Origin of the sequence: Pseudoduganella aquatica (assembly GCF_009857595.1) — a bacterium.
GTDB classification, from domain to species: domain Bacteria; phylum Pseudomonadota; class Gammaproteobacteria; order Burkholderiales; family Burkholderiaceae_D; genus Rugamonas; species Rugamonas aquatica_A.
Genome location: NZ_WWCU01000012.1, coordinates 113,006 through 159,114, shown reverse-complemented (window position 1 = coordinate 159,114; position 46,109 = coordinate 113,006). Strand labels below are relative to the sequence as shown.

Sequence of the window (46,109 nt, the reverse complement as noted above, 5' to 3'; positions counted from 1 at the left end):
TCCCGGCCGGCGGCGGCGGCTGACAGGCCGGCCGGCGCCGCCGCGCCGCTGCGCGTGCTGCTGGCCGAGGACACCGAGATGAACCGCCAGTTGGCGCGCATCCTGCTCGCCCGCCTGGGCTGCGAGGTGGACGACGCGGCCAACGGCGAGCAGGCCCTGGCCGCCATGGCGCGCGGCGGCTACGACCTGGTGCTGATGGACTGCATGATGCCGCTGATGGACGGCTACGAGGCCACGCGCCGCTGGCGCGCGCACGAGGCGGCCGCCGGCCTGCCGCGCCTGCCGGTGGTGGCGCTCACCGCCAGCGCCGTCGAGGGCGACCGCCAGCGCTGCCTGGAAGCCGGCATGGACGATTACCTGGCCAAGCCGTTCAAGCTGGAGGAGTTCAGCGCCGCAGTGCGGCGCGCGGCCGGCATGGCGCCGGCCGGCGCGCCGCCCTAGCCGGCCCGCACCGGCGAGCTGCGCGGCACCACGATGCGCACCGCCGTGCCCTGGCCCGGCTGCGACGCCACCGTGACGCGCCCGCCCAGCATGCCGGTGACGATGTTGTACACGATGTTCATGCCCAGGCCCGTGCCGCCGCGCCCCATCTTGGTGGTGAAGAAGGGGTCGAACACGTGGCGCCGCACTTCTTCGGCCATGCCGGCGCCGTTGTCGCTGAAGACGATCTCCACCATGCCGCCGTCCAGTTCGCGTGCGCTGATGCTGATGGTGCCGTCGCTGCGGTCTTCGAAGGCGTGCGCCAGCGCGTTGTTGATCAGGTTGTTGAAGACCTGGTACCAGCTGCCCGGGTAGGAGTCCAGCGCCAGGCCCTGCGGCACGTGGAAGGCGGTGCCGCAGTTGGCGCGGCGCAGGCGCGGCACATAGGTGGCCGCCGTGTCCAGCACCACCGCCAGCAGGTTGAACACGCGGCGCTGGTCGTTGGTCTGGTCCACCGCGATCTGCTTGAAGGAGGCGATCAGGTTGGCCGCCTTGTTGAGCGAGCCGGAGATCAGGCCGGAGGCCAGCTTCACTTCCTCGTTGTAGGCGCTCAGCGTGGAGCGGCGCAGCGTGCCGCCGCTGAGCATGGCTTCGAATTCCACCACCCGGTCGCCCAGCGCGGTCGAGGCCAGCAGGCTGTTGCCGATCGGGGTGTTCAGCTCGTGCGCGATGCCGGCCACCAGCGAACCGAGCGAGGCCATTTTTTCCGCCGCGATCAGGTCGTGCTGGGTGCGCTGCAGGGTCTGCAGCGCGTGCGACAGGTCGCCGTTGGCGCGCTCCAGCTCGGCCGAGCGCTCGCTCACGCGGCGCTCCAGCGAGGCGTTCAGTTCTTCCAGTTCCTGTTTGGCGTTGAGTTCGGCCGTCATGTCCAGCAGCGCCCAGATAATGGCGTCCACGCCGTCCAGGGTCAGCGAGGACGACCAGATCGCCAGCCGGCCGGTGCCGCCGCCGCGCAACGCCATATTCGCCACTTCGCCGTGCACCGCGCCGTGGCGCATATACAGCTGCCAAATGCGCTCGCGTTCTTCCGGCGCGCCCCAGAAGGTGAAGCTGTCCGAGCGCTGGCCGATCAGCTGTTTCTCGGTGTAACCGAAGGTGCTGGTCAGGGCCTGGTTGGCGCCGATGATGCGGCCGTTGCGGTCGGTCACGCTGAGCGGTAGCGGCGCCATGTCGAACAGGGTCTTGAAGCGCGCTTCCGATTCGGACAGGCGCTGTTGCGACGCTTCCAGCTGCAGCACGCGTTCGCGCAGCGCCACGCTCATCGAGTTGAGCGAGCGCGCGTAGACTTCGATCTCGTCGCCGTCGCCGTCCGGCAGGTTGCGGCCGAAGGCGGTTTTCATCAGCTGCCCGGCCTGGCCGGTGAGGGCGCGCAGGCGCCGCCCTATGCCTTGCGTGAAGGCGTAGAACAGCAGCACGCCCAGCCCCAGGCCCACCAGCGAGATCAGGCCCGATTGCAGGAAGACTTCCTCGCGCGCCTTGTCCAGCTCGCTGGTCGAGAGGCCGAAATTGAGCGAGCCGATCTGGTTGTCCTTGAGCAGCATGGGCGCGCGCGCGTGCAGCGTGCTGCCGACCTGCCAGGTGCGCACCCCGTTCATGGCCGGCGCGGTGCCGTTGCGCAGCGCGGCCGGCAGCGCGGGCGGATGCTCGCCGGCGGTGGCCAGCGGCACGTCGTTCTGGTCCAGCACGATGATGTAGCGCACGAAGCTGTCCTGGGGATCGGACAGCATCTCGGTCCAGTAGTCGTTCAGTTCGCTAAGGCGGCCGCGGATGGCGTAGGGGCTGAGGGTGAGATTGAGTGTGACCGCGTATTCGTGCGCCACGCGCTCGGCGTTCTTGCCGACCGCGCTGTCCATCACGCGCTGGCTGTTGCCGATCAACAGCGCCACCACCATGGCCTGCACGATGGCGCTCAACAACAGAAACTTCGCCCGCAGCGATAGACTCACACCCACTCCTTGCTGTCCTGGACGCCCCGCGTCCCCAGACAGCAATATACCGCATGCAACAATGTTAAGGGAGTGTCAAGATCACCTTCACCGTGTCGTCGACGGCGGATTTGTCGATGTAGCCGATGGCCTTGGGATCGTCGGCCACCGCCTTTTTCACGTCGGCGTTGGATTTGTATTCCTTGGGCGGCGTGGCCTTGCCGGTAAACACCAGCTTGGACCACAGCGCCTTCACCTGGGCCGCGTCCTTGTCGGCCACTTTCTGGTAGAAGTCGTTGCGGATATGCGAGCCTTCGGCCTGGTCCACCGGCGTGAACATGGTCGATTTGCCGAGGAAGAACTGGGATGCCTGCTCGGAGAACATGCGCGTGGCCGGGTTGGCCTTGTTGACGATCACGACCGTTTCGGCGGACGCGGGCAGGGCGGCGGCGGCGAGGACGGCCAGGATCAGGGCTGGGAGCGTTTTTTTCATGAAGTCACCTTAGAATACGAAATCCAGACCGGCTGCGACCACGGTCACGCTGTCTTTTTGGCCGGCGGCCGGCGTGAAGATCAGCTGGCCCGACTTGACCTTGGGCTTGACGCGGTCCACCTGCACCTTGAGCGCGAGCGACTTGGCGAAGTCCCAGCGCACGCCGACCAGGTTGGTCGACTGCTCGGGCGAGATCAGCAGGTTGTTGACGGCGGCGTTCAGCGCAGGAATCTTGGCCAGCGCGGCCGGCACGGTGATGGAGCTGCCCGAGCCCTTGCTGGCGGCGTGCGCGAAGTAGGGCAGCACTTTGCCGAAGCGGTAGGCGCCCATGGCGTACCAGGAATTGGTTTCCGGGATGTACACCGGGTCGTGCGCGCGGCGCATCGCGTATTCGGTCTGGACCACGATATTGTTCCAGTCCAGCGCCAGGCCCAGCGAGGTGAAGCTCATCTTCTTGCCCTCGACGATGCCCAGATCCTGGCCCAGCTGGCCGAAGCCCACTTGCTTCAGCGTGGCGGCCAGGCTGTTGATCGGCAGCAGGTTGTCGCTGTTCAGTTCGGCGCGCAGATGGCCCAGGCGCACGGTCACGGGGCCGTGCTCGACGGCCAGGCTCACGCCCTGGGCCGGCGCGCGGTACTTGGCCACGGAGCCGCCGGCGGTCGGCACGAACAGCTTGCCGCGGCTGGAGCCGGCGAAGGCCTGCGCGGTGAAGTTGGTGTCGCCGAAGGCGTGCTGGTAGTTCAGGTCCACGCCGTCCACGTTTTCGATCGGATCCTGGCCGTAGACTTCAATCGGCGGCCGCATCATGGTGTTGGCGTAGCCCACGTTCTGGTAGTCGGAAATCAGGAAGGCCGGCATGACCATGCGGCCCACGCGCACATTGATCTCGTCGTTGACCTTCATTTTCAGGAAGGCCCAGGTCAGGTCGCTGGTGAAGCTGGGGCTGGTGTTCTTGCGCGTCAGCACCTGCGCGGTGCCGGACAGCCAGTCGTTGATCTTGTAGCTCGCTTGCAGGCCGAGGTTGCTGTCCAGGCCGATGCGCGGGCTGTCGCCCACGCCGGTGGCCTGGTTGTAGCGCGCGAACTGGGCGGTGTCGGTGTCGCTCTTGGCCACTGCCAGGGTGCCGAAACCGCTGATGCTCAGGTTGCCGTCGTCCAGCGAGCCGGCCTGGGCCTGCATGGCGCTGCAGGCAGCGAGGACGGATGCTACTAGAAGTTGCTTTTTCATCGGTAAGGGTTCCAATCACTTTATTTTTCAAAAGAGCGGCCAGCCCGGAGCGCCGCATGCGTTGCCTACCTTAGATGAATTTTCTTCAAGGCATGATTATGAAAACGTTGTACTGAACAAAGCCTCTAGATTTTTGTCGCTTTTTAGTACGGTTTTATGAATTTTTCGGCAAGTTTTCTGTGTTTTTGGCCGAACTTTCAAGGTTTGGAAAAAAACAGTAGGAGGTGGGGTTTTAACCGAAAGTAGTAATCCGCGTGCGCTGGCAACAGGCATTACAATAACGGCTTCCCTTACACTAGCCCGAGAACCCACATGGCCGTCAATTCCCCCATTCCTGTCGCTGCAGATCTGAAGCCGGTTGCCGGCATCGAGATCGGTTTTGCCGAAGCCGGCATCAAAAAGCCGAACCGCAAGGACTTGCTGGTGCTGCGCCTGGCGCCGGGCGCCACCGTGTCCGGCGTGTTCACGCTGAACCGCTTCTGCGCCGCGCCGGTGCAGATCTCGAAGGCCAACCTGGCGGCCGTGAACGCCGGCGGCGCGCCCATCCGCGCACTGATGGTCAACACCGGCAACGCCAACGCCGGCACCGGCGAAGAAGGCCTGGCGCGCGCGCAGCAGAGCTGCTCGGCGCTGGCTGAGCTGCTGGGCTGCGAAGCGGGCCAGATCCTGCCGTTCTCGACCGGCGTGATCCTCGAGCCGCTGCCGGTGGACCGCATCGTGGCCGGCCTGCCGAACGCCGTCGCCAACCTGACCGCCGACAACTGGTTCAATGCCGCCGAAGCCATCATGACCACCGACACCCAGCCGAAAGCCGGCTCGCGCACGGTGGACATCGCCGGCCACAAGGTCACGCTCACCGGCATCTCCAAGGGCGCCGGCATGATCAAGCCGAACATGGCCACCATGCTGGGCTTCCTGGCCTTCGACGCCAAAGTGGCGCAGCCGGTGCTGGACGTGCTGGTCAAGCAGGCCGCCGACCAGTCCTTCAACTGCATCACCATCGACGGCGACACCTCGACCAACGACTCCTTCATGCTGGTCGCCACCGGCGCCGGCACGCTGGAAGTGAACTCGGTCGATTCGCCGGAATACAAGGCCCTGGCCGCCGCCGTCACCGAGCTGTCCGTGTTCCTGGCGCAAGCCATCATCCGCGACGGCGAAGGCGCCACCAAGTTCATGACGATCACGGTGGAAGACGGCAAGAACGTGGAAGAATGCCGCAAGATCGCGTACTCCATCGCCCACTCGCCGCTGGTGAAAACCGCCTTCTTCGCGTCCGACCCCAACCTGGGCCGCATCCTGGCCGCCATCGGCTACGCCGGCGTGGACGATCTGGACGTGAGCAAGCTCAACCTCTACCTGGACGACGTGTGGGTGGCCAAGAACGGCGGCCGCAACCCGGACTACAAGGAAGAAGACGGCCAGCGCGTGATGAAGCAGAGCGAAATCGCGGTGCGCGTGAAGCTGGCGCGCGGCGGCGCGGCCGCCACCGTCTACACCTGCGACCTGTCGCACGACTACGTCAGCATCAACGCCGACTACCGTTCCTGATATGGCGACGCCCCTCGAACAATTCCTGGTGCGCGCCGAGGCCCTGCTGCAAAGGGTGGAAGCCATCCTGCCGCAAGCCCCGCGCGAGCCGGACTGGAAGCTGGGCTACGCCTACCGCTGGCGGCGCCGCAACGGCGGCGTCAGCCATTTGCAGGCGGTGGCGCACGTGTCCAGCATCGCGCTGGACGATCTGCACAACATCGCCCCGCAAAAAGCCGCCATCGAGCAGAATACGCGCCAGTTCGTGTCCGGCCGCCCGGCCAACAACGTGCTGCTGACGGGCGCGCGCGGCACCGGCAAATCGTCGCTGATCAAGGCCTGTTTGAACCAGTTCGCGAAAGATGGCCTGCGTTTGATCGAAGTCGACAAGGCCGACCTGGCCGAGCTGCCGGACATCGTGGACCTGGTGGCGGGCCGGCCCGAGCGCTTCATCATCTTCTGCGACGACTTGTCGTTCGAGGAGGGCGAGAGCGGCTACAAGGCGCTGAAAGTGGCGCTGGACGGCTCCATCGCGGCCCAGTCCAACAACGTGCTGATCTACGCCACTTCCAACCGTCGCCACCTGATGCCTGAGCGCATGGCCGACAACATGAGCTACAAGCACGACGAGGACGGCGACCTGCATCCCGGCGAGACGGTGGAAGAGAAGATCTCCCTGTCCGAGCGCTTCGGCCTGTGGCTGTCGTTCTACGCCTTCAAGCAGGACGACTACCTCGACATCTGCGCGCACTGGCTGGGCAGCTTCGGCTGCACGCCGGAGCAAGTGGAAGCGGCACGCGGCGACGCCCTGCGCTGGGCGCTGCAGCGCGGTTCGCGTTCCGGCCGCGTGGCCTGGCAGTTCGCCAAGGACTACGCCGGCAAACTACCCGAAGAAAGCAAGTGAATGACTGACAAGAAAGTGGACGTCGCAGTCGGCATCCTGATCAAGCCGAACGGCGACGTGCTGCTGGGCCAGCGCCCGGCGGGCAAGCCCTATGACGGCTACTGGGAATTCCCCGGTGGCAAAGTCGATCCGGGCGAGACGGTGCTCGAGGCGCTGAAACGGGAGTTTGTGGAAGAGCTGGGGCTGACGGTGAACAGCGCGCAGGAATGGTGCGGCGTGGAATACGTGTACCCGCACGCCCACGTGCGGCTGCACTTCTACATCAGCCGCGACTGGCACGGCGAACCGCAGAGCCTGGAAGGGCAGGCCTTCGCGTGGCAAGGCACGGTCGGCCTGGAGCCGTTGCTGCCCGCCACGATACCGCTTCTCGAATGGCTGGACCAGATCCGCCACGACCCAACAGCCTTGCCGTAGCAAAAAAAGGGGTCAGGGTTAGTTTCCCGGTACCGGAAAACTAACCCTGACCGCTTATTCTTCGTCGAGGGGATCGCGGGGCGGAGCGGCGGGAATGGCGTATTTTTCCTCGGCCCAGGCGCCCAGGTCGATTTGTTTGCACCGTTCGGAACAGAAGGGGCGGTATTTGTTTTTTTCAGTCCACTCCACTTTGGCGGAGCAGCTTGGGCAATCAACTACGGTCATGGCGGTTCTTTAAAAATTACAGAGCGTGAGCTCGAATGGTACATCTTCTTCCAGCGGCTTGGGTTTCAGATCGCCGCCTTGGGTGGTGAATCTGACCCACAGCATATATTTATTGGCCGATATTTCCGGTATCGCGCCCATGCTTTCATCCAGGGTCAGCCGCAGCATCTGGTAGACCTTGCCTTGCAGCATTTGCTGGTAGCTGCCGGCGTTGGCGATCATTTTAACCGGGCCGCCGGAGTCGCGCAGCAGGCGCAGCACCAGGGCCAGGGCGTCGAACAGCGGCGCCAGCGGGGCGAACCAGCCGGCGATGTCGTTGAAGCGCTGCTCGGAACTGCGTTTTTGCCAGGCGTAGTAGGACGGCAGGTCGAATTCGCAGGCGCCGCCGGGGATGATGGTGCGGCCGCGTATGCTCATCAGCCATTCGTTGTCGCGCACGTTCTGGCCGGTTTTTCCTTGCGCGGCGACCAGGGCGCTGCTCACGCTGTCCACTTCGGACAGGATGGCGTCCAGCGTTTCAGCCTGTACATTCGGGTTGGAACGGTAGCTCAGCAATGTCTGGCGCTGGCGCTCCAGTTCCTGCAGCAGATCCGACTTGAGGTCCGCCCGGCCTGCCACTTCGAGCATGTCGAAGATCGTGGCCAGCGCGACGTGGTGCTGCATGGGGTGTTCTTGATGCACAAAGAACTTGAATTTCTCGTACAGGTCTTCCAGCCGCAACAACGTGCGTATGCGCTCGTTGAAAGGGTATTCGTAGACAATCAAAATGACTTCCCTCTATAGATGGGCCTGCAAAGAATTCCGTGATTCTGAACCAAGCGAAGCAAAATTACAAACGTTGCGATGGTATTGTTATCGTTCCTGCCGAAAATGCCAGGTATAAATGGTGTAATCGCGCAATTTGCGGGTCCAGTGCGGTTAAATCCCCCTCATTATTAATGATATCGTCCGCTGCCGCCAATCGTGCGGAGCGCGGCGCCTGCGCCGCCATAATGGCTTGCACCTGGCTGGCCGTCATCTGATTGCGCGCCATCACGCGCGCCACCTGCGTCGCCTCCGGGCAGTCCACCACCAGCACGCGCTGCACCCGGCTGCGCCAGCTGCCGGACTCGACCAGCAGCGGCACGTCGTAGATCACATAGGGGCCGGTGGCGGCCGCGCCCGCCGCTTCGGCGGCGCTGCGTATCATGGGGTGCAGGATGGCTTCCAGCCTGGCCTTGGCGGTGGCGTCGCTGAACACCAGCGCGCGCATGCGGGCGCGGTCCATGGCGCCGCTGGCGTCGGCGAATTCGGGGCCGAATTCGGCCACCAGGGCCGGCATGGCCGGGCCGCCGGCCACCGTCATGCTGTGCGCGATGCGGTCGGTGTCGACAATGGTGGCGCCCAGCGCGGCGAAGCGCGTGGCCACCGCGCTCTTGCCGCTGCCGATGCCGCCGGTCAGGCCGACGCTGAATTTTACCGTCTTGTCCACGTGCGCTTAATGGCCCAGCACGCTGGAGGTGAAGGCCGCCAGCGGGCCGCCGTACATCAGCGTGATCAGGCCGGCCACCGCCAGGTAGGGACCGAAGGGAATGGGGTTGTTGCGGCCGCGCTTGGCGAACACCATCAGGCTGATGCCCACCACCGCGCCCACCACGGACGACAGCAGGATAATGGTCGGCAGCGTCGCCCAGCCCAGCCAGGCACCCAGCGCGCCCAGCAGTTTGAAGTCGCCGTAGCCCATGCCTTCCTTGCCGGTGGCCAGCTTGAACAGCCAGTAGATGGACCACAGCGCCAGGTAGCCGGCCGCCGCTCCTATCACGGCGTCCTGCAGCGGCACGAAGGTGCCGTTGATGTTGATCAGCAGGCCGGCCCACAGCAGCGGCAGGGTCAAGTCGTCCGGCAGCAGCTGGGTGTCGGCGTCGATAAAGGTCATGGCGATCAGCATGTAGGCGAACAGCAGCGTGGCCAGGCCCATCCAGCCGCTGCCGAACTGCCACACCAGGGCCGCCGACAGCAGGCCTGTCAGCGCTTCGATAATGGGGTAGCGCGGCGAGATCGGCGCCTTGCAGTTGCTGCATTTCCCGCCCAGCACCAGGTAGCTGGCGACGGGGATGTTTTCCAGCGCGGTGATCTGGTGCTTGCAGTGCGGGCAGGCCGAGCGCGGCACCACCAGGTTGTAGCGTTCGGTGTGCGGCAGTTCCTTGCCCATTTCGGACGCCACGTAGTTGTCCGACTCGCGTTGCATCATGATGGGCACGCGGTGGATAACGACGTTCAGGAAGCTGCCGATCAGCAGGCCGAAGATGCCGGCCGCGATGGCGGCGATCAGGGTGGCGGGCGGGGCAAACAGCAAGATATCCTGCATCGCTAGGGTTCCGTTGGTTTTTATGTGGGGACAGTATAAGGCAGGGCGGGCCTCAAAACAGTTGCAGCAGCGCCATTTTTTCATAGAGGGTGGCGCGCGAAATGCCGAGCAGGCGCGCGGCCTCGGTTTTCTTGCCGCCGGCCGCCGCCAGGGCCGCTTCGATGGCGCCGCGTTCGGCCGCCGCCACCGCCTGCGCCAGCGGCTGCACCACGGCGGACGCGCCTGTCCTGGCCGCCGCCAGCCGGGGCAGGATGGTGTCGAAGTCGTCCGCCACCAGGCGCCGGTTGTCGCTGTGCAGCACGGCTTTTTCCAGCACGTTGCGCAGCTCGCGCACATTGCCGGGCCAGTCGTAGCCGCCCAGGCGCTGCAGGGCGCCCGGCGTCAGCTCGCGCCGCGCCATGCCGGTGCGCTCGGCGATCTGCTCCAGCGCGCCTTCGCACAGCGCTTCCAGGTCGGCGATGCGCTCGCGCAGCGGCGGCAGCGTGATGGACAGCACGTTGAGGCGGTAGTACAGGTCGCGCCGCAGCCGCCCTTGCGCCAGCGCCTGCACCAGGTCGATGCTGGTGGCGGCGATGATGCGCACGTCCACCTTGATCACCTTGTTCGAGCCCAGCGGCTCCACCTCCTGCTCCTGCAGCACGCGCAGCAGCTTGGCCTGGATCTGCAGCGGCATGTCGCCCACCTCGTCCAGGAACAGGGTGCCGCCGTGCGCCAGCTTGAACTTGCCATCGCGGCCGCGCTTGTCGGCGCCGGTGTAGGCGCCCGGCGCGGCGCCGAAGAATTCGGACTCGAGCAGCGCTTCGGGAATGGCGGCGGCGTTCACGGCGATAAAGGGCTGGCTGGCGCGCGCCGAGCTGGCGTGGATGGCTTGCGCCAGCAGTTCCTTGCCGGTGCCGGTTTCGCCCAGCAGCAGCACGGTGCTGCCCAGTTGCGCCGCGCGCCGCGCCTGGCGCTTCACGTCCAGGCTGGCAGGGCTGTTGCCCACATAGCTGGCCAGGGTGTAGCGCGGGCGGCGGTCCTGCACCAGCAGGCGCCGGGTTTCCGCCAGCTCGTCCTGCAATTGCGAGAACTTGCCCAGCAGCGGCTTCAAGTGGTGCAGCTTGTCGTACAGGCAGATGCCGACCGCGCCTATCACTTTGCCGTCCGGCCCGGTCAGCGGCAGGCGCGACACCACAAAGGTTTCGCTGCCGAAGGCCATCAGGTCGAGCAGGATGGGCTCGCCGCTCTTGACCACCTGGCGCATCAGGCTGTTTGGGATGATCTCCTCCACGTCGCGGCCCAGCAGGGATTGCGGGTCGCTATAGCCCAGCATTTGCAGGTATTTGTCGTTGCACCAGACGATGCGGGCTTCGGTGTCGACCGCGATGGTGCCTTCGCACAGTGCGTCCAGCCGCTCCAGCAGTTTGGGAATGGCCAGGTGGCGCAGTCCGCCTGCGCCCGGATTTTCGGTAAACCAGTGCATCAAGTCCATTGCGGCGGCCAGGCAAAAAGGCTGATTCTGGCCCCGGTCGCGTGAACTGTCCAGTGTTCCATACACAATGTCTGGATTTCCGGACGTTTTTCTGCGTAGTTTTGCGTAGTTTGTCCGCCTATCCAGACAATATGCATTTCAGCCTCACCCCGGCATCACCAGCGCTTATATCTAACTGCTTGAATTTACAGGGTTTTGTGCTCCAGGCATGGATAGTGCTTTAGACAACGTTCTACGTTATGCCTTGGAGTGTGTATGAGTTTTCTGATTGTGCTGCTGGCGCTGGTCTTCCTGATGGTGGTCGCCTACCGCGGCTTCAGCGTCATCCTGTTTGCCCCGGTGGCGGCCATGCTGGCCGTGCTGCTGACCGATCCCGGCCTGGTGCCGCCCATGTTCACCAGCGTCTTCATGGACAAGATGGTGGGCTTCGTCAAACTGTATTTCCCGGTCTTCCTGCTGGGCGCGGTGTTCGGCAAGGTGATCGAACTGTCCGGCTTTTCCAAGTCCATCGTGGCGCTGATCATCCGGCTGGTGGGGCGCGAGCGCGCCATGCTGGCCATCGTGCTGGTGTGCGCGGTGCTGACCTACGGCGGCGTGTCGCTGTTCGTGGTGGTGTTCGCCGTCTATCCCTTCGCGGCCGAGATGTTCAGGCAAAGTAACATCCCCAAGCGCCTGATCCCCGGCACCATCGCGCTGGGCGCCTTCACCTTCACCATGGACGCGCTGCCCGGCACGCCGCAGATCCAGAACATCATCCCGACCTCCTTTTTCCAGACCGACACCTGGGCCGCGCCCTGGCTGGGCGTGATCGGTTCCGTGTTCATCCTGACTGTGGGCCTGGCCTACCTGGAATGGCGCCGCCGCCAGGCGCTGGCCAAGGGCGAGGGCTACGGCACGGGCCACAGCAACGAGCCGGAGGAGTTCACGCAGCAGACCCTGCCGCATCCGGTGCTGGCGCTGCTGCCGCTGGTGCTGGTGGGCGTGCTGAACAAGGTCTTCACCGTGATGATTCCGCTCTACTACGGCAAGAGCCACAGCCTGCAGCTGGCTGGCGCGGCCAAGCCCGTCGTGACCGAAGTGTCGAAAGTGGCGGCCATCTGGGCCGTGGAAGCGGCGCTGCTGGTGGGTATCGCCAGCGTACTGCTGCTGGCTTTCGGCACCGTGCGCCGCCGCTTCGCCGAGGGCAGCAAGCTGGCCATCTCGGGCGCGCTGCTGGCGTCCATGAACACCGCCTCCGAGTACGGCTTTGGCGCCGTCATCGCCGGCCTGCCGGGCTTCCTGGTGGTGGCGGACGCGCTGCGCGCCGTGCCCAATCCCCTGGTCAACGAAGCGATCGCAGTCACCTCGCTGGCCGGCATCACGGGCTCGGCGTCGGGCGGCATGAGCATTGCGCTGGCCGCCATGTCGGACACCTTCATCCAGGCCGCCACCGCCGCGCATATTCCGATGGAAGTGCTGCACCGGGTGGCCGCCATGGCCAGCGGCGGCATGGACACGCTGCCGCACAACGGCGCGGTGATTACCCTGCTGGCCGTCAGCGGGCTGACGCACAAGGTGTCCTACGGCGACATCTTCGCCGTCACCTGCATCAAGACCATGGCCGTGTTCGTGGTCATCGGCACCTACTACGCGTTCGGCATTTACTAAGGAGCTTGCCATGTTGAAGAACAAATCCGCCATCGTCACCGGCTCCACCAGCGGCATCGGCCTGGGCATTGCCCGCGCGCTGGCCTCGCAGGGCGCCAACGTCATGCTGAACGGCTTCGGCGACGCGGCAGAGATTGAAACCATCGCCGCCGAACTGCGCGCGCTGGGCGTGCAGGTGCGGCACAGCGCGGCCGACATGGCCCAGCCGGAGCAGATCGCGGCCATGGTGGCCGAAGCCACGGCGGCCTTTGGCGCGGTCGACATCCTGGTCAACAACGCCGGCATCCAGCACACGGCGCCGGTGCACGAGTTTCCGCTGGAGCAGTGGGACCGCATCATGGCCATCAACCTGTCGTCCAACTTCCACGCCATCCGCGCGGCGCTGCCGCAGATGCAGCAGCGCGGCTGGGGACGCATCATCAACGTGGCCTCGGTGCACGGGCTGGTGGCGTCGGTGAACAAGTCGGCCTATGTGGCGGCCAAGCATGGCGTGGTGGGGCTGACCAAGGCGGTGGCGCTGGAGAATGCGCGCACTGGGGTGACTTGCAACGCCATCTGCCCGGGCTGGGTGCTGACGCCGCTGGTGCAGAAGCAGATCGACGACCTGGCCGCGCGCGCCGCCCTGAGCGCGGACGAAGCGCGCGCCAAGCTGCTGGGCGAAAAGCAGCCCTCGCAGGAATTCGCCACGCCCGAGCAGATCGGCGCGCTGGCCGTGTTCCTGTGCAGCGCGGCGGCCGACCAGATCCGCGGCGCGGCCCTCAATATGGACGGCGGCTGGGCCGCGCAGTAGGGCTGCGCCCCTTACACCACCGACCCAAGCTTGAAGATGGGCAGGTACATGGCAATCACCAGGCCGCCGATCAGCACGCCCAGGATGACCATGATGAGCGGCTCCATCAGGCTCGACAGCGAGGCCACGGCCTCGTCCACTTCGTCCTCGAAGAAGTCGGCCACCTTGCCCAGCATGGCGTCCAGCGAGCCGGATTCCTCGCCGATGGAGACCATCTGCGTCACCATATTCGGGAACACGTCGGCGTTCTGCATGGCCACCGTCAGGCTGGTGCCGGTGCTCACTTCCTTCTGGATGCGGCGCGTCGCTTCAAGGTAGACGATGTTGCCCGACGCGCCGCCCACCGAGTCGAGCGACTCCACCAGCGGCACGCCGGCGGCGAACATGGTGGCCAGCGTGCGCGTCCAGCGCGCGATGGTGGCCTTGCGTATCACCTCGCCGAAGATGGGCAGCTTGAGCAGGGTCACGTCCATAAAGCGCTGCACCTGCGGCGAGCGCTTCCAGGCCTGGAAGAAGAAATACAGCGAGCCGAACAGGCCACCGAAGATCAGATACCAGTAGGACACGAAGAATTCGGAGATGGCCATCACCGCCAGCGTGGGCGCGGGCAGGTCGGCGCCGAAGCTGGCGAACACCTGCTTGAACGCCGGCACCACCCAGATCATGATGACGGCCGTGACGATGAAGGCCACGCCCAGGATGGACACCGGGTAGGTCAGGGCGGACTTGATCTTGCCCTTCATGGCCAGCGTCTTTTCCTTGTAGATCGCCAGCCGCGTCAGCAGGTCTTCCAGGATGCCGGCCTGTTCGCCGGCGCCCACCAGGTTGCAGAACAGCGGGTCGAAATACAGCGGGAACTTGCGGAAGGCCTGGTTCAGGCTGGTGCCGGTCTCGATGTCGGCGCGCAGGTCCATCACCAGCTTGGCCACCGACGGGTTGGCGTGGCCTTTGCCGACGATGTCGAAGGACTGCAGCAGCGGCACGCCGGCCTTCATCATGGTGGCCAGCTGCCGCGTGAACAGGGAAATGTCTTTCTCGGTGACCTTCTTGCCGCTGCGGTAGACCTTCTTCTTGACCTTGGTCACCATGATGCCCTGGCGCCGCAAGGTCACGTTGACCACGGCCTCGCCGCCGGCACGCAGCTCGCCGCGCACGGTCTTGCCGGTTTTGTCCTTGCCTTCCCAGGCGAAGACCGATTCCTTGACCGGGCTGCCCGGGGTGCTGGTTGTGGCCATGATTTACTTCCTATTCATTGGTGCAGCCGAGGACTTCCTCGAGGCTGGTCAGCCCGTTTTTCACTTTAACCAGGCCGGACTGGCGCAAGGACTTCACGCCTTCGCTTTCCGACTGGGCCGCAATCTGCATCGAGTTGCCGTGCGCCAGGATGATGCTCTCGATGGCCGGGGTGATCGGCATGATCTGGTAGATGCCGACCCGGCCCTTGTAGCCGCCGCCGTTGCAGCGCTCGCAGCCCACCGGGCCGTAGGGCTTCCAGCTGCCGTCCAGCTCCTCCGGCTTGTAGCCCGCTTTCAGCAGCAGCTCGTTCGAGATCTCCACCGGCTGCTTGCAGGTGCACAGGCGGCGCGCCAGGCGCTGCGCCGTGATCAGCACCACCGAGGAGGCGATGTTGAACGGCGCCACGCCCATATTCATCAGCCGCGTCAGCGTGGACGGCGCGTCGTTGGTGTGCAGCGTGGAGAACACCATGTGGCCGGTCTGCGCCGCCTTGATGGCGATGTCGGCCGTTTCAAGGTCGCGGATCTCGCCCACCATGATGATGTCCGGATCCTGCCGCAGGAAGGATTTCAGCGCCACCGGGAAGGTCAGCCCGGCGCGGTCGTTCACGTTCACCTGGTTCACGCCCGGCAGGTTGATCTCGGCCGGATCCTCGGCGGTGGAGATGTTGATGCCGGGCTTGTTCAGGATGTTCAGGCAGGTGTACAGCGACACCGTCTTGCCCGAGCCGGTCGGCCCGGTCACCAGCACCATGCCGTAGGGGCGCTGGATGGCGTCCAGCAGGATTTCCTTCTGGTCCGGGTCGTAGCCCAGCGAGTCGATGCCCATCTGGGCCTGGGTCGCGTCCAGGATACGCATCACGGTTTTTTCGCCGAACAGCGTGGGCAGCGTGGACACGCGCAAATCGATGGTCTTGGTGGGCGAGACGATCAGCCGCATGCGGCCGTCCTGCGGCACGCGCTTTTCCGAGATGTCCAGCTTGGCCAGCACCTTGATGCGTGACACCAGCTTGTCCTTGATCGACACCGGCGGCTGCGCATGCTCCAGCAGCACGCCGTCCACGCGGAAGCGGATGCGGTAGAACTTCTCGAAGGGTTCGAAATGCAAGTCCGAGGCGCCCATGCCCACCGCGTCCATCAGCATCTTGTTGAGGAAGCGCACGATGGGCGCGTCTTCCACCTCGTTGGCGGCCTGCTCGGCGGCGGCCGACGGCGCTTCGTTTTCCTCGGCGAACTGGATGTCCTGCTCGTCGCCGGCCAGCTCGGTCAGGCTTTGTTCGGCGCTGCGGTTCAGGCTGGCCAGCATGGCCAGCAGGGCGTCGTGCGCCACGATCACCGGTTCCACCGAGGACTCGGTCTGGAACTTGATCTGGTCCAGCGCCTGGATATTGGTCGGGTCCGAAATGGCCACCGACATCTTGTTGCCGCGCTTGGCCAGCGCCACCACGCGCTGCGTCTGCATCAGCTTGGCGTCGATGATCTTGGGCGGCAGCGCGTCGATGCTGAAGGCGGCCAGGTCCATCAGCGGATAGGCGAACGTTTCCGAACAGAAGTAAGCCAGATCGCGGGCCTGGATGGTGTTGCTGGCCAGCAGCGTGTCGATAAACGGCAGCTTGTCGGCCTGCGCCTTCTTTTGCAGCGCATCCGCCTGCGCGGGCGTGAGCCGGCCGGCTTGCATCAAGGCCCGCGCCAGTCCCGCCATGGGGGCGCTGGACGCCGTATTGGGTTGAACTGCTGCCATAGAAGCGCGCTGTCAGGAAAGACTACATAAGGAGGCTGGCTCTGGGGCCATCCACCGGATGATGCCCGTGGGCATCACTTTTGTAAAGCGGCATGCGTACCGTGCGCGGCTAGCGGCCCACCTTCCTAGCCCGCCCGTATCAATTTCACGACTTTGATGGCCTGGTTCTGCACTTGCACCACTTCCACCACGCAGCCGCCGAGCCGCACGCTGATGGCCGCCTCCGGAATTTCCTGCAAATATTCGAGCAGCACGCCATTCAATGTTTTCGGCCCATCCAGCGGGAAGTTTAATCCCAGACGCTTATTGATGTCACGCAAGGCCGTGGTGCCGTCGAGCAGGCAGTCGCCGGACGCGGTCCAGCTGAAGCTGTCGGCGCGCGCGGCGCCCGGAGTTGATGTCGTAAATTCACCGATCATTTCCTCGATGATATCGTCCAGCGTCACCAGGCCCTGCACTTCGCCGTACTCGTCGACGATGATGCCCAGGCGCTCCTTGTTCTCCTGGAAGTACTGCAGCTGGGCGAACACGCCGGTGTCCTGCGGAATGAAGTAGGGCTCCGACAGCAGAGCGCGGAAGTGCTCGGCGCTCAGCTCCTCGTCCTGCGTCAGCAGCGCCATCGCCTTGCGCACATGCAGGATGCCGATGATCTGGTTGATCTCGCCTTCGTAGACCGGCAGCTTGTTGTGGTAGCAGGTGGTCAGCTGCTGCTTGATCTCCTCCACCGGCGCGGCCAGGTTCAGCGCCTCGATCTGGGCGCGCGGCGTCATCACGTCCTCCACCGAAATGGCTTCCAGGTCGAACAGGTTGAGCAGGATGCTTTTGTGTTTTTGCGGAATGAAGTTGCCGCCTTCGAGCACCAGCGAGCGCAGCTCCTCGGGCGACAAGCGGGTGTCGCGCAGCGGCGTGCCCATCTTGACGCGGAACAGCTTGAGCACCACGCCCACGAACAGGTTGGTGAACCAGATCACCGGCTTGGCCGCCGCCATCATGGGCCTCAGGATGGTGGCCGTGGGCAGGGCGATCTGCTCGGGGTAGGTCGCGCCTATCATCTTGGGCGAGATTTCGGCGAACACCACCAGCAAGAAGGTCATGCAGGCGGTGGAAGCGACGATCAGCCATTCGTCGTAGCCGAAGGTGTGGATGACGATGGCCGTGACCAGGGCGATGGCGGTGGCGTTGATCAGCGTATTGGCGATCAGCACCAGCGACAGCAGCTTGTCAGTGCGGTCCAGCAGCCACAGGGTGGCCACGGCGCGCCGGCTGCCGCGCTTGGCCTGGTGGCGCAAACGGTAGCGGTTGGCCGCCATCAGGGCGGTTTCGGCCATGGCGAAGAACGCCGAGCATAGTATCAGGAAAGCAAGCGCAAGAAATTGCGCCCATATGGGAACGGTATCCAAGGGTCACCGTGAAGAAACAGGCATGATGGGGTGTAACTGGTCAGGCGTGACCGGCCCAGAGCGGGAAGCAGCACAATGCTGCTTCAGAATTGTGGATTTTAAGTCAAGCCCAGCCGGGGTGCAAGCTGCAAGGTTACAATTGCCTATCACACCACTAAGGAGTTTCGGCATGAATCGACCTCGCGTTCGCGCCCTGGCGTCGTCTGCCCTGGCGCTCGCCTCGGCGCTCTGCTGCGCACCGTCCGCCCAGGCCGCCACCCTGACGGTAGGCCCCGGCATGGCGTATGCGCGGCCCTGCCTGGCCTTTGCGGCCGCCCGCAGCGGCGACACGGTGGAGATTGAAGCCGGCGCGTATCCGGGCGAGCTGTGCCGCATTGCGCCCAACTTCCTCACCATCCGAGGCATGCGCGGCCGGGTCCGCATCGACGCGCAGGGGCGCGGGGCGGAAGGCAAGGGTGCCTGGATTATCGCCGGCAACGATGTGACGGTGGAGAACGTGGAGATCTTCAACACCAGGGTGGCCGACAAGAACGGCGCCGCGCTACGCATCGAAGGCAGCAACTTCACGCTGAAGAACAGCTTCCTGCACGACAACGAAAACGGCGTGCTGACCGGGGCCTCGCCCACCAGCCGCATCGTGATTGAAAACAGCGAGTTCGGCCACAACGGCGACGGCAGCGGCCAGACCCACAACGTCTATGTGGGCGACGTGGCCAGCCTGACCTTCCGCTTCAACTTCTCGCACGACGCCAACATCGGCCACAACCTGAAGTCGCGCGCGCGCATCAACACCATTATCTACAACCGCTTTTCCAGCCTGGCGCCGGGAGAAAAAGGCAGCACCGCCGCCGGCCGGCCCAGCTTCGAGATCGACCTGCCCAACGCGGGCGCGGCCTATGTGATGGGCAACATCATCGAGCAGCCGGCCGACAACGACAACAACACCCTGCTCGCCTACGGCAATGAGGCCAGCGGCGCGAACGACATGCTGTACGTGATGAACAACACCTTCCTCAACGACGACAAGCGCAACGGCGTGTTTGTGCGGGTGCACGAACGCGTGAAGGCGCGCGCGCACATCCAGAACAATATCTTCGCAGGCAAGGGCATCATCACCAACCAAGCCGGCGCGGTGGACAAGCACAACTATGCGGCAATGGAGGTGGACTTCGTCGACCGCGCCAACTACGTGCTGGTGCCGACCGAGAACGCGAAAATCATCAACGCGGGCGCGGAGCCGCCCATGCTGCCGTCCGGCGTGGCGCTGCGGCCCATCATGCAGTACAAGCACCCGGCCAGCGGCATGCAGCGCCCGGCGGTGGGGGCGCTGGACATCGGCGCTTACCAGGCGGTGATCGTGGAGAAGAGCAAGAAGAGCTGGTACGAAGGGCTGCTGAAGTAAGCTGCGGGGCGCGGTGTCAGCTCAGCATGCGCAGGAAGGCGCTGATCACCGGCGCATTGGTCAGGTCGATCAGGAAGCCTCCGGTGGGTGGCACGATGGTGGTGGCGCGCGGCGCGGGGCCGCGCTGGCGCGTAATGGCGTCCATGGCGGCCACTGCGGTGGCGGTGGAGCCGATGCCGTAGCCCGCCAGGCCTGCCGTGGCCACGCCCGCCTCGTGATTGCGGCCCAGCAGCGGCCACACCACGGCGGCGCAGAACAGCAGCGTAAGCGCGATATTGACGGCCAGGATGGCGAGCATGGGGCCGGCCACCGTGGCCAGGTCGGCCAGGTTCAGCGAGGCCAGCGTGACGGCCAGGAACAGCGGCAGCAGCACCGCCGCGATGCGCGCGATGCTCTCGCCGCGCAGCCAGCCGCCGCCCAGCGCGTCATGGATGGCGCGCACCGCAAAGCCCACCAGCAGCGCGCCCATATAGGCGGGCAGGGCGGCGCCGGCGCGGTCCAGGCCGAAGCTCACCCAGGCGCCGGCTTTCACGCAGGCCGCCACCAGCAGCAGGTGCAGCACCGCTCCGCGCCCCAGCGCCGCCAGCGCGCGCACGTCCGCTACAAAATTCGCTACCGCAGGCGCCGCAGCGGGCCGGCCAGCCGCGCCGGTAGCGCCAGCCGCCGCAGTGCCGGCCGTGCCGTCCTGGGCGATCGCTGCCGTTTCCCGCGCTGGAATCGGCGAGACCTTGCGCAGCAGCCACGCTCCCAGTGGCCCGGACAGCAGCGCCCCGGCAACCAGCCCGAAGGTGGCGGCGGAAGCGCCGATGGCGGCGGCCGACGCCAGCCCGGCCTGCTCGAAGCGCGACGCGAATCCCAGCGCCGTGCCGTGCCCGCCTACCAGCGTGAGCGAGCCGCAAGCCACGCCCAGCAGGGCAGGCGCGCCCAGGGCAACGGCCACCGCCGCGCCGGCCGCATTCTGCACCGCCGCCAGCACCGTGGTCGCCAGCAGCAGCACGACCAGCATGCGTCCGCCGCCCAGCAGCATGCGCAGCGGCGCGCCCAGTCCCACGCAAGTGAAGAAGGCGATCAGCAGCGGCAAATTGAGATTCTTGGCCGGACGCGCCAGCCATTCGATATCGGGTGTCACCAGCCAGGTCCACCATCCGGCGCTGACCTTGGTGCCGAAACTGACCGTGGCCAGACCGGATAAATTGATGCACAGGCAGGCCGCGCTGAACAGCAGCCCGCCTGCGACGGGGACAGGAATATTAATGCGCGCCAGCAGCGGTATCCGCTTCAGTAGCCATTCCCCCAGCAACAGGATGGGGATGGCGAGCAGCAGCAAAAACCAGGGGGAGTATGCTGGCGTCATAGGCGCTTACTTCTTCGCGCTCAGGCATTCCTTCATGAAGGCTTTGCGTTCATCGCCTTTCTTGCCGGTGGCGTCGGCGTTGCAGGTTTTCATTTTGTCTTGCTGGGTGACGGGGGCGGCAGGCTTGGCGCTCAAGCACTCCTTCATGAAAGCCTTGCGTTCGTCGCCCTTTTTGCCAGCCGCGTCGGCATTGCAGGTCCCCATTTTGGACTGCTGCGAATTCTTCGGCGCCGAAGCTGCCGCCGATGCGGACGCAGACGCCGATGCCGGGGCGGACGCGGGCGCGGCAAAGGCGGACGCGGCGAAACCGAAAGCAGCGATAACAGCAATAATTTTCTTCATGTCGTATTCCTGTAAAGTTGAGTGGCGGAACTGCTAAGGCTAACTATACGACAGTATTTCCCATTCCATGGTATCTAAGTGTTTCGTATGCAACACATCTGAAAGGAGCGCGCTATGCAAACTTTGGGCAAATGGATGATGGCCGCCGCCGCTGGCGGCGTACTGGCGCTGGCCGCCGGCTGCAGCACCAGTGGAGGCGGCGCTGCAGCGTCGGGCGCCTCGCTGACAGGCACCTCGTGGCAGCTCGCCGAGCTGGGCGGCCAGCCGGGCGGCAAGCAGTCGCTGAACTTCGACGCAGCGAAAGGCATGGTAACGGGCAGCGGCGGCTGCAACAACTTCACCGGCGCCTACCAGTGGAGCGGCAAGTCCCTGAAGATGGGGCCGCTTGCCTCCACCCGCCGCGCCTGCCTGGACGACGCCAGCGGCAAGCAGGAGAACGCCTACCTGCAAGCACTGGACGCCACCCGCACCTGGCAAGTGGAAGGCAAAACACTCATCCTGAGCGGCGACAGCGGCCAGCTGGCCCGGTTCACCGCGCAATAACAAGGATCAGGTTCGCCTCCGCGTTGCCAGCGTATATGCCTGGCCCTTGTCGCGTTTGGCAACGCTCAATACGAGCACGGTAATCGTCTGGTCTATGACTTCGTAGACCAGGCGGTATCCGAGGTCACGCAGTTTGATTGTGTACACGTTGTGCATATCCGGCCCATGCAGCCTGGCCGAGGGCACATGAGGCTCGGTCTTCATTGAATTCGAGGCTATAAGTCATCGAGGGAGACTTTCACAGTCTTGCCCCCTCTTCGCTGGCGGACTAATTCGGCAAGGTCGAGATCTTCCAGTTTTTCCAGGATGGCCTCGAACGCTTCCGCAGGAACCAGATAGGCGGCTGGGCGATTGTGGTTCAGTATCGCAACGGGCATTCCGCCAGCCTCCTCAATGACGGCGCCAGGATTGCGGCGCAGCTCCGTAATGCTGACCGTTGTGGAAGCGAAGATGGAATTTGTAAGCGCCATATTTATACCTGAGATGACATTATTTGGTGCATTATTTGACGTATTATTTCGTTCAATAATATGCTCGACCCAGCCCGGCCGCAAGCTGCATACGCAAGGGTGGGGACGATTCCGCTAACTTTCTGGGGGGGCAGGATGGGCAAACAGGCTGGTGTGGTTAAGGGCGCCTTGATGGCGTTGCTCGCGCTCGCGGCGGGGAATGCTCTAGCGGCCGAAGCGGGCAAGCCGGACCAGGCGCTGCTGGCCAAGGCTGAGCAATCCAGGCCGGAGGCGTTGAAGCTGCTGGAGCGGCTGGTCAATATCGACTCGGGCACCTTCAATGGGGCCGGGCTGGACCGTGTTGGCGCCATCGCGCAGGAGGAGCTGGTGCGGCTGGGCTTCAAGGTGGAAACCTTCCCGGCCGCGCCTGCGCAGAGCCGCAACATCCAGGCCACGCTGGCCGGCACCGGCAAAGGCCGCATCCTGCTGGTGGCGCATATGGACACCGTGTTCCCGGACGGCGCAGCCGCCGCGCGTCCGTTCCGCATCGACGGCGCGCGCGCCTACGGCCCCGGCATCATGGATGACAAGGGCGGTATCGTGGTGGCGCTGGCGGCGCTGAAAGTGCTGAAGCAGTCCGGCTACGCGGGCTACGGCAAGATCACCGTGCTGCTCAACACCAACGAGGAAACCGGCTCGCACGGCACGCGCACGCTGATGGAGAAGCTGGCCAGGGAGCATGACGTGGCGCTGAACCTGGAGCCCGGCCGCCCAGCCGACGGCCTGGTGGTGGTGCGCAAAGGCAGCGGCGAGATCGAGCTGGAAGTGAGCGGCAAGGCGGCGCACGCGGGCGTTGCGCCCGACTCGGGCCGCAACGCGGCCATGGAAGCGGCGCACCAGATGCTGCAGCTATCCAAGCTGGCGGACGCCAGCAAGCAGACCACGGTCAATTTCACCGTCATCAAATCCGGCGAGCGCAGCAACGTTATTCCGGACCACGCGGCGGTGCAGGCGGACGTGCGGGTGGCCGTGCCGGAAGAATTCGACCGCGTCGAGCAGGACCTGGCGCGCATCTCGGCCAACCATTTGATACCGGATACCAAGGTGAGCGCCAAGTTGCGCCGGGGCTTCCCGCCCATGCCGAAAAGTCCGGTCACGGACGCCGTCGCTGCCAAGGCGCAGGCGGTCTACGCGGAACTGGGGCGCAAGCTGACGCTGGAAAGCTCCGGCGGCGCGGCCGATTCCAGCCTGACCTATGCCGCCGGCGTAGCGACCATAGACGGCCTGGGCATCGTCGGCGGCGCCATCCATACGCCGGAGGAATACGCGGAGGTGGACAGCATCGGACCGCGCGTTTATTTGCTGGCGCGGCTGATACAGGAGTATGGCAGGTAGCGGTGGCGCTTGGCGGGTTACGGCGCGGCGCGCCTAACCCGCCCTACGGTTCCTAGGCTTATGACGATCGCGTAGGGCGGGTTAGGCGCAGGGCGCCGTAACCCGCCGCACCGGCTTATGCTTCGGCCACCAGCGCGATGGCGGCGCGGGTGGCGCCGGCGATGATGTCTTCGCGGTACTTGGCGTCTTCCTGGCTATGCGCTGTGTAGATGGCGATGACGATGGGCGCTTTACCGGGCGGCCAGATCACGGCGATGTCGTTGCGCGCGCCGTAGGCGCCGCCGCCGGTCTTGTCGCCCACGGTCCAGCCGGCCGGCGTGCCGGCGCGTATCATCTTGCCGCCGGTGGTGTTGCCTACCAGCCATTCCTTGAGCTGCTGGCGCTGCGGCGCGGGCAGGGCGTCGCCCACCACCAGCGCTTGCAGGCTGCGCATCATCGCTTGCGGCGTGGTGGTGTCGCGCGGGTCGCCGGGGATGGCGGTGTTGAGCTCGGTTTCCCAGCGGTCGAGGCGGAATTCGGTGTCGCCTACGCTGCGCGCGAAGGCCGTCACCGCTTCCGGGCCGCCCAGCACTTTCATCAGCAGATTGGCGGCAGGGTTGTCGCTGTATTGCACCGTGGCGGCGCACAGCTCCTCCACCGTCATGCCCTTGGCGATGCGCTCGCCGGTGATGGGCGCGTGCGGCACCAGGTCTTTTTCGGTGTAGTGGATACGCCGCTGCAGCAGCGACGGATCGCTGGCGCTGCGCTGCAAGATGGCGGCGGCCAGCACGGCCTTGAAGGTGCTGCACAGCGGGAAGCGTTCGCCGGCGCGGTGGCCGGCCTGCTTGCCGTTGGACAGGTTGATGGCGGCCACGCCCAGGCGGCCGCCCAGGTCTTTTTCCAGCGCCGCGAAGGCGGGCACGGTGGCATCGGCGGCGAAGGCGTCCAGGCTGACGAAGGGGGCGAGGGCGGCAGCGCCCAGGAAGTCCCGGCGCTGCATCAGCTGCCCCGGTAGGTGGAGTAGGACCAAGGCGACACCACCAGCGGCACGTGGTAGTTCTGCGCCGGGTCGGCAATGCCGAAGGCCAGCGTGACGAGGTCGATAAAGCGCGGCGACGGCAGTTCCACGCCCTGGGCAGCGAAGTAGTCGCCGGCGTTGAACACCAGCTCGTACTGGCCGGCCTTCATGGTGTCGCCTTCCAGCAGCGGGCCGGCGCAGCGGCCGTCGGCGTTGGTGATGTCCATCTTCAGCAAGACCTTGCCTTCAGGCTTGACCTCGAACAGCGCCACTTTCACTCCCGCGCCCGGCTTGCCGGCCGATGTGTCGAGCACGTGCGTACTGAGTTTTCCCATAATGCATCCTATATTCGTTGAGTGAATCACGATATCGTATAAATCTTATACTGATGTCGGCAATGCCATATATTATTGGCGGATGAGCACTTACGACAACTACCCCCGCGATATGACCGGCTACGGCCGCACGCCACCCCATGCGCAATGGCCGGGCGGCGCCCGCGTGGCGCTGCAGTTCGTCCTCAATTACGAAGAAGGGGGCGAGAACAACGTCCTGCACGGCGACCCCGCTTCCGAAACTTTCCTGTCCGAGATCATAGGCGCTGCGGCGTTTCCGATGCGCCACCTTAGCATGGAGAGCATCTACGAGTATGGCTCGCGCGCCGGCTTGTGGCGGCTGCTGCGCATGTTCGAGGACCGCAAGCTGCCGCTGACCATTTTCGGCGTCTCCATGGCGCTCAAGCGCAACCCGGAGGCGGTGGCCGCCTTCCTGGAACTGAAGCACGAAATCGCCTGCCACGGCCTGCGCTGGATTTCCTACCAGAACGTGGACGAGGCCACCGAGCGCGCCCACATGAAGGAGGCGGTCGAGATCATCAAGGAGCTGACCGGCAGCGCGCCGCAGGGCTGGTACACGGGCCGCGATTCGCCGAACACCCACAAGCTGGTGCTGGAACACGGCGGCTTCCGCTACGACGCCGACCATTACGGCGACGACTTGCCGTTCTGGCTGCCGGTGGCGCACAAGGACGCGGCGGGCCTGGACGTGGTGAGCCAGCAACTGATCGTGCCTTACACGCTGGACACCAACGACATGCGCTTCGCCGCCATGCAGGGTTTCAACTCCGGCACCCAGTTCTTCGACTACCTGAAGGACGCCTTCGACACCCTGTACGCCGAGGGCGATCCGAACGGCCTGAACCAGCCGAAGATGCTGTCCATCGGCCTGCATTGCCGCCTGGTGGGCCGCCCCGGCCGCGCCGCCGCGCTGGCGCGCTTCCTCGACTATGTGCAGAGCCACGACAAAGTGTGGATTACGCGCCGCATCGACATCGCCGAGCACTGGCACGCGACCCATCCGTTTTAAAGGCCGGGGTCAGACCCGTCGGGTCTGACCCCAGTAGTTGAATTGGAAGATATCCGACATCATCGGAATAATATAAGTAACGAGGCCCGTGAACTGCTAATCTTGTAATCTGGGATAACGCCGAGGCTACAATGTCAGAACCGATTCGTTTTTACTACCGGGGCGCCGTGCACGAAGTGAGCACGGCCTCGCCGACGCAGACCGTGCTGCAGCATTTGCGCGAGGATTTGCATTGCACCGGCACCAAGGAAGGCTGCGCCGAGGGCGACTGCGGCGCCTGCACGGTGGTGGTCGGCTCGCTGGTGGACGGCCAGGTTGAACTGAAGGCGGTCAACTCCTGCATCCAGTTCACGCCCACGCTGGACGGCAAAGCCCTGTTCACGGTGGAAGACCTGCAGCAGCCGGACGGCGCGCTGCACCCGGTGCAACAGGCACTGGTGGAATGCCACGGCTCCCAATGCGGTTTCTGCACGCCCGGATTCGCCATGTCGCTGTGGGGCATGTACCTCAAGAACGACGCTCAACCCTGCGCCCGCAAGGAAGTGGACGACGCCCTGTCCGGCAATCTGTGCCGCTGCACTGGCTACCGTCCGATTATCGATGCGGCCCAGCGCATGACCGAACTGCCCAAGGTGGAATTCGACCGCGCTGCCGTGGCGCAGCAGCTGGAAGCGCTCAAGCGCGACAAGCTGGCCACTTACAGCGTGGGCGAGCGCCACTTCCATGCCCCACGCACGCTGGATGAACTGAGCGCGCTGCGCGCCAGCCGCCCTTCTGCGCTGATACTGGCCGGCTCCACCGACGTGGGCCTGTGGGTGACCAAGCAGATGCGCGAGCTGAACGACATCATTTATCTCGGCCACGTGGACGCGCTGAAAACCGTGACCGTCGACGGCGGCATGCTGGAAATCGGCGCCGGCGTATCGCTGAACGACGCATACGCGGCACTGTGCCAGCACTATCCCGATCAACTTGGCGAAATGTGGCAGCGCTTTGCCTCGCTGCCCATCCGTAACGCGGGCACGCTGGGCGGCAATGTCGCCAACGGTTCCCCCATCGGCGACTCCATGCCGTGGATGATAGCGCTGGGCAGCGAAGTGGTGCTGCGCGGACCTGCGGGCACGCGCACGCTGCCGCTGGAAGCGCTCTATCTCGGCTACCAGAAGAAAGACCTGCGCGCCGACGAATTCGTGCAAGCCGTGCGTGTGCCGCTGCCGCGCGCGGACGTGCAGTTCCGCACCTACAAGCTGGCCAAGCGCTTCGACCAGGATATCTCCGCCGTCTGCGCCGCTTTTGCCTTTACGCTGGACGGCGGCGTGGTGCGCGAAGCCCGCATCGCCTTCGGCGGCATGGCCGCCACGCCCAAGCGCGCCGCGCTGGCCGAAGCCGCCTTGAACGGCAAGCCCTGGAGCGAAGCGAATCTCGCCCTGGCCATGGACGCGCTGGCGCAGGACTACCAGCCGCTGAGCGATATGCGCGCTTCGAGCGAATACCGCATGAAAACCGCGCAGAACCTGCTGCGCCGCTTCTGGTTTGAAACCCGGCTGGACGCGCCGCTCGCGGCCAACGCTGTCAACGCTTTTTCTTTGCGCGCCTGAAAGGACCATCATGAACCATCCCGGCGCAAGCGATATCAAAGCCATGGCGTGGACCGCCGTCGGCCTGGGCAAGCCGCATGAATCGGCAGCGCTGCACGTGCTCGGCCAGGCCACCTACACGGACGACATTCCCGAGCTGCGCGGCACGCTGCACGCGGCGCTAGGCCTGTCGTCCAAGCCGCACGCCAACATCACCGCCATGGACCTGGACGCGGTGCGTGCCGCGCCCGGCGTGGTCGCCGTGTACACGGCGCAGGACATCCCCGGCACCAATGACTGCGGCCCCATCATCCATGACGATCCCATCCTGTCGGCAGGCAAGGTGGAATACGTGGGCCAGCCCATCTTCATCGTGGTGGCGGACACGCACGACAACGCCCGCCGCGCCGCGCGCCGCGCCAGCGTCACGTATGAAGAGCTGCCTGCCATCCTGACGCCGCAAGCCGCCAAGGCAGCGCAGTCCTATGTGCTGCCGCCCATGCGCTTGCAGCGCGGCGATTATCAGGCCGCGTTCGAGCAGGCGCCGCGCACGGTGAAAGGCACGCTGTACGTCGGCGGCCAGGAGCAGTTCTACCTGGAAGGCCAGATCGCCTACGCCATTCCGCAAGAGCAGAACGGCATGCAGGTGCTGTGTTCCACGCAGCATCCGAGCGAGATGCAGCACGTGGTGGCGCATGCGCTGGGCGTGCATTCGCATAACGTGCAGGTGGAGTGCCGCCGCATGGGCGGGGGCTTCGGCGGCAAGGAGTCGCAGTCCGCGCTGTGGTGCGCGGCGGCGGCCATCGCTGCGAAGAAGTCCGGCCGCCCGGTCAAGCTGCGCGCCGACCGCGACGACGACATGCTCGTCACCGGCAAGCGCCACTGCTTCTACTACGAGTACGAAGTGGGTTACGGCGACGACGGCAAGATCATCGCCGCCAAGGTGGACATGGTGTCGCGGGCAGGCTACTCGGCCGACCTGTCCGGCCCCGTCGCCACGCGCGCGGTCTGCCACTTCGACAATACCTACTACCTGAGCGACGTGGACATCCGCGCCGCCTGCGGCAAGACCAATACGCAGTCCAACACGGCTTTCCGTGGCTTTGGCGGCCCGCAGGGCGCCATCGCCATCGAGTACATCATCGACGAGATCGCGCGCGACCTGGGACAGGATGCCTACGATATCCGTCGCCTGAATTTCTACGGCAAGGACGAGCGCAACGTCACGCCTTACGGCCAGGTCATCGTGGACAACGTGATCGCCGAGCTGACGGCGGAGCTGGAGCAGAGCAGCGAATACCGCGCGCGCCGCGAGGCCGTGGCGGCGTACAACGCCACCAGCCCGCTGCTGAAGAAAGGGCTGGCGCTCACGCCGCTCAAATTCGGCATCGCCTTCAACGTCACGCATCTGAACCAGGCGGGCGCGCTGGTGCACGTCTACGTGGACGGTTCGGTGCTGGTCAACCACGGCGGCACGGAGATGGGGCAGGGCATCAACACCAAGGTGCTGCAAGTGGTGGCGCATGAACTGGGCCTGGACATGGAGCACGTGCGCATCACCGCCACGGACACCAGCAAGGTCGCCAACACTTCCGCAACCGCGGCTTCCACCGGCGCGGACCTGAACGGCAAGGCGGCGCAGGACGCCGCGCGCCAGATCCGCGAGCGGCTGGCTGCCTACGCGGTCAAGCTGTATGGCGGCGATACGGCCGAGGTGCTGTTCTTCGATAACAAGATCCACGTCAACGGCCACACCGTGCCCTTCCCGGAGCTGGTGCAGAAGGCCTACCTGGCGCGCGTGCAGCTGTGGTCGGACGGCTTCTACGCCACGCCGCACCTGCACTGGGATCCGAAGACCATGAACGGCCACCCGTTCTCCTACTACGCTTACGGCGCCGCCGTATCCGAAGTGGTGGTGGACACGCTGACCGGCGAATGGAAGCTGCTGCGCGCCGACGCGCTGTACGACGCGGGCCAGTCGCTGAATCCGGCCATCGACATCGGCCAGGTGGAGGGTGCTTTCATCCAGGGCATGGGCTGGCTCACCACCGAGCAGCTGTGGTGGAACGAGGGCGGCAAGCTGATGACGCATGCGCCGTCCACCTACAAGATTCCCGGCGTTTCCGACTGCCCGGAGGACTTCCGCGTGCGCCTGTTCGAGAACCGCAACGTGGAGGACAGCATCCACCGCTCCAAGGCCGTGGGCGAGCCGCCGCTGCTGCTGCCGTTCTCGGTGTTCTTCGCCATTCGCGACGCCATCTCGTCGGTGGGCGGCCACAAGGTCAATCCGCCGCTGAATGCGCCAGCCACCTCCGAAGAAATCCTCAAGGCCATTGCCGCTGTTGAAGCGGCAGTGAAATGATATGAGCGACTGGCTGACAGATCCCTCGGCGCCCTCCGTGCTGATCACCGTGGCGCGCGTGGAAGGCTCCGGCCCGCGCGAAGCCGGCACCAAGATGCTGGTGACGGCGGAGCGCGAGTTCGACACCATAGGTGGCGGCCACCTGGAAATGCGCGCCATCGACATCGCCCGCGAGATGCTGGCAGGGCAGGCGGTGCGCTATGAACGCTTTGCGCTCGGCCCCAGCCTGGGGCAGTGCTGCGGCGGCGTGGTCTACCTGCTGTTCGAGCGCGTGGACACGCGCCTGGGCGCCGTGCTCGCCACCCTGCGCGAGCGCCGCCGCGAAGACTGCTGGCGCCTGACCGCCGTCGACGGCCCCGCCGCCGTCGCGCTGTTCGACATGCACGGCCAGCCCATGTCCGGCTCGGGTCCCGAGTTCGCGCGCGACCGTGGCGCGCATTTGATGCAGGACGCCTCCGGCCGCCGCTGGATGGTCGATCCCATCCTGGCGCCGCGCGCGCATCTGACCCTGTTCGGCGCAGGCCACGTCGGCGCCGCCATCGTGCGCGCGCTGGCCGCGCTGCCGTGCACCGTCACCTGGGTGGACGAACGCGAGGACATGTTCCCCGCCGATATCCCCGCCAACGTCACGGTGGAAGCGAGCGAGCTGCCCGAAGCCTGCGTGGCCGAGGCGCCGCCCAACAGCAGCTACCTGGTGCTGACCCATAACCACGCGCTCGACCAGCGCCTGACCGAAACCATCCTGCAGCGCCAGGACGCGTACTGGTTCGGCCTGATCGGCTCCAAGACCAAACGCATGCAGTTCGAGCACAGGCTGCAGGCCAAGGGCATAGACCAGGCCCGCATCGATGCCATGGTGTGCCCGATCGGCATCGCAGGCATCACCAACAAGGCGCCCGCCGTCATCGCCGCCTCCGTGTGTGCTCAGCTGCTGGGCGTGTGGGAGCAGCAGGACGCCGAACGCATGCCGAAACCACTCAGCCAGACCGCGACCCTGCTGCGCGCAGCCGGTTCCACGCAATACAAAGTTTAGAAAGCTCCTTATGCAAACGACCCAGGTGCAAGCCTACCGAGCAGGCTTGCTGCATTTTCACGCCGATCCGGCCTTCACGCCCGACGCCCATCACTGGCACGAGGACGGCCTGCTGGTCGTCGCGGACGGCAAGGTGCTGGCTGCCGGCGACTACGCCGCGCTGCACCCCACGCTGCCGCCCGGCACGCAGGTACACGACTATCGCGGCAAGGTGATCACGCCCGGCTTTATCGACACCCACGTGCACTACCCGCAGACCGATATGATCGCCTCGCCGGCGCCCGGCCTGCTGCCCTGGCTGAACACCTACACCTTTCCCACCGAGCGCCAGTTCGAGGATCCGGCGCACGCCGCCGCCACGGCGGAGTTTTTCCTGGACGAGCTGCTGCGCGTGGGCACCACCACGGCCATGGTGTATTGCACCGTGCACCCGCAATCGGTGGACGCTTTCTTCGAGGCGAGCGAGAAGCGCAATCTGCGCATGGTGGCCGGCAAGGTGCTGATGGACCGCCATTGCCCCACCTTCCTGCAGGACTGCGCGGAAACCGGCGGCCGCGAAAGCGAAGACCTGATCAAGCGCTGGCAGAACCGGGGCCGCGCGCAGTACGCGATCACGCCGCGTTTCGCGCCCACCTCCACCGAGGCGCAGCTGGGCGTGGCCGGCGAGCTGGCGCGCGCCTATCCGGACACCTACATCCAGACCCACGTGTCCGAAAACGAGGATGAGGTGAAATGGGTGCGCGAACTATTCCCGCAGGCGCGCAGCTATCTGGACGTGTACGACAGTTACGGCATGCTGCGTCCGCGCGCCATGTACGGCCACTGCATCTGGCTGGACGAGGGCGACCGCCGCCGCATGGCCGAGACCCAGGCCGCCGCCGCCGTCTGCCCGACCTCCAACCTGTTCCTGGGCAGCGGCCTGTTCGACTTCGAGCGCGCCGACCAGGCGGGCATGCTGCTGTCGCTGGCCACGGACGTGGGGGCGGGCACTTCCTTCTCCATGTTGCAAACCATGAACGAAGCCTATAAAGTAGCGCGCTTGAAAGGCAGTTATCTGCCGGCGCTGCGCATGTTCTACCTGGCCACGCTGGGCGCTGCGCGCAGCATGCAGCTGGAAGGCACGATAGGCAGTTTCGCGGCAGGCGCGGAGGCCGATTTCGTGGTGCTGGACCCGAAAGCGACGCCGCTGCTGGCGCGCCGCACGGGCCACACCGAAAGCCTGGAAGAGCTGCTGTTCGCGCTGGCCCTGCTGGGCGACGACCGCACCGTGGCCGCCACCTATTCCGCCGGCCGGGAGGTTCACCGCCGCGCATAACCAACCAAGGGCTCTCGATGAAGCATACTTTCCCGAAACTGATGATGGCGCTGGCCGTGGCGGCCGCTTGCAATGCGCATGCGCAGAAGGCGGCGCCCGGCGCCAACGAGCAGGCTACCAGCCGCCACTTCGCGTCCCTGGTTTCGGGCGCCCAGCCGAAATCGGCCGAGCTGACTTTATTTTTCACAATGATGCCCAAGGGCGGCGACTTGCATCACCACTATTCCGGCGCCATCTACGCCGAGCAGTTCCTGCAGTGGGTGGACAAGCAAGGCTATTGCGTCCACAAGAACAGCTATCAGATCGAAACCGACGCCGGCAAGCTGGCGCTGGAGCGCGCCGCTTCGCCGGCCACGCGCACCTGCATCACGGGCGAAGCCGTCATGCTGGACAACACCATGCTGGCCGAACTGCTGCAGCGCTGGGGCACCAAGGACTTCTACAACCACAGCGGCCAGCAAACCCCGCCCGACCGCACCTTCTTCGACACCTTCGGCTACTTCAACGCCGTCGCCTCGACCAACACCGCAGACGGCCTGCGCACGCTCAAGCAGCGCGCCATCAATGAAAACCTGAGTTATATCGAGACCGTGTTCGAGCTGGCGCCGTTCACCGCCAATGCCGATTTCGACAAGGCCGTGCTGGTCCAGGGCCTGGACGCGGCCGCCCTGAACGCGCGCCTGGAAGCGCTGCTGCCGGTGCTGGACAAGGACGCCGGCTGGAACGGCTGGCTGGACGCCTACAAGAAAAACGTCGACACCTCCACCGCCGGCATAGACGACGCGCAGTTCACCATGCGCTACCAGCCTTTCGTGCTGCGCTTCCTGTCGCCGTCGCAGGTGTTCTCGTCCATGGTGTCGGCCTTCAAGCTGGCGCGGGAGAACCCGAAAGTGGTGGGCGTGAATATCGTGGGCCAGGAGAGCACCTACGTCTCCATGCGCGACTACAAGCTGCACATGCAGATGTTCAAATTCCTGAAAGCCAAATACCCGGACGTGAAGCTGTCGCTGCACGCGGGCGAGCTGGCGCTGGGCATGGTGCCGCCGGAAGGGCTGCAGTCGCACATCGCGGACGCCATCAACGTGGCCGGCGCCAGCCGCATCGGCCACGGCATGGACATCGCCCACGAGTCCAACGCGCTGGCCACCATGCAGGCCATGCGCGAGCGCGGCATTGCGGTGGAAGTGAATTTGACCAGCAATGACTTCATCCTGGGCATCAAGGGCGACGCCCATCCTGTCACACTGTACCGCAAGTATGGCGTGCCCTTTGTCATCTCCACCGACGACGCGGGTGTATCGCGTAATAATCTGGCCAACGAGTACGTGCTGTTCGCCAGCCGCTACAAGACCAATTACGCCGAAGTCAAAAAGCTGTCATATGACAGCATCCGCTACAGCTTCCTGTCCGCTCCGGACAAGCAGCGCCTGCTCAAGGCATTGGACGGCAAGTTCGCCAAATTCGAGGCGGATGTTGCGTCTTCGCTGCACAAGGCGGGAAATTAACGGTTGTAAAACACTTGTAATCAAGCGGTAACGCGCGGTGCGCCTAGCGCGCCGAGTGGCATTTTTGCAATGTTTTTTCTGAAACGTTGTGGTCATCACGCCACACATGGGACGCTTTTCTGCGTCCTTTTGTCATTTAGTCCATGAATTATTTTCAGCCAACTTTATAATTCCGCCTAATCCCTTACTCCGAGTTCAGCCGTCCGACTTAAATCGTCTGATTTATAGGTTTTGGATCTGAATCCACGAAGAAAAACGAATTTGTCATGCATTTTTGCTTCATGCATAGTGAGATCAGCATTGCAAAAGTGCCATGTTGCAATTGTTTTTTGTCATACCTGCAGTGGGCGATGTCACGCTCCTGAAACATTGCCAAAGTAGACTCATTCGTTACGCTACAGAAGAATTTTTCCCGGCGTTTTGCCAGCGCGGCGCCGGTCCCGGTTTGCAGCACAGTAAAGAGGAAATGCCCGGCCGGCCTACAGGACGGCCGTCAGCACTTCAATAATATTAGTCTTTTTTGGGGTTATACAATGATCAAGCACAAACGGCTACGATTGACGCAGATCGCGCTCAGTCTGTCTATCGCGCTCGCGGCGGCACCGTCGTTCGCTCAGAACACCACGTCGGCCATTTCCGGCCGCATTTCGTCCAACGACGGCAAGCCAGCCGCTGGCGCAGCCGTGACCATCGTGCACACGGAATCGGGTTCGGTCAGCAGCGTGGTGACCGACGCGGACGGCCGTTATGTAGCCCGTGGCCTGCGCGCCGGCGGTCCTTACACGATCACCATCACCAAGAACGGCGTCAGCGAAAAACGTGAAAACGTGTTCGTGGAAGTGGCTGAAACGGCCGCCGTGGACGCCGTGCTGGGCGCGTCGATCCAGACCGTGGCCATTACCGGCCGCCGTTCGGAAACCTTCAACCGCACCAATATGGGCGCCGGCACCAGCATCAGCGCGACCGAACTGGCAACCCAGGCTTCGATCTCGCGCAGCCTGCAGGACTACGCCCGCGTCGACCCGCGCCTGTCGCAGACCGACAAGGAACGCGGCGAAATCTCCGTGGCCGGCCAGAACTCGCGCTACAACTCGATGACCATTGACGGCGTGGCCGTGAATGACACCTTCGGCCTGGAAGCCAGCGGCACCGCCACCGGCAAGCAGCCGATCTCGGTCGAGGCGATCCAGTCGGTGCAGGTCAACGTGGCCAATTACGATGTGACCCAAAAGGGCTACACCGGCGCCAACATCAACGCGGTGACCAAGTCCGGTACCAACACGGTCAAGGGCAGCGTTTACTACGTGTTCCGCAACAACAAGATGGCCGGCGACCGCTACAACAGCGCCACCGATTCCTACTTCGACGCGCCGCCGTCGAAAGACACTACCAAGGGCATCACCCTGGGCGGCCCGCTGATCCAGGACAAACTGTTCCTGTTCGCGAACTACGAAAAATCCGAAAGCAGCCGCAACTCGCCGGCCTTCGGCGTGGTCGGCAGCGGCCTGACCACCGTGGCCATCTCCAAGTCGGTGCTCGACAGCGCCGCCGCCATCGCCAAAGACAAATACGGCATGGACATCGGTACCTCGGAAGTTCCGACCGGCACCAAGTTCAAGTCCGAAGACAAGCTGCTGAAGCTGGACTGGAACATCACCGATGACCAGCGCGCCATGCTGCGCTACACCAAAACCGAACAGTCCGAGCCTATCTTCCCAGGCTTCTCGGCGACCGGTGTATCGCTGAGCTCCTACTGGTACGCGCAAGAGAAGTCGCTGACCACCCTGGTCGGCCGCTGGACCGCCGAATGGACCCCGACCTTCTCGACCGAAGTGAACGCGTCGACCCGCAAGTACGACTCCGTGCCGAAGAACAACGCCTACCTGCCGGCCATCGGCCTGCAGTTCTCGGGCGCGCTGCCTGACGGTTCGCCGGCTGGCCTGTCGACCGGCAACCGCTTCGCCAACTTCGGCACCGAGCAGAGCCGTCAGAAAAACGTGCTGAACACCAAGACCCAGGACTTCTACGCAGGCGCCAACTGGCAGCTGGGCGAGCACGACCTGAAGTTCGGCACCGACTACAGCAAGAACGAGATCTACAACGCCTTCCTGCAGAACGTCAACGGCAACTACACCTTCGCCTGTATCAACAGCAGCGCGACGTTCACGTACTCCTTCGGCGCCATCAACTGCTCCACCGCCACCTCGGCCGCGCATGCCGCCGCCGTGCTGGAGAACTTCAGCAAGGGCCGTCCTTCGTCGTACACGCTGCAGGCAGCCATCCCGGGCAAAACCCTGGATGACGCGATCGCCCGCTTCGAGCTGAAAAACATCGGCCTGTTCCTGCAGGACACCTGGACCGTCAACCGCCAGCTGACCGTCACGGCCGGCCTGCGCGTGGACGGCTCGCGCATCGGCGACGTGCCGGTCGCCAACCCGACCGCAGCACTGGCCACCGGCCCGCTGGTCAGCGGCCGCCAGACCGGCGGTTTCGGCATCGACAACACCCGCACCATCGACGGCCAGAACCTGTACCAGCCGCGCGTCGGCTTCAACTACAAGTTCGACTCCGAGCGTCCAACGCAGCTGCGCGGCGGCGCCGGCCTGTTCCAGGGCGCGGCCCTGTCGGTCTGGCTGGGCAACCCGTTCCAGAACACCGGCATGGTGATCCGCAACATCACCTGCACGTTCGCGGCCGGCACCTGCCCGACCACCGGTGGCTTCTTCAACGCCGATCCGACCAAGCAGCCGACCAACGTGGTCAGCACCATTCCGGCGATGAAGGTCGACACCATCAGCTCCGACATGGCGCAGCCATCGGTGTGGAAGGGCAACCTGGCGTTCGAACATGAGCTGCCATTCATGGGCCTGGTCTTCGGCGCGGAATACCTGCGCACCAAGACCAAGGACGGCATCTACTACAAAGAGCTGAACCTGGGCGCACCGACCAAGACCGGTAGCGACGGCCGTCCGCTGTTCTGGACCAACTCCGGCTACCTGCCAACCTGCTACACCGCCACCGGCGGCGCAGTGGGCGGTGCAGCTTGCCCGGACACCCGCAACAAGGCGCAGAGCAACGCGTCCTTCGGCCAGGTACTGCAAGCCACCCGTACCTCGGGCGGCGCCGGCAACCTGCTGACCCTGTCGGTTAAAGCACCTATGCGTGCCGGCCTGGGCTGGGGCGTAGCGTACACCTACACCGACGCCACCGAAGTGTCGCCGCTGACCTCCTCGACCTCCAGCTCGAACTGGGGCGGCCGTGCATCGTTCGATCCGAACGAGAACGTCGCTTCCAACTCGAACTACCTGGTCAAGGACCGCATCTCGGCCAACGTGAGCTGGCAGAAAGCGTTCTTCGGCAGCTACAAGACCGGCTTCGGTCTGTTCTACGAAGGCCGCACCGGCAAACCGTTCAGCTGGACCATCAACAACGACTTGAACGGCGACGGCCTGGCTGGCAACGACCTGATGTACATCCCGAAAGCACCAGGTTCGGGTGAAGTGGCCTTCTTCGGCGCCACCCCGGCTGCCCGCGCTGCCACGGAAGAGGCGTTCTGGAAAGTGGTTGACGCCAACGGCGCCCTGGCGAAATACAAGGGCGGCGTGGTTGGCCGCAACACCGACTTCTCGCCATGGACCAACAGCATCGACATGAAAGTCACGCAAGAAGTGCCAGGTTTCTGGCCACGCCACAAAGGCATCTTCTCGCTGGACTTCCTGAACGTTGGCAACATGATCAACAAGAAGTGGGGCCGTATCAATGAAGTGGCCTTCCAGTCCGCCGGCGGCCAGGTGCGCAGCTTTGTTGACTACGTAGGTATCGACGCCCAAGGCCGTTACATCTACAACGTCCGCACCACCGAAGAGCTGGTAACCCGCCAGGAAAAAGGCGAGTCCCAGTGGGCGATCCAGGCTACCGTCAAGTACGAGTTCTAATCTCGCTGCTGACTTAGTCTGAAGTAGTCTGAACAAGAACGGCTGGTGGCGACACCAGCCGTTTTTTTATTCCGTTCTGTTCTGTAACGTAACGTTTCGCCAGCCGCTGCGCCTGCCTGCGGGCCGCTGCGGGCGGTACAATATCCGATTACCGGCCTAGTCCCTGCAATGAACCATCCATTTAAATCCTCCGCCCCGGCGCTAGTCCTGGCCCTGGCGGCCCTGCTGGCCGGCTGCGCCAGCCAGCGTCCCGCCACCGTGGTGGACATCAACATCGCCACGCTGAACGACTTCCACGGCAATATCCTGCCGAGCAAATTCAGCTACACCAATTCCTGGGGCTTCGAGCGCAGCGAGCTGGCCGGCGGCATCGACACCATCGCCGCCGCGCTGCAGGCCTGGCGCGCGGAAGACCGCGAGCTGCTGCTGGTGGGGGCGGGCGACCTGATCGGCGCCAGCCCCGCCATCTCTTCGATGTGGGCCGACGAAACCACGCTGGGCGCGCTCAACCTGCTGGGCCTGCAGGCGACCTCGGTGGGCAACCACGAATTCGACGCCGGCCGCGCCGAGCTGCTGCGCCAGCAGAAGGGCGGCTGCGTCTCGCCGCGCCCGGACAAGGCCTGCAAGTTCGAGCCGGTCTACCCCGGCGCCAAATTCCAGTACCTGGCCGCCAACGTGGTGGACATGGTCACCAACAAACCCTTTCTGCCGGCCTACAGCGTGCAGGAAGCGCACGGCGTGAAGGTGGGCTTTATCGGCGCCGTGCTGAAGGACACCGCCCAGGTGGTGCTGGCCTCCGGTATCGCCGGCCTGCAGTTCGGCGACGAGGCGCAAGCCATCAACCGCGCGCTGCCCGAGCTGCGCGCCCAGGGCGTGAACGTGTTCGTGGCCCTGATCCACCAGGGCGGCCGCACCACCGACGCGCTGGACCAGCCGGACTGCCCGAACCTGAAGGGCGAGATCGTGGACCTGGTCAAGCGCCTCGACCCCGCCATCAAGGTGGTCATCAGCGGCCACTCGCACAAAGGCTATCTGTGCCGCGTGGACGGCCGCCTGGTGACGCAGGCCGAGACGGCGGGCCACGTGATGTCGCGCATCCGCCTGAGCGTGGACACGGCCAGCAACACCGTGCTGGAAACCAGCGCCCGCAACGTGGTGATGAAGCAGGACCAGTATCCGGCCGACCCGGCCATGGCGGCCTATATGGCCAGCGTGCGCCAGCGCAGCGACGAGGTGCTGGGCAAGCCGGTGGCGCGCCTGGCCGTGGCCAAGGTGGCGCGCGCCACCGGCGACGACAGCAGCGAGTCGGCCATCGGCGACCTGGTGGCGGACTCCATGCTGGCCGCCGGCAAGCCTTTCGGCGCGCAGATCGCCTTCATGAACCGCGGCGGCTTGCGCCAGGACCTGCTCACCAGCCAGGGCAACAACGCCACGCTGGCGCACCTGCACGCCGTCCTGCCCTTCGGTAACACGCTGGACGTGATGAACCTGACCGGCGCGCAGATCCGCGCGCTGCTGGAAGAGCAGTGGCTGCAAGGGCGCAGCGTCTCGCGCGGCCTGCTGCAGGTGTCGGACGGCTTCACCTACCAGTGGGACGCCAGCCAGCCGGAAGGCCAGCGCCTGGTGCCGGGCAGCGTGCTGCTGCACGGCGTGCGCATCGAGGATGGCGCCAGCTACCGCGTGGTGACCAACCACTTCCTTGCCGAAGGCGGCGACTACTTCCCGACCTTCGCGCGCGGCGCCAGCCGCGCACCGACACCGATCCGCGACATCGACGCCCTGGCCGCCTACCTGGCCCAGCGCGACCGCGACGGCAAGCCAGCCGGTTCCGAGCAGCAGGCGGGCCGCATCCAGCGTATCAAGTAAACCAGGAGCCACACCATGCGCAAACTCTTACTCACCGCAATGCTGGCGGCCGGCGTCGGCAGCGCCCACGCCGACTTCAGCATCCCCGGCTACGAACTGGTGCTGACCACGCCGGTGGAAACCGCGCTCGCCAATCCGGACCTGCGCGACGCCGCCGCCGTGTGGAGCGAGCTGTTCGACAACGCCAGGCACGACATCGCCATTGGCCAGTTCTATGCCGTGGTGCGGGAAGGCAGCGCCTTCGAGAAAGTGTTCGAGCGCCTGGAGGCGGCGGGCAAGCGCGGCGTGAAGATCCGCTTCCTGCTCGACAAAAAAGGCGTGGGCCTGTCCGAAGCGCCCACCATCGAACGCTTGAAAGCCATCCCCAACCTGGAGCTGCGCATACTCGATTTCAACCAGCTCACCGGCAACGGCATCATCCACGCCAAGTACCTGGTGGTGGATCACGCCGCTGCCTACGTGGGCAGCCAGAACTTCGACTGGCGCTCCTTCACCCACATCCACGAAACCGGCCTGCGCATCACCGACGGCAAAGTGGTCAAGCAGATCCAGGCTATTTTCGACCAGGACTGGAACGCCCAGGCGCGCCTGGCGCGCGGCCTGCGCGCCACCGAAATCGGCACCGCCTCGGCCAGCGCCAACTACGCGCCGGACGCCTTCCTGATGGCCAGCCCCTACGCCTACAACCCGCCCGGCGTGGCCGATTCCGAGCGCGGCCTGCCGGCCCTGCTGGAAGAAGCGCAAAGCGAGGTGCGGGTGCAGCTGCTGGACTACGCGCCGCTCAGCTACGGGCCGAAAGGCACGCGTCCCTACTATCCGGTGGTGGACAACGCGCTGCGCGCGGCCGCGCAGCGCGGCGTGAAGATCAAGCTGATGGTCTCCAACTGGAACACCGAAGCGCCCGCCATCGCCTACCTGAAAAGCCTGGCCCTGCTGCCCAATGTGGAGATCCGCGTGGTGACCTTGCCCAAGGCCTCGGACGGCTTCATTCCCTTCGCGCGCGTCATCCACAGCAAGACCATGAGCATAGACGGCAAGCTGGCCTGGGTGGGTACCAGCAACTGGGCGGGCGGCTACTTCGACCTGTCGCGCAACCTGGAAGTGGTGCTGCGCAGCGAGAAGATGGCGCAGCGCGTCGCCGCGCTGCACCAGCAGCTGTGGGACTCGCCTTACGCCGCGCCGCTGGACGTGAACAAGAACTATCCGAAACCAAGTAAAGGAAAAGAAGAATGATGAAGAAGCTCGCATGCGCGCTGGCGCTGGGCGCCGCCTTTGTGTCGACCAACGCGCTGGCCTGGGGCAATGACGGCCACCGCATCGTCGGTTCCATCGCCGACCAGCTGATCAAGGGCAGCTACGCCGAGAAGCAGGTGCGCGCGCTGCTGCTGCCGGGCGAGAGCCTGGAGAAGGTCGCCAGCTGGATGGACTGCGTGAAGGGCACCTACTGCGGCCCGCAAACCACGGAGATGACCGACTACACGGCCGCCAATCCCAAGCACAGCGAATACCACTACACCGACGTGCCCTTCCAACTGGACGAGTACCACGACCACGGCGTGGGCACCGAGGAACACGACATCGTGCAGTCGCTGCGCCAGGCGATCTGGGTATTGCAGGGCAAGGACGGCGCGGCCGTCAACCCGCACAAGTTCACCAAGCGCCAGGCCTTGCTGCTGCTGACCCACCTTGCGGGCGATGTGCACCAGCCGCTGCACGTGGGCTCGGCCTTCATCAGCAAGGAAGGCGTGTTCGTGGTGCCGCTCAAGCAGGAGCAGATCGACGGCGTGAACATCTTCAATCCGCAGGGCGGCAACAATATGCTGCTGGACGACGACAAGATCAACGCCAGCGGCACCGCGCTGATACCCGCAGCGCCGCCGAAAGAAGGCGAGGCCGCGAAACCGGCCGGCGAGGCCAAGCCCGGTCCGAAGACCAAGCCTTTCCACTCCTACTGGGACACCACCGTGGTGGACTACGCCATGCGCCGCGTGAGCGCGCGCACGCCGGAGCAGTTTGCGCAGATCGCCATCGCCGGCAAGCCCGCCGTGGCGGCCAACACGGGCGACCCTGCCAGCTGGCCTTACCAGTGGGCCAACGACGCGCTGGTGGTCGCCAAGGCCGCCCACGCCGACGTGACCGTCGGCCCGGCCGGCAAGCAGACCAGCCGCAACGGCACCGTCTACACCGTATGGCAGCTGAACGTGCCGGACAACTACCCGGTGCCGTCGTCGGCCATCGCCAAGGAGCAGCTGGTGAAAGGCGGCTACCACCTGGCGTCGCTGCTGCAGGCCATCTGGCCCGAGCCGGCAGCCAAATAAGCCTGGCGCCTACTTCCCCTCCAGCGGCCGGTACCAGAGTTCCGGCCGGTTCAGCGGGGCGGTGGGCGAGATGCCGGGATTGCGTATGGTCAGCAGGCGGCGCTTGTCCAGTTTGCAGCGCTCGATCACGGGGCCTTTGTGCTGGCGGAACAGCGCGTTCAGCGTGCCGTCCTGCACCATGGTCTCCAGCCCGGCCTTGATGCGCCTGGCCAGCCGTTCGCCTTCGGCGTCGCGCCGCAGGAAGATGTAGCGCGGCAGCGGATAGTGCAGCATCAGCGTGGGCTCCAGCGCCAGTTGCGGAAAGCGCTGCTGGTACTGGCGCAGTTCCAGGGGGGCTTCGTCCACGCCGCGCGAATAGAAATCGAAGCGGCCCGCCATCAGCATGGGGATCAGGCTCTCGAACGAGCCTTCCACCACCGGGATGCCGGCCGCGCGCAGGATGGATACATCGGCCCAGTCCTTGCCCAGGCCCGCGTTCAGGGCGCGCAAGTCCTGCACGCTGCGCACGGCAGCGAAACGGGGCAGGTCGGCGGCGCGCACAAAGAACACGCGAAAGCCGAGCAGGCCTTTATCGATAGGGATGCGGATGGGCAGCAGGTCCTGCTCCATCTCCGGCGTGGAGGCGCGCGCCAGCACATTGATGCGGCCTTGCGGCAGGGCCAGCTCCTGCTTGACCCGCTGCGGCGACATGGCCTCGTCCAGCTGCCGCAGCTCGAACGGCCCGAAGGCGTGCGCGGACTTTTCCAGCGCGGTGCGCAGCACCAGCCAGTCGTAGTCGTAGCGCTCGTTCACCGTGTCCACGTGGCGCGGATACGTCACCACCTGCACCGCCTTGCCCGCATGGGCGTCGGCGAGCATGGGCAGCAGGCAGCTGCTCAGCGTACCTTGGAGAAAACGTCTGCGGGGAGGGGAGGAACTGGCCATGCACCAGTGTGCCAGCGCGGCTGGCTGCCAGCAAGCACTGCACGCGCGCGCGTTGCTAACGCGGCAGTTCTTCCTCTCTCACTTAGGCTACTTCGTCGGCCGGCCCAGGAACAGATTCTGGATGTCTGCATAGCTCATGGCCTTCTGCGCCAGCGGGCCGCTGTTGCCGCTGTCGAGGAAGCTTTGCGCCATTTCGCGCGCCGCGCCCCACAGCGCCTGCGCAATGCCGGAACCGGCACTGAAACGCCGCACGCCCAGCGCCGCCAGTTCGTCCGCCGCCGGCACGCCCGGCCAGTCCATCACGTTCAGCGGCAGGCCCGCGCCGGCGGCCACCTGGCGGATCTCGTCCGGCAGGCAGATGCCGGGCACGAACAGGCCGTCCGCGCCGGCCGAACGGTAGGTTTGCGCGCGCGCCAGCACTTCCTGCACGCGCTTGCCTTCCGGCGCCAGGCCGCGCAGGTAGACGTCGGTGCGCACGTTGACGAAGATGTCCACGCCGTCTGTGACGGCCGCTTTTTTGATGGCCTCCACCTTGCGCGCCAGCAGGTCGGGCGCATCGCCGCCGTCTTCGATATTGATGCCCGCCACGCCGCTGTCCGTCAGCAGCATGATGTAGGCGGCGACGGCGGCCGGGTTGTCCGAATAGCCGTTTTCCATGTCCACGGTAAGCGGCACGCGCAGCCCGCGCACGATGTTCTGGGTGGCGGCGATGGCAGCGCTAGCTGGCATATTGTGCCCGTCGGCATAGCCCAGCGACCAGGCCAGGCCGGCGCTGGTGGTGGCCACGGCGGACGCGCCCAGGCTTTCGATCAGTCGGGCGCTGCCCGCGTCCCAGGCGTTGGCCAGGCGCAGCAGCTGCGGCCCCTGGTGCAGTTGGCGGAAGGCGGTCGCGGCGTGGCTCATGTCTGGCTCCATGTGGATGGTGGGAGAATGGCCTATTTTACATTGTTAATGATTTAAGTTGCTAATGTGATAGCGATTCCCATGTTGCGGTAAGACGCCAGCAGCGCTTCGTCCACGCCGACGATGGAATGCTTGAACAGGCGGCCGCCCAGCATGATCACTTCCACCGTGGGATGTTCGGCCAGCTCCACGGCGATACTGGGGCTGTGCGTTACCACCACGGCGCGCAGGTCGTGCGGCAGGTGGCGCGCCACCTGGACCGCCGTGGTGCCACCGTCGATAAACACCACCTGGCCGGGCCGCACCATGGCGGCGGCGGCGCGGCCGATGGCGGGCTTGCAGTCGGCGGAAATCTGCTGGCGCTGGGCGAAGTTGCCCATGGCCGGCGAGGCGGGCAGGGCGCCGCCGTGCACGCGCTCGAGCAGGCCTTCCTTGGCCAGTTCGCGCAGGTCGCGGCGTATGGTGTCCTCGGACAGGCCCAGCTTTTCACTCAGCGTTTTGGCCACGATCTGGCCGTCCTCGCGCAGGATTTTGAGCAGCAGCTCTTTGCGTTGGCGTGTCAGCATTGCACGAATGCCTCACGTACTACATCGAAACGGCACCCGCCTAAGTGTGCGCTTGTTATATTTCAGTGATTATTTATACCTCTCTGTCTCGCAATACTACATCGCGCACATTAGAAAATCACACATTGTTACAATTATAAAAATTTTTTCAGAATGGAAGCAATATTTTTGTCAATTTATGCAAGAATACTATTCCCTAAAATTCTCTTGGGGGAAATTTATTGATTGGTCGTGCGGGCTGGGGCTTCGCTCTGTCAAACTGCATAAGCTGTGTGTAGACTAAAACCTAGGTGGCAGGACTCATTACCTGTGTCTTGTTGAGATATTAGTATGATTGGAAAGTTCGGCTATTCTTACATCGGCACAAGCTCTAACGCAAGATGTATACATTGAACTTTGCGCCTGGCAAATTTTAAATAAATCAACTGCAATCGAGAAACAAAATGAAAAAAACAGTACTTATACTTTTCCTACTTATTTCAGGACAACATGGTGCCCAAGCACAAATGAAAAGCACTACGCGGGCTGAATGTACCCGTCGATGCATGGCATCAGACTCTGCTCCTTTAGCCATTTCTCGTCATGAAGATAAAATGAAGAGCATCAATAGTAAGAAAAGATTGGAAAAAGATCCCGGAAAAATAAAGGAGATAGAGCAGGAGGAAAGTAACGAACTTGATAGATTCGAAATTGAACACGAAAATATTTGCAAGCAGATATGCGGGAACAATCCGGAAAAGTAATTTTTTACTGTCCATTGAACATGCAGTAAGAATCGCGTGGATTGGCTGACGAAGGTCGTTGGTATCAAGGCGTGAGAGGAATTGCTATATTTTGATTCCGCTATGGTTATAATTCGATAAATTCTAACGCATGCAGAATGCGACAAATGGAGCCGGCGGTCTAGGGGACGGGCTTAGCAATGAACGAAATGGCTGCACAAATAGGCTTTGAAGAACTCCGGCTTTCTGCGAGCGAAACATTGGCTGCGGTGATCGCTGGCTCTTTGCCTATTGATGCGGCGATGGCGCAGCGCTTGAGTGAACTCTTTTTTGTCTCTGTGGAGTTATTTGTGCCCCCTAAGCCCGGCTGAGCCTGAAGTACGCCGTCAATTTCTGCTCCCTCAAGCCAGGGTGGGCTCCTGGTACAAGCCCATGATGTTGCCGGCCGGGTCGGCGGGCGGCTGTCCGGTGACCCAGGCGCCGCTCACTTCGCCCACGCCGTCATTGAAAGTGAGTTCGCCGTTGTCGCGCCGCCGTATCTCCCAGCCGAACACGCGCTCGTAGAAGGCCGCGGAAACGGCCGGGTCGATTGCCGGCAGCAGGATGTAGCAGATCTTGCCGTTGCCAAGTTTGGGACTCATGGGCGCTCCCCGGTTGCTGACATTGAAGATACGCCAGTGTAAGCGCTATTGCGTGGGCGTGAAGACCACGGATTCGGCCGAGCGCCTGAACGGCCCGTGGAAGACGGCTTCGATGTTGTTGCCATCCGGGTCGAAGGCGAAGGCGGCGTAGTAGCCGGGATGGTAGTCGCGCTCGCCCGGCGGGCCGTTGTCGCGCCCGCCGGCGGCCAGCACGGCCCGGTGGAAGGCCTGCACGGTTTCGCGGTCTTTGGCGATAAAGGCCAGGTGGACATGGGAGACGGGACCGTCGGCCTTGTCGACATACAAATCGTCGAGATAGAAGTTGCCTTCGCCTTCAACCATTTCGTCCGCCAGACCGAGCGCGCCGAACGCCGCCCGGTAGAAACGCTTGCTCGCGTCCACATCGGCCACGCGCAGGTGCACGTGGTCAAACAGTCTGCCTCGTTGGAATTCCATGGCTCGCTCCTTGAGTGGGATCGGGCCAGTATAGAAGCGCTCACGCGGCGGGCGCGCCAGCTTGAATCTGGTTAATTACCGAAGCCGTAGCGCAGCACCATGCCCACGGCCACGCAGCCGGCGGCGGCGAACAGCAGCTTGTTGCGCAGGCTGTCCGAACCTATCGCCGCCTCGCGCTGCTGCTGCGCCATTTCGCTTTTCTTCTTGCCGATGATGAGCGGGCTGAGGAACCACAGTATGCCCAGCAGCAGCCAGCCTATGCCGGTGACCGTCATTCCGGTGGAGTTGTGCTGTACGCCGTCGAGCAGGC

At 64.5% G+C, this 46,109-nt stretch carries 43 protein-coding genes (1 of these 43 cut by a window edge); 21 read left to right on the top strand and 22 right to left on the bottom strand.

The window, feature by feature from the left end:
• Positions 1-441 (top strand): response regulator (locus GTP77_RS13195; protein ID WP_161072615.1); only part of this gene is annotated, 441 nt, incomplete at its 5' end.
• On the opposite strand, the gene GTP77_RS13190 is transcribed toward GTP77_RS13195, so the two are convergent.
• The 3 genes from GTP77_RS13190 to GTP77_RS13180 form a co-directional block, all read right to left on the bottom strand.
• Positions 438-2,426 carry a PAS domain-containing sensor histidine kinase gene (locus tag GTP77_RS13190; protein WP_161072614.1) on the bottom strand — a complete coding sequence of 663 codons (1,989 nt, stop codon included), beginning with the start codon at positions 2,424-2,426 and terminating at the stop codon, positions 438-440. The genes GTP77_RS13195 and GTP77_RS13190 overlap by 4 nt on opposite strands.
• Positions 2,427-2,490: 64 nt before the next feature.
• Positions 2,491-2,898 (bottom strand): type 2 periplasmic-binding domain-containing protein, encoded by a 408-nt coding sequence (locus tag GTP77_RS13185; protein WP_161072613.1) that lies wholly within the window; start codon positions 2,896-2,898, stop codon positions 2,491-2,493.
• A 9-nt stretch (positions 2,899-2,907) separates the two neighbouring features.
• Entirely contained in the window at positions 2,908-4,125 is a 1,218-nt protein-coding gene (locus tag GTP77_RS13180; RefSeq protein WP_161072612.1) for a porin, read from the bottom strand.
• Positions 4,126-4,437: 312 nt separating this feature from the next.
• Here GTP77_RS13180 and argJ point away from each other — a divergent pair, with 312 nt between their 5' ends.
• From argJ to mutT, 3 genes are read left to right on the top strand one after another with little or no spacing between them, the layout of a single operon-like run.
• On the top strand, positions 4,438-5,676 hold the full coding sequence (gene argJ / locus GTP77_RS13175) for a bifunctional glutamate N-acetyltransferase/amino-acid acetyltransferase ArgJ (RefSeq protein ID WP_161072611.1): 1,239 nt from the start codon (positions 4,438-4,440) through the stop codon (positions 5,674-5,676).
• 1 nt (position 5,677) lies between these two features.
• Positions 5,678-6,559, top strand: coding sequence for an ATP-binding protein (locus GTP77_RS13170; protein WP_161072610.1), 882 nt, complete (start codon positions 5,678-5,680; stop codon positions 6,557-6,559).
• Entirely contained in the window at positions 6,560-6,973 is a 414-nt protein-coding gene (gene mutT / locus GTP77_RS13165; RefSeq protein WP_161072609.1) for an 8-oxo-dGTP diphosphatase MutT, read from the top strand.
• Positions 6,974-7,027: 54 nt separating this feature from the next.
• Here the strand turns inward: mutT and GTP77_RS13160 are convergent, their stop codons facing one another.
• The 5 genes from GTP77_RS13160 to GTP77_RS13140 form a co-directional block, all read right to left on the bottom strand.
• On the bottom strand, positions 7,028-7,198 hold the full coding sequence (locus tag GTP77_RS13160; RefSeq protein WP_161072608.1) for a DNA gyrase inhibitor YacG: 171 nt from the start codon (positions 7,196-7,198) through the stop codon (positions 7,028-7,030).
• 9 nt (positions 7,199-7,207) lie between these two features.
• Complete coding sequence (gene zapD / locus GTP77_RS13155; RefSeq protein ID WP_161072607.1) at positions 7,208-7,963, bottom strand: cell division protein ZapD; 756 nt, start codon at positions 7,961-7,963, stop codon at positions 7,208-7,210.
• 64 nt (positions 7,964-8,027) lie between these two features.
• Positions 8,028-8,669 (bottom strand): dephospho-CoA kinase, encoded by a 642-nt coding sequence (gene coaE / locus GTP77_RS13150; protein WP_161072606.1) that lies wholly within the window; start codon positions 8,667-8,669, stop codon positions 8,028-8,030.
• 6 nt (positions 8,670-8,675) lie between these two features.
• Complete coding sequence (locus tag GTP77_RS13145; protein ID WP_161072605.1) at positions 8,676-9,545, bottom strand: prepilin peptidase; 870 nt, start codon at positions 9,543-9,545, stop codon at positions 8,676-8,678.
• A 52-nt stretch (positions 9,546-9,597) separates the two neighbouring features.
• On the bottom strand, positions 9,598-11,016 hold the full coding sequence (locus GTP77_RS13140; protein ID WP_229202176.1) for a sigma-54 interaction domain-containing protein: 1,419 nt from the start codon (positions 11,014-11,016) through the stop codon (positions 9,598-9,600).
• Between the two features lie 255 nt (positions 11,017-11,271).
• On the opposite strand from GTP77_RS13140, the gene GTP77_RS13135 reads away from it, so the two are divergent.
• Positions 11,272-12,663: a GntP family permease gene (locus tag GTP77_RS13135; RefSeq protein WP_161072604.1), complete on the top strand. Its 1,392-nt coding sequence runs from the start codon at positions 11,272-11,274 to the stop codon at positions 12,661-12,663.
• A gap of 10 nt (positions 12,664-12,673) precedes the next feature.
• Positions 12,674-13,453 carry a 3-hydroxybutyrate dehydrogenase gene (locus GTP77_RS13130; protein ID WP_161072603.1) on the top strand — a complete coding sequence of 260 codons (780 nt, stop codon included), beginning with the start codon at positions 12,674-12,676 and terminating at the stop codon, positions 13,451-13,453.
• 11 nt (positions 13,454-13,464) lie between these two features.
• Here GTP77_RS13130 and GTP77_RS13125 read toward each other — a convergent pair whose 3' ends face one another.
• The 3 genes from GTP77_RS13125 to GTP77_RS13115 all read right to left on the bottom strand — a co-directional run bounded on the left by GTP77_RS13125 (position 13,465) and on the right by GTP77_RS13115 (position 17,829).
• Complete coding sequence (locus GTP77_RS13125; RefSeq protein ID WP_161072602.1) at positions 13,465-14,688, bottom strand: type II secretion system F family protein; 1,224 nt, start codon at positions 14,686-14,688, stop codon at positions 13,465-13,467.
• Between the two features lie 10 nt (positions 14,689-14,698).
• A complete protein-coding gene (gene pilB / locus GTP77_RS13120; RefSeq protein WP_161072601.1) occupies positions 14,699-16,429 on the bottom strand; it encodes a type IV-A pilus assembly ATPase PilB in 1,731 nt (576 codons plus the stop codon).
• Positions 16,430-16,554: 125 nt separating this feature from the next.
• The gene (locus tag GTP77_RS13115; protein ID WP_161072600.1) at positions 16,555-17,829 is read right to left on the bottom strand and encodes an HlyC/CorC family transporter; all 1,275 of its coding nucleotides are present in this window, start codon (positions 17,827-17,829) and stop codon (positions 16,555-16,557) included.
• A gap of 169 nt (positions 17,830-17,998) precedes the next feature.
• Between GTP77_RS13115 and GTP77_RS13110 the strand changes: the two genes are divergently transcribed.
• The gene (locus GTP77_RS13110) at positions 17,999-19,231 is read left to right on the top strand and encodes a right-handed parallel beta-helix repeat-containing protein (protein ID WP_228895112.1); all 1,233 of its coding nucleotides are present in this window, start codon (positions 17,999-18,001) and stop codon (positions 19,229-19,231) included.
• 16 nt (positions 19,232-19,247) lie between these two features.
• Here GTP77_RS13110 and GTP77_RS13105 read toward each other — a convergent pair whose 3' ends face one another.
• Together GTP77_RS13105 and GTP77_RS13100 are read right to left on the bottom strand one after the other, a co-directional pair.
• Positions 19,248-20,585, bottom strand: a complete 1,338-nt coding sequence (locus tag GTP77_RS13105) for a sodium/glutamate symporter (protein WP_161072599.1) — start codon at positions 20,583-20,585, stop codon at positions 19,248-19,250.
• Between the two features lie 6 nt (positions 20,586-20,591).
• Positions 20,592-20,927 carry a PsiF family protein gene (locus GTP77_RS13100; protein WP_161072598.1) on the bottom strand — a complete coding sequence of 112 codons (336 nt, stop codon included), beginning with the start codon at positions 20,925-20,927 and terminating at the stop codon, positions 20,592-20,594.
• Between the two features lie 114 nt (positions 20,928-21,041).
• Here GTP77_RS13100 and GTP77_RS13095 point away from each other — a divergent pair, with 114 nt between their 5' ends.
• A complete protein-coding gene (locus GTP77_RS13095) occupies positions 21,042-21,470 on the top strand; it encodes an META domain-containing protein (RefSeq protein WP_161072597.1) in 429 nt (142 codons plus the stop codon).
• Positions 21,471-21,685: 215 nt separating this feature from the next.
• Here GTP77_RS13095 and GTP77_RS13090 read toward each other — a convergent pair whose 3' ends face one another.
• Positions 21,686-21,940 (bottom strand): type II toxin-antitoxin system Phd/YefM family antitoxin, encoded by a 255-nt coding sequence (locus tag GTP77_RS13090; protein WP_161072596.1) that lies wholly within the window; start codon positions 21,938-21,940, stop codon positions 21,686-21,688.
• A gap of 171 nt (positions 21,941-22,111) precedes the next feature.
• Between GTP77_RS13090 and GTP77_RS13085 the strand changes: the two genes are divergently transcribed.
• Entirely contained in the window at positions 22,112-23,314 is a 1,203-nt protein-coding gene (locus GTP77_RS13085; protein WP_223149347.1) for a glutamate carboxypeptidase, read from the top strand.
• Between the two features lie 115 nt (positions 23,315-23,429).
• On the opposite strand, the gene bla is transcribed toward GTP77_RS13085, so the two are convergent.
• Positions 23,430-24,293, bottom strand: coding sequence for a class A beta-lactamase (gene bla, locus GTP77_RS13080; RefSeq protein WP_161072594.1), 864 nt, complete (start codon positions 24,291-24,293; stop codon positions 23,430-23,432).
• Positions 24,293-24,646: a hydroxyisourate hydrolase gene (gene uraH, locus GTP77_RS13075; protein ID WP_161072593.1), complete on the bottom strand. Its 354-nt coding sequence runs from the start codon at positions 24,644-24,646 to the stop codon at positions 24,293-24,295. The genes bla and uraH overlap by 1 nt, the downstream gene beginning before the upstream one ends.
• An 82-nt stretch (positions 24,647-24,728) precedes the next feature.
• Here uraH and puuE point away from each other — a divergent pair, with 82 nt between their 5' ends.
• From puuE to GTP77_RS13025, 10 genes are all read left to right on the top strand, one after another.
• A complete protein-coding gene (gene puuE / locus GTP77_RS13070) occupies positions 24,729-25,676 on the top strand; it encodes an allantoinase PuuE (RefSeq protein WP_161072592.1) in 948 nt (315 codons plus the stop codon).
• Between the two features lie 131 nt (positions 25,677-25,807).
• The gene (gene xdhA, locus GTP77_RS13065; RefSeq protein ID WP_161072591.1) at positions 25,808-27,274 is read left to right on the top strand and encodes a xanthine dehydrogenase small subunit; all 1,467 of its coding nucleotides are present in this window, start codon (positions 25,808-25,810) and stop codon (positions 27,272-27,274) included.
• A 10-nt stretch (positions 27,275-27,284) separates the two neighbouring features.
• Positions 27,285-29,615 (top strand): xanthine dehydrogenase molybdopterin binding subunit, encoded by a 2,331-nt coding sequence (xdhB, locus tag GTP77_RS13060; RefSeq protein WP_161072590.1) that lies wholly within the window; start codon positions 27,285-27,287, stop codon positions 29,613-29,615.
• A gap of 1 nt (position 29,616) precedes the next feature.
• Entirely contained in the window at positions 29,617-30,648 is a 1,032-nt protein-coding gene (gene xdhC, locus GTP77_RS13055; protein ID WP_161072589.1) for a xanthine dehydrogenase accessory protein XdhC, read from the top strand.
• A gap of 10 nt (positions 30,649-30,658) precedes the next feature.
• The gene (guaD, locus tag GTP77_RS13050) at positions 30,659-31,963 is read left to right on the top strand and encodes a guanine deaminase (protein ID WP_161072588.1); all 1,305 of its coding nucleotides are present in this window, start codon (positions 30,659-30,661) and stop codon (positions 31,961-31,963) included.
• A gap of 17 nt (positions 31,964-31,980) precedes the next feature.
• Positions 31,981-33,468 (top strand): adenosine deaminase family protein, encoded by a 1,488-nt coding sequence (locus GTP77_RS13045; protein WP_161072587.1) that lies wholly within the window; start codon positions 31,981-31,983, stop codon positions 33,466-33,468.
• 533 nt (positions 33,469-34,001) lie between these two features.
• Positions 34,002-37,403 (top strand): TonB-dependent receptor, encoded by a 3,402-nt coding sequence (locus GTP77_RS13040; RefSeq protein WP_161072586.1) that lies wholly within the window; start codon positions 34,002-34,004, stop codon positions 37,401-37,403.
• 168 nt (positions 37,404-37,571) lie between these two features.
• Positions 37,572-39,269, top strand: coding sequence for a bifunctional metallophosphatase/5'-nucleotidase (locus GTP77_RS13035; RefSeq protein WP_161072585.1), 1,698 nt, complete (start codon positions 37,572-37,574; stop codon positions 39,267-39,269).
• A 15-nt stretch (positions 39,270-39,284) separates the two neighbouring features.
• Positions 39,285-40,502, top strand: a complete 1,218-nt coding sequence (locus tag GTP77_RS13030) for a phospholipase D-like domain-containing protein (protein ID WP_161072584.1) — start codon at positions 39,285-39,287, stop codon at positions 40,500-40,502.
• Positions 40,502-41,587, top strand: coding sequence for a S1/P1 nuclease (locus GTP77_RS13025; RefSeq protein ID WP_161072625.1), 1,086 nt, complete (start codon positions 40,502-40,504; stop codon positions 41,585-41,587). Before GTP77_RS13030 ends, GTP77_RS13025 begins: the two co-directional genes overlap by 1 nt.
• Before the next feature lie 9 nt (positions 41,588-41,596).
• On the opposite strand, the gene GTP77_RS13020 is transcribed toward GTP77_RS13025, so the two are convergent.
• The 3 genes from GTP77_RS13020 to GTP77_RS13010 all read right to left on the bottom strand — a co-directional run bounded on the left by GTP77_RS13020 (position 41,597) and on the right by GTP77_RS13010 (position 43,980).
• On the bottom strand, positions 41,597-42,445 hold the full coding sequence (locus GTP77_RS13020; protein ID WP_161072583.1) for a hypothetical protein: 849 nt from the start codon (positions 42,443-42,445) through the stop codon (positions 41,597-41,599).
• A 153-nt stretch (positions 42,446-42,598) separates the two neighbouring features.
• Positions 42,599-43,414 carry an isocitrate lyase/PEP mutase family protein gene (locus GTP77_RS13015; RefSeq protein WP_161072582.1) on the bottom strand — a complete coding sequence of 272 codons (816 nt, stop codon included), beginning with the start codon at positions 43,412-43,414 and terminating at the stop codon, positions 42,599-42,601.
• Positions 43,415-43,467: 53 nt separating this feature from the next.
• Positions 43,468-43,980, bottom strand: coding sequence for a DeoR/GlpR family DNA-binding transcription regulator (locus GTP77_RS13010; RefSeq protein WP_260048728.1), 513 nt, complete (start codon positions 43,978-43,980; stop codon positions 43,468-43,470).
• 443 nt (positions 43,981-44,423) lie between these two features.
• Here GTP77_RS13010 and GTP77_RS13005 point away from each other — a divergent pair, with 443 nt between their 5' ends.
• Positions 44,424-44,723 (top strand): hypothetical protein, encoded by a 300-nt coding sequence (locus tag GTP77_RS13005; RefSeq protein WP_161072581.1) that lies wholly within the window; start codon positions 44,424-44,426, stop codon positions 44,721-44,723.
• Between the two features lie 179 nt (positions 44,724-44,902).
• Positions 44,903-45,073 (top strand): hypothetical protein, encoded by a 171-nt coding sequence (locus tag GTP77_RS13000; RefSeq protein ID WP_161072580.1) that lies wholly within the window; start codon positions 44,903-44,905, stop codon positions 45,071-45,073.
• A 30-nt stretch (positions 45,074-45,103) separates the two neighbouring features.
• Here the strand turns inward: GTP77_RS13000 and GTP77_RS12995 are convergent, their stop codons facing one another.
• The 3 genes from GTP77_RS12995 to GTP77_RS12985 all read right to left on the bottom strand — a co-directional run.
• The gene (locus GTP77_RS12995; protein WP_161072579.1) at positions 45,104-45,343 is read right to left on the bottom strand and encodes a VOC family protein; all 240 of its coding nucleotides are present in this window, start codon (positions 45,341-45,343) and stop codon (positions 45,104-45,106) included.
• 45 nt (positions 45,344-45,388) lie between these two features.
• Positions 45,389-45,799, bottom strand: a complete 411-nt coding sequence (locus tag GTP77_RS12990) for a VOC family protein (protein ID WP_161072578.1) — start codon at positions 45,797-45,799, stop codon at positions 45,389-45,391.
• A gap of 71 nt (positions 45,800-45,870) precedes the next feature.
• On the bottom strand, positions 45,871-46,109 hold the 3' portion of the coding sequence (locus GTP77_RS12985) for a hypothetical protein (protein WP_161072577.1). 73 nt of this gene lie beyond the right edge of the window; 239 of the gene's 312 nt are visible here — the last part of the coding sequence; its start codon lies off the right edge, out of view; the stop codon is at positions 45,871-45,873.

Bases quoted from the DNA above. Each gene is read 5' to 3' on its own strand.
- GTP77_RS13185 (WP_161072613.1), bottom strand. From the start codon at position 2,898: ATGAAAAAAACGCTCCCAGCCCTGATCCTGGCCGTCCTCGCCGCCGCC.
- GTP77_RS13180 (WP_161072612.1), bottom strand. From the start codon at position 4,125: ATGAAAAAGCAACTTCTAGTAGCATCCGTCCTCGCTGCCTGCAGCGCC.
- argJ (WP_161072611.1), top strand. From the start codon at position 4,438: ATGGCCGTCAATTCCCCCATTCCTGTCGCTGCAGATCTGAAGCCGGTT.
- GTP77_RS13170 (WP_161072610.1), top strand. From the start codon at position 5,678: ATGGCGACGCCCCTCGAACAATTCCTGGTGCGCGCCGAGGCCCTGCTG.
- mutT (WP_161072609.1), top strand. From the start codon at position 6,560: ATGACTGACAAGAAAGTGGACGTCGCAGTCGGCATCCTGATCAAGCCG.
- GTP77_RS13160 (WP_161072608.1), bottom strand. From the start codon at position 7,198: ATGACCGTAGTTGATTGCCCAAGCTGCTCCGCCAAAGTGGAGTGGACT.
- GTP77_RS13145 (WP_161072605.1), bottom strand. From the start codon at position 9,545: ATGCAGGATATCTTGCTGTTTGCCCCGCCCGCCACCCTGATCGCCGCC.
- GTP77_RS13140 (WP_229202176.1), bottom strand. From the start codon at position 11,016: ATGGACTTGATGCACTGGTTTACCGAAAATCCGGGCGCAGGCGGACTG.
- GTP77_RS13135 (WP_161072604.1), top strand. From the start codon at position 11,272: ATGAGTTTTCTGATTGTGCTGCTGGCGCTGGTCTTCCTGATGGTGGTC.
- GTP77_RS13130 (WP_161072603.1), top strand. From the start codon at position 12,674: ATGTTGAAGAACAAATCCGCCATCGTCACCGGCTCCACCAGCGGCATC.
- GTP77_RS13125 (WP_161072602.1), bottom strand. From the start codon at position 14,688: ATGGCCACAACCAGCACCCCGGGCAGCCCGGTCAAGGAATCGGTCTTC.
- pilB (WP_161072601.1), bottom strand. From the start codon at position 16,429: ATGGCAGCAGTTCAACCCAATACGGCGTCCAGCGCCCCCATGGCGGGA.
- GTP77_RS13110 (WP_228895112.1), top strand. From the start codon at position 17,999: ATGAATCGACCTCGCGTTCGCGCCCTGGCGTCGTCTGCCCTGGCGCTC.
- GTP77_RS13105 (WP_161072599.1), bottom strand. From the start codon at position 20,585: ATGACGCCAGCATACTCCCCCTGGTTTTTGCTGCTGCTCGCCATCCCC.
- GTP77_RS13100 (WP_161072598.1), bottom strand. From the start codon at position 20,927: ATGAAGAAAATTATTGCTGTTATCGCTGCTTTCGGTTTCGCCGCGTCC.
- GTP77_RS13095 (WP_161072597.1), top strand. From the start codon at position 21,042: ATGCAAACTTTGGGCAAATGGATGATGGCCGCCGCCGCTGGCGGCGTA.
- GTP77_RS13090 (WP_161072596.1), bottom strand. From the start codon at position 21,940: ATGGCGCTTACAAATTCCATCTTCGCTTCCACAACGGTCAGCATTACG.
- GTP77_RS13085 (WP_223149347.1), top strand. From the start codon at position 22,112: ATGGCGTTGCTCGCGCTCGCGGCGGGGAATGCTCTAGCGGCCGAAGCG.
- bla (WP_161072594.1), bottom strand. From the start codon at position 24,293: ATGCAGCGCCGGGACTTCCTGGGCGCTGCCGCCCTCGCCCCCTTCGTC.
- uraH (WP_161072593.1), bottom strand. From the start codon at position 24,646: ATGGGAAAACTCAGTACGCACGTGCTCGACACATCGGCCGGCAAGCCG.
- puuE (WP_161072592.1), top strand. From the start codon at position 24,729: ATGAGCACTTACGACAACTACCCCCGCGATATGACCGGCTACGGCCGC.
- xdhA (WP_161072591.1), top strand. From the start codon at position 25,808: ATGTCAGAACCGATTCGTTTTTACTACCGGGGCGCCGTGCACGAAGTG.
- xdhB (WP_161072590.1), top strand. From the start codon at position 27,285: ATGAACCATCCCGGCGCAAGCGATATCAAAGCCATGGCGTGGACCGCC.
- xdhC (WP_161072589.1), top strand. From the start codon at position 29,617: ATGAGCGACTGGCTGACAGATCCCTCGGCGCCCTCCGTGCTGATCACC.
- guaD (WP_161072588.1), top strand. From the start codon at position 30,659: ATGCAAACGACCCAGGTGCAAGCCTACCGAGCAGGCTTGCTGCATTTT.
- GTP77_RS13045 (WP_161072587.1), top strand. From the start codon at position 31,981: ATGAAGCATACTTTCCCGAAACTGATGATGGCGCTGGCCGTGGCGGCC.
- GTP77_RS13040 (WP_161072586.1), top strand. From the start codon at position 34,002: ATGATCAAGCACAAACGGCTACGATTGACGCAGATCGCGCTCAGTCTG.
- GTP77_RS13035 (WP_161072585.1), top strand. From the start codon at position 37,572: ATGAACCATCCATTTAAATCCTCCGCCCCGGCGCTAGTCCTGGCCCTG.
- GTP77_RS13030 (WP_161072584.1), top strand. From the start codon at position 39,285: ATGCGCAAACTCTTACTCACCGCAATGCTGGCGGCCGGCGTCGGCAGC.
- GTP77_RS13025 (WP_161072625.1), top strand. From the start codon at position 40,502: ATGAAGAAGCTCGCATGCGCGCTGGCGCTGGGCGCCGCCTTTGTGTCG.
- GTP77_RS13020 (WP_161072583.1), bottom strand. From the start codon at position 42,445: ATGCTCGCCGACGCCCATGCGGGCAAGGCGGTGCAGGTGGTGACGTAT.
- GTP77_RS13015 (WP_161072582.1), bottom strand. From the start codon at position 43,414: ATGAGCCACGCCGCGACCGCCTTCCGCCAACTGCACCAGGGGCCGCAG.
- GTP77_RS13010 (WP_260048728.1), bottom strand. From the start codon at position 43,980: ATGCTGACACGCCAACGCAAAGAGCTGCTGCTCAAAATCCTGCGCGAG.
- GTP77_RS13005 (WP_161072581.1), top strand. From the start codon at position 44,424: ATGAAAAAAACAGTACTTATACTTTTCCTACTTATTTCAGGACAACAT.
- GTP77_RS13000 (WP_161072580.1), top strand. From the start codon at position 44,903: ATGAACGAAATGGCTGCACAAATAGGCTTTGAAGAACTCCGGCTTTCT.
- GTP77_RS12995 (WP_161072579.1), bottom strand. From the start codon at position 45,343: ATGAGTCCCAAACTTGGCAACGGCAAGATCTGCTACATCCTGCTGCCG.
- GTP77_RS12990 (WP_161072578.1), bottom strand. From the start codon at position 45,799: ATGGAATTCCAACGAGGCAGACTGTTTGACCACGTGCACCTGCGCGTG.